The following is a 57,671-nucleotide window of genomic DNA, read 5'->3' on the forward strand; positions in this document are numbered from 1 at the left end:
CGGGGGAAACTCCGAGCGGTACCGGACCACCAGTCGGCACCTCCTGGACAGCTTCGCAAGCGACCGCTACGCGAAGCTTGGCCCCTCGGGCGAAGTGAACGAGATCGGGTATCCGGGCTCCACAGACCTTGACGCGCCTGGCCCAAAAGCAAGGGCATACCGGGCGGAAGCAAAAGCAGCCGAAGAGGCCGTAAGGAGGCTATAGCCCACACGGCACCACACCGGGCATGTAGATCCAGTCTCACTTCAAATGCGGTCCGCCTCCGTACCCGCCTCGACACCACAATGCCCCCGCTCGGAGCGATCCGGTACGGGGGTTTCGCTGTGCGTGGACTAATCGCCGGATACGAGGGAGTCCCTGGAGGGGATGAGGGGGTGGGCGGTAAAACAAAGAATGGAACCTCACCCCACCTGCGCGACGGATGGTGAAAGGTAAACCCTATCGGTGCATCGGAATTTCCGTGTAACCCTGAGGACGGAAATGCAAGTAGGCTCCGGGAGGGTCGGGTGATCCCGGCGCGGGCCTCTACGGCCGATTTGCAGAAGGGTGAACCAGGTGAACCTTCGCAAAGTCGCACTATCTCTTGCTGCAGTTGCAGGGGCAGTCTGCCTCTCGCTTTGCGCGCCGTCGGCTAATGCAAATCCCCAGGCATCGGACAGTGCTGCGCAGGCTGATAAGGCGAAGACCGAACCGTGCAAGGGAAAGCAGCCCAGCAGCAAGATTGTCTACACGTTCCACCGCGGACCTTCGAAGATCCCACTGCGCTGCGGAAACAGTAAGTGGGGCTTCAGGCACATCGCCGCACGCGGCAGGTGGAACGCCTCCTTCAAGAGCAAGATCAGCGATACGCTCTGGAAGGGGTACGAGCAGACGCCTGGCGTGGTCTTCCGGAACAAGCCGGGAGAAGGCTGCACCCCAAACCCTAAGAAGAACTTCAAAGTGGTCTACAATAGAGGGCCCCTTGGAGGGAAGCCGGGCGGAATCACCCCGCAAGGGATCATCACGGCTACAGTGCAGTACACTGCGCGCTCCGCCAAGGCTAAGTGCTAGAAAGGCTACCTATGGCCACTTCCGGGCAAGTGGAAGACGCGCTGGGCAAAGTCACCCTGGGGATACAGCAAGAACACCCCGGGTTCTCAATTGAAGTCCTCGAACTGCACGTACCCGAGGTGTATCCGCACCTCATGGTGGAACTCAAAGTTCGAGCACGAGGGGAACTCTGGCGAGTCTCCCTCGACTACAAAGGCCCAGAAGCAAGCCTGGTCAGCGGCGACCTAGACCCTGACCGCGTCAAGTATCTAGCACTCCTGATCCGCACACATCTCTTCGAGTGGTGGGACACGAAGGGCACCGAGAAAGCGTCCGAGCGAATGGGCGTTAAGCTCAGCTGATTCCCTGACCGATAGCCGCCGCACCGGCAGGCGCCATCACCTGAACGCGGAGATGCCCCCACCCGTGCCAGGTGGTGGCATCTCCTTGTGCCTTCGGCGCCCCGCCAACCAGCGAGGCGCCGCTCAGGCGATCAGACTGCGGCGGACCGGGCCCACCCACTCGGCCCGCACCTCAGCCAGCCGGCGATGCGTCGCCCGTCGCCCGCATCTGATCCAGCCGACCCTGCAACGTCGAGATCACCGTCTCCAGGCCATCAGGGTCCAGGCCATCGACGTAGTGCTCGTCGACGAGCTCGACCACCGCATACGGCAGACGCTCGGCGACCGTCGATGACCACGGCTCCACCTTGACCACAGTGGACAGGACACGGAACTCTTCAGGAGTGCCGTTCTCGTTCACCGGAAGCTTCAGCCTCCCCAGAACCAGAACCAGAACCAGCACCAGATGTCCTCAGGAAACACCGGCGACTCCATGTCCGCAGCATGGCTGATCGTGCAGTCAGCCCTGCATGCACGTGTACGGCCGGGCCTGGCTTGATCGGCGCAACCGACGGTGTACGCAGTCGGCTTCATAGATGCCGAGGGGGGCTGGACCGTGTATTTGCTTGCTATCCCATGACGCGGCTCTTCCCGTCTTGAACTCGGGCCGGAGTTAGGGCGTCGTCGTAGTAGTAAGCGAGCACCGCCTCGGCACCCGATCCTTGCGCAGTGACGATCCGTTGAAGCGTGCCGAACGCAGGTCCCACTACCTCACCAACTATCGGACGCAGATCCGCTGGGGCTTGGGCTACATCAAGGGCCCCCGGCTACAGGTCACCGGCCAAGGCCTATTTGAAGTGGCTGGCCCGGTCGCCGCACTGGTACAACTCCGGCGACATCCCTAGCTGCCTCGTACCGCTCGGCCACGCCGATCCACCGCCCCAGCCCAGCGCTGAAGGCCTGTTCTCCGAGCCGGACATCCCACCGCAAGAGCCCGCCGAGTAGCCGGAGCCCCCTCCTCCTGCCTTGCGCAGGTGGCGGGGGCTCTTCTGCGTCTACTCTGCGAGTTGCCTCTTCAGCTCGGCGACGTCCGGCCCAGTGTCGGTGGCGGGCACCTTCCAGCGGTGCGCGGTTTCCTCACCGTCCACGTAGATGAGGGTGCCGCCCTTGGCCTGCGCGGGCGTGAGGTCGAATGCCCGTAGCCGCCGCTGATAGGTACCGGGCTGCACCGGGCCTTCGTTGTTGTACCTGTCGACAACGATGTTGTACGACTCGCCGCCGCCTTCGTCGATGGCTTCCCCGTCGGGGGCCATCCACTTCCAGCCTCCACCGCCAGCTGGTGGCACCTCGTCGGCTGCGGCGCCCGTCATCGCCTTGTCCTTCAAGGTGATCACGGCGAAGACCCCGTTCGCCGCGGGCTCGGTGCCGTCCTTCTTCACGTACACGACGGTGTCGGGGGTGATCTGGAGAACGCCGGTCCCTCCATCGCCGATGGTCTGCGCCGGCTCACCGAGCTTCCGGGTCTTCGCCAGTCCTTCGGTCCCGTCTCCGCCGGTACCGGTGCCTTCCTTGCCGGCGCAGTGATCCGTCCACTCCTTCTGGCTGAGGTACTCGTCCGTACAGTCGACCCGCTTCGAAGGGGCCCCTGTCTTGCCGGTGGCCGACTTCTCGTCGGGGTCGCCGTCGTCGCTGCCGCAGGCGATGAGCGCGGCGAGAAGCAGAGTGGTCGAGACCGCGGTAGCGCGAACGCGCATATGTGCCCCCAGAGGTCGGCTAGGCGAGCCACGGTAGGCCCCATGGGGTCGGCCGGTGCAGGCTGTCATCGGGTCGTGATGCGCGCGACCCTGCGACGTAGAAGGACTACAAGGCGTGGGTCGACAGGCATCTGATCCCCACCTAACACGAGCAACGTCGGCTGTCCGCCCGTGAGTACGACGTTCCTGTCGGCCGGCGACTGTTACGCCCTGCGCTGTGCTCTTCTCCACGGTGGATCAGCCGACATCGAGAGTCAGAGCGCCAGAGAGGTACTCAAGGACTTCATCTTCCTCGCTCCGGGGGAGCGGGGCGTCAGCTGGCACCGGAACTGGAAGGACGACAGTCTCATCCTGAGGGTCGACGAGTTCGCTGACGACGTGCTGCGAGCAGCACGAGCCTGGTGGAGATCGCTGAGCGACGAGCAGAATCGCGCCGCGCATGCATCGCTGATCAGCCTCACCGACTCGCCGATCTCGTCGAAGGGATCTAGCGCCCACGCCCCACCCCCGCTCCGGTGGGAGCGCCAGCTGTGCGGGAGAGCGACTGGGAGAGTTCTGGGACAACTCCCGCGCAAGTTGCCGCGCCACGCTGCGAGAACATGCGAGCTTCTACGAGAAGGGGGAGGGAATCGGCGCCACGGCAACGTGCCACCGACCCGCGATCCTCCCCGGCCTAGCCCGCAGACTCACCCGCATGCGGGCTCAGCTCACCCATGCCCACCAGTACGAACAGCACGATGCCCAGCAGGACCCGGTAGTAGACGAACGGCATGAAACTCTTTGTGGTGATGAACTTCATGAACCAGGCGATCACCGCGTAGCCGACCACGAACGCGATGATCGTGGCGAAGATCGTCGGGCCCCAGGAGACGTGGCCCTCGCCCGCGTCCTTCAGTTCGAAGACGCCGGAGGCGAGGACCGCGGGGATGGCGAGGAGGAAGGAGTAGCGGGCCGCGGCCTCGCGGGTGTAGCCCATGAGCAGGCCGCCGCTGATCGTGGCGCCCGAGCGTGAGACGCCGGGGATCAGGGCCATCGCCTGGCAGAGGCCGTAGATGAGGCCGTCCCTGACGCCGAGTTCCTTCAGGCTCTTGCGTTCCCGCACCGCCCGGTGCTTGCCGCCCGTCTCGTCGCGGGCCGCCAGGCGGTCGGCGATGCCGAGGACGATGCCCATCACGATCAGCGTCGTGGCGATCAGGCGCAGATCGCGGAACGGGCCCTCGATCTGGTCCTTGAACGTCACGCCGAGGACGCCGATCGGGATCGAGCCGACGATGACCAGCCAGCCCATCTGCGCGTCGTGGTCCGAGCGCGGCACCTTCCCGAAGAGTGAACCGAACCACGCCGACAGGATGCGCGCGATGTCCTTGCGGAAGTAGATCAGCACCGCGGCCTCCGTGCCGATCTGGGTGATCGCGGTGAACGCGGCCCCCGGATCGTGCCAGCCCGCGAACGCCGCGGTCAGGCGCAGATGCGCGCTGGAGGAGATCGGGAGGAACTCGGTCAGCCCCTGGACGAGCCCGAGGATGAAGGATTCAAGCCAAGACATGAAAACTGCGCCGTCCAAGTACTGATCATCGGGCCGCGAACGCGGTCGTAGCGGTCATAGAGGGGCGTGGCTGAAGCAGGGCTTAAGTGAGGGTGGTCGGGAGGGCTCGCGGGACGTCGGAGCTCGGGGTGGATCACGTCCCCCGTCGTGGGGGCAGCGTAGCGGGCCAGGGTTACGGGACGGCGGCAGGGCCGACCGGCGGCTGTGGCGCCGGGCCCGCCGTCGTCCATCCAGGTGCCTGGGGGTGCGCGGTGAGATCGTCGTGCCGCACCGCGTCGCCGCAGGCCGAACAGGTGACCACCGGGACCAGTTCGTGGCCGCAGGCGTGTTCGAGGACCATCGGGCGGTCCCTGTCCCCCCGCAGGTGGCGGTCGCCCCACGCCATCAACGTCATGAGCACGGGCTCCAGTTCGAGCCCGGCGGGGGTCGGCCGGTAGCGGAAGCGCTGCGGGCGCTCGCTGTACGCCTCCTTCTCCAGGATGCCCGCCTCCACCAGGCGGCGCAGGCGTGTCGCGAGGACGTCGCGGGGCGCGCCGATGTTGCGTACCAGCTGGTCGAAGCGTTCATTGCCCAGACACACCTCCCGCAGGACGAGCAGGGAGTACTTCTCGCCGACGAGCGCGAGGGCGTCGGCGATCGAGCAGGGGCGCGGATCCTTCATGCGGGCAGTGTAGGGCGGATCCCGGCGAGGGTTTGAATTTCCAACTCGCCTGGCTAGAGTGAGTTTGAAATTCCTACTCGCTGGGCGATCGTTGAAGTTTGCCTTGTCGTCTTCCGGGCGTTTCCCGGTCGTTCCCCTGGTGTTCGAAAGAGGCTCGCAGCATGCGTGATGCCGTCATCGTCGAAGCCGTACGCACCCCCGTCGGCAAGGGCAAGCCGCAGGGCGCCCTCGCCGCCGTCCATCCCGTCGAACTCCTGGCCCACACCCTGCGCGCCCTCGTCGAACGCACCGGAATCGATCCCGCCCTGATCGACGACGTGATCGGCGGCACCGTCGACCAGGTCGCCGAGCAGGCCATGAACACCACCCGCTACGCCGTGCTCTCGGCCGGCTTCCCCGAGTCCGTGCCCGCGACCACCGTCGACCGGCAGTGCGGCTCCTCCCAGCAGGCCGTGCACTTCGCGGCGCAGGGCGTCATATCGGGTGCGTACGACATGGCCGTCGCCTGCGGCGTGGAGTCGATGAGCCGCGTACCGATGTGGTCGAACGTGCCTGAGGGGACGGATCCGTTCGGGCCCGGTGTCGCCCAGCGGTACCCAGAAGGGCTCGTCCCGCAGGGCATCAGCGCCGAACTCATCGCCGCCAAGTGGTCCATCGGACGGGAACGGATGGACGCGTTCGCGACGACCTCGCACCAGCGCGCCGCGCGCGCCTGGGACGCCGGCCTGTTCGACGCCGAGACCGCACCCGTCGCCGGTCTCACCCGCGACGAGTCCGTACGGCCGGGTACCACCCCCGACGTCCTCGCGGGACTCAAGCCCGCCTACTACGACCCGCACTTCGGCGAGCGCTTCCCGCAGATCGAGTGGTCCGTCACGGCGGGCAACGCGAGCCCGGTCAACGACGGGGCGTCCGCCCTCCTCATCACCACCAGCGAGCACGCCGCCCGCCTCGGCCTGCGTCCGCTTGCCAGGCTGCACAGCTTCGCCGTCACCGGGTCCGACCCGCTCCTCATGCTCACCGGCGTCGTGCCCGCCACGGAGAAGGTGCTGCGCAAGGCGTCGCTGGCCCTCGACGACATCGACCTCTTCGAAGTCAACGAGGCCTTCGCGGCCGTCGTCCTCGCCTGGCTGCGGGAGACCGGCGCCGACCCGGAGAAGGTCAACGTGCACGGCGGTGCCCTCGCCCTCGGTCACCCGCTCGGCGCCAGCGGCGCCCGGCTGATGACCACCCTCGTCCACGCGATGCGTGCTCGCGGCGCGCGGTACGCCCTGCAGACGATGTGCGAGGCGGGCGGACTCGCCAACGCGACCGTCCTGGAAGCGCTGTAGCGGAACAAGAACCGGAAGAAGCGGTTCAGCGGTCGCGGAAGTGGTGGCGCTTGCACCATGCCACCGCTGCCCCGCCCAGACCCGTCACCGCGATGAACCCCATCGCGATCAGGAAGACGGGCGACGTCGGCGTCGACGCGCGGGCGCCCGCGATCACGTACGCCGCCGTGTTCGGGATCGAGCCGAGGCCCGTCGCGAGCAGGAACGGCAGCCAGCCCATGCGGGAGACCGCCGCGCAGTAGTTGGCCGCGGCGAACGGCACGCCCGGGAACAGCCGCACCGCCAGCATCGAGCGGAACCCGTGCCGGCTGAGCTGGCCGTCCGCGGCCTTCAGCCAGCGCCCCCGCAGCAACGGCCGCAGCGCGTCCTGGCCCAGCATCCGGCCGAGACCGAAGGCGATCCCGGCACCGAACACCGTGCCGGCGATCGCCGCGCCGAGGCCCGCCTGCGAGCCGAAGAGCGCGCCCGCCGCCAGATTGAGCAGCGGACGCGGCACGAACGCGGCCGTGCACGCCCCGTACGCCACCGCGAACAGGGTCACCGCCGTGGCGCCGCCCAACTGCGCGGGCCATCCGTCGGACAGGACGCGCTGCGGCTCGAAGAGCAGGACGCACGTCGCCGCCGCGGCCAGCAGCACCACGAGCAGGGACAGCCGCGACCACGGCGAGAGCAGAGCCCTGGCGCAGCGCACGGCGAGGCCCTGCGGGCGGGCGATGGCGGTCTCGAACATCCGGGAAGAGTAACCGGCCCATGTGTCTGATCGCCGTATGGTGCGTCTCATGAGCGTCACAGTCCCGACACCCGTGCCGAGAAGCGACCTCGCCGACACGGTGCTCGAACGGCTCGTCACGACCTACTCGGAGGCGGCACAGCCGGAGAGGTCCGCGCAGATGAGGGCGTACATGAAGGACATCGCCCCCTTCCTCGGCCTGACCTCACCGGTGCGCCGCGACCTGTCCCGCGCGGTCCTCGCCGGCACTCCGCGCCCGGACGAAAAAGACTGCGCGGCGATCGCGCTGCGCTGCTGGGAACTGCCGGAGAGGGAGTACGCCTACTTCGCCGTCGACTACCTGCGCCGCCACGTGAAGCGTTGCTCGTCGGGTTTCCTGCCCGTCGCCCGGCGGCTCGTGACCACGCGCCCCTGGTGGGACACGGTCGACGCGCTCGCCTCGCACGTCGTCGGCGGCCTGGTCGCGGCGGATCCGCGGCTGCGGGCCGTCATGGACGAGTGGATCGAGGACGACGACCTGTGGGTGGCCAGGACGGCCCTCCTCCACCAGCTCCGTCACAAGGCGGACACCGACGCGGAGCGGCTCTTCGCCTACTGCGCGCGCCAGTCGGGGCATCCCGACTTCTTCATCAGGAAAGCCATCGGCTGGTGTCTGCGGGAGTACGCGAAGACCGATCCGGAGGCCGTGCGCGCCTTCGTGGCGCGGGAACGGGACCGGCTGTCGCCGCTCTCGGCGCGGGAAGCGCTGAAGAACCTCTGACCGACCCTCAGGACCCTGCCGCCGCCCGACCTCGGTCCAGCAACGCCTCCACCATGCGCATCAAGCGGTACCCGGCCCGGTCGATGCTGCCGTTCTGCGTGCTGACCTGTGCCCCTTCGAGCAGGAACGTGATCTCGGCCGCGGTCTGTCCCGGGTCGGTCAGCCCAGCCCCCTCGCACAGGGCGACCAGCCGCCGGGTCTGGCGTGCCTTGTGCTCCTCGATCACCTGTCGCGCGGGATGCGAGCGGTCGGGCAGTTCGGCGAGGGAGTTGATGAACGGGCAGCCCCGGTACGAGAGCGTGGGCAGCCCCTCGGCGATGAAGCGGGCCAGGCCCAGGATCTGCTCCCCGGGGTCGTCGGGGTGCGCGGCCTCGACGCGGTCGAAGGCGGCCTGATAGTCGGCCGCGACGATGCGCAGCCACTCGGCGACCAGTGCGTCCTTCGTCTCGAAGTGCCGGTAGATCGCGGCCTTCGTGGTCTCGGCCCGGTCGGCGATCGCCTGGACTCCCACCCGCCGGATGCCCTCGCTCTGGAAGAGCTCTTCCGCCGCGTCGAGGATGCGCTCGCGGGGCGGGAGTTTGGCCACCCTGCTCGGCCTGCTGGTGGTCGCTGTCATGGCTGCTACGGTACCAGTCCGTCCCGCACGATACCGCTCGGTATCGAGCGGAACTTGGCGGTATTCAGAGGTCGCTCGGCACACAGGAGGAAGCAGTGGAAGTCTCGGAATACGTGAACTACGACGCGGTCGGACTTGCGGAGCTGGTGGCCGCGGGTGAGGTGACGCCCGGCGAACTGGCGGCGGCCGCACGCGAGGCGGTGCGGAGGGTGAACCCGGAGATCAATGCCGTCGTCGAGACGTGGGACACCGACGACGAGCCCGCCCCCGACCCCGGCAGCGCGCCGCTGGCCGGGGTCCCGTTCCTGATCAAGGACCTCGGGGTCGCCATGGCCGGGCGGCGGACGGAGCTGGGCAGCCGGCTCGCGGCCGGACACGTCGCGGGCGCCGACTCCTCGCTGGCGGTGCGTCTGCGGCGGGCCGGCCTGGTGACGTTCGGACGCACCACGACCCCGGAGATGGCGTATAGCATCACCACGGAACCGGCGTTCCACGGCCCGACCCGCAACCCGTGGGACCCGCGGCGCAGCGCCGGCGGATCCAGTGGCGGCGCCGGTGCGGCCGTCGCCGCCGGGATCGTCCCCGTCGCGCACGCCACGGACGCCGCGGGCTCGCTCCGCATACCCGCCGCCCACAACGGCCTCTTCGGGCTGAAGCCCACCCGGGGCCGCGTCTCCGTGGGCCCCGACTTCGACGAGATCTTCAACGGCCTGGGCGTGCAGGGCAGCGTCAGCCGCACCGTGCGCGACAGCGCGGTCCTGCTCGACCAGATCCGCGGCCCGGAGCCGGGCGACCCCTACTCCGCGCCCCACCCGCCCAGGCCGTACGCGGAAGAAGTCGACCGCGCGCCGGGGCAGCTGCGCATCGGCGTCCTCACCCGGGCGTGGGGCGGGCGCCGCACCACCGCGCCCGTGGCCGACGCCGTCTCCAGGACCGTGCGGCTGCTCGCCTCCCTCGGTCACCGGGTGACCGAGGCGCGGGTCGACCTCGGGGTCGACTGGGACGAGTTCGTGCTCGCCAACGCCCGCCTCATGACGGCGAACCTCGCCGCCTCGGTCGACGCGCTCGCCACCGCGTTCGGCAGGCCCGTCGACTCCTCCACCCTCGAACCGGTGACCCTGGCAGGACACCGGTACGGGCAACGGGTCAGCGGCCCCCAGTTCGTCGCCGCCCTCGCGGTCCGCAACCGGGTCGCCCGCAGTCTGGCGCGCTACTTCGGCGCGTACGACCTGCTGCTCACCCCGACCGTGCCGGAGCCGCCCATGCTCCTGGGCGAGTACGGGCAGGGCGCGGAGGCGCTGGACGGGTTCGGCTGGATCGAACGCCTCAACGACCGCTCGCCGTTCACCATGGCGTTCAACGTCGCGGGCACGCCCGCCATGTCCGTGCCCGTGACGTCCGACGCGGAGACGGGGCTGCCGGTAGGCATGCAGTTCGCCGCCGGTCACGGGGAAGAGGGGCTGCTCTTCCGTCTCGCCGGGCAGCTGGAACAGGCGAGCCCGTGGGCCGGTCGTACGCCTGCCGTGTGGGCAGGCGGCCCTCGGGTGCGCTGACGCCCGGGCCGTCGGCAACTCGGCCCCCGTTGTGTGCTGTTCGCACGAAAATCATTCGACGTGGGCGTTTTCTTCGGTGAGGATCAGTCCCATGTTCCGGTACGCCTTCCTCGCAGCCACGCCCGCAGTCGCGGGCGCTGCGAAGGCTGCCGTCCACACGCCGGCCGTCCTCGCACCCGACGCCTTCGACGGCACCCGAAGCTGACCCTCCCCGGACATTCCGGCGGACCCCCGAGGGGGAGGGTCGGTCCGGCCCCCGGGGTCCCCGTCCCGACCGACCGCGCGCATCCGCCGGTCCGGGACAACAGCTTCGAGTTCCGGAGAAGGAACCACCATGTCCAAGACCGCATACGTCCGTACGAAGCCGCACCTGAACATCGGCACGATGGGCCACGTCGACCACGGCAAGACCACCCTGACCGCCGCCATCACCAAGGTCCTCAGCGAGCGCGGCACCGGCGGCGCCACCCAGTACGTGTCCTTCGACCGCATCGACCGCGCCCCCGAGGAGGCGCAGCGCGGCATCACCATCAACATCGCGCACGTCGAGTACGAGACGGACACCCGGCACTACGCGCACGTGGACATGCCCGGCCACGCGGACTACGTGAAGAACATGGTCACCGGCGCCGCCCAGCTCGACGGGGCGATCCTCGTCGTGTCGGCGCTCGACGGGATCATGCCGCAGACCGCCGAGCACGTGCTGCTCGCCCGGCAGGTCGGCGTCGACCACATCGTCGTAGCCCTCAACAAGGCGGACGCGGGTGACGAGGAGCTCACCGACCTCGTCGAGCTGGAGGTCCGTGATCTGCTCTCCGCGCACGGATACGGAGGCGACTCCGTCCCCGTCGTACGGGTCTCCGGGCTGAAGGCCCTCGAAGGCGACCCGCGGTGGACGTCCGCGATCGAGGCCCTCCTCGACGCGGTGGACACCTACGTGCCGATGCCGGAGCGCTATCTCGACGCGCCGTTCCTGCTGCCCGTCGAGAACGTGCTCACCATCACCGGGCGCGGCACCGTCGTCACCGGCGCCGTGGAGCGCGGCACCGTCCGGCTCGGGGACCGCGTGGAGGTCCTCGGCGCCGACACGGAGACGGTGGTCACCGACCTGGAGACCTTCGGCAAACCGATGGAGGAGGCGCAGGCCGGCGACAACGTGGCGCTGCTGCTGCGCGGTCTGCCACGCGACGCCGTACGACGCGGGCACGTCGTCGCGGCGCCCGGCAGCGTCACTCCACGTCGGCGCTTCACCGCGCAGGTGTACGTCCTGTCGGCCCGCGAGGGCGGCCGTACGACACCGATCGCCACGGGGTACCGGCCGCAGTTCTACATCAGGACCGCCGACGTCGTCGGCGACGTCGACCTCGGCGAGGCCGCCGTGGCCCGCCCCGGCGACACCGTCACGATGACGGTCGAACTGGGCCGTGACGTACCGCTGGAGACCGGCCTCGGCTTCGCGATCCGCGAGGGCGGCCGCACCGTCGGCGCCGGCACCGTGACCGGAGTCGCCTGACGGGTCGCGGTCCGTCACACCCGCCCCGGGGGGACCGGCCCCCCGGGGCGGGCGGGCACAATGGACGGCGTGGACGAGCACGAGTTCGAGGGCGGGGCCGGGGCGGACGCCCCGGGCGGGAGTGCGGGCGCGGAGCCGGACGAAGCTGTTCCGGTGACCCGGGGGGTCGACCACGGCACGGCCAGACTCATGCCCGACATCGACAGACCGCGCGCCTGGCTGCTCACGGTCGACGGCGCGCCCCAGTCGTACGTCGACCTGGACGACCCCACCCACCTGGAGTTCGAGTACGCGCGCCGCCTCGCCCACCTCCTCGACACCGCGGCCGAGCCGGGCGCCCCGCTCGACGTCACCCATCTCGGCGGCGGCGCCCTCACCCTGCCCCGCTACGTCGCCGCCACCCGCCCGGGCTCCCGGCAACAGGTGGTCGAGGCCGACCGCGGACTCCTCCGGCTGGTCGCCGAGCGGCTGCCGTTGACCGGGACGAGCGGGGTCGACGTGCACGGCGCCGACGCACGGGAGTGGCTCGACGCGGCGCCGGACGACAGCGCCGACGTCGTCGTCGCCGACGTGTTCGGCGGCTCACGCGTGCCCGCGCACCTCACCACCGTGGCGTACGCGCGCACCGCCGACCGGGTGCTGCGCCCGGGCGGGCACTACACCGCGAACCTCGCCGACGGCGCCCCGTTCGCCTTCCTCCGCTCCCAACTCGCCACGTTCGCCGAGGTCTTCGAGGAGCTCGCGCTGATCGCCGAGCCGTCGGTGCTGCGCGGACGCCGCTTCGGGAACGCCGTGCTCATCGCCGCGCACCACCCCATCGACGTCGCGACACTGGCCCGTCGCACGGCCTCCGACGTCTTCCCCGCCCGCGTCGAGCACGGCGACGCCTTGCACCGCTTCATCGGGGACGCGCGACCGGTGCGGGACGCGGAAGCGGTCCCCTCACCCGAGCCGCCCGACGGCGCCTTCTCCATCGGGTGACGCCCCGGCCGCGGCGGCGAGCGGGTCCGGCTTCGGGTCCGCCGGCGTCCCGGCCGACGCCACGTGCGTCGTGCGCCGCGTCAGGTTGCGTACGTCCGGTACGAAGAGGACGGCCGCCGTCACCAGGACCACCAGCGCCGCACAGCCCCACAGCGACGGGGTCCTGCCGAACGCCGACTCCGCGGGACCCGCGAGCGCCGTGGCCAGCGGGACCATCGCGATCGAGCCGAACCAGTCGTAGGCGGCGACGCGCGACAGCTTCTCCTCCGGGATCTCCTGGTGCATCGCGGTCATCCAGGAGACGCCGAACACCTCGATCGCGACGCCGCTGACGAACATCACCGCGGCGAGACCCGCGACCGGCAGCGGCACGGCGAGCGCCGCCGAAGGAGCGGCCAGCGGGAAGACGCAGAGGGTGCCCGCGAACAGCAGGCGCCGCGGCTTCCACCGCATCATCAGGAACGCCCCGCAGACCGTGCCCGCCCCGAACGCGCCGAGCGCCAGACCCCACGGCCCCGCACCCCCCAGCTCGTCCCGCGCCACCAGCGGCCCGAACACCGACTCGGCGGCGCCGACCACCGCCACCACCACCGAGAACTGCGCCACGATCGACCACAGCCAGGGCCGCCCCGTGAACTCGCGCCAGCCGTCCCGCAGGTCGGCGATGAGCCCCTCGCCCGGCGCACGCTCCGGGATGTGACTCACGTCGAGGAAGGACCGCAGCGCCCCCGCGACCGCGAACGCGGCGGCGTCCACCGCGAGCACCCAGCCAGGGCCGATCGCCGCGACCAGCAGACCGCCGAGCGCGGCCCCGCCGAGCCCCGCCCCCTGCATCGCCATGCGGTACAACGCGAACGCGCGGCCCACCTGCTCGCCGCTGACCGACGACATCAGCATGCCCTCCGCGGCAGGACCGAAGAAGGCCTGACCGATGCCGCCGAGCCCGCCGAGCAGCATCATCTGCCACAGCTGGGGCTCGCCCGCGAGGACGAGCACGGCGAAGGCCGCCTGGGACACGCAGTTGAGGACGTTGGCGGCGACCATCACGTGGTGGCGCGGCAGCCGGTCGGCGATCGCCCCGCCGATGAGCAGGAACAGCACGAGCGGCAGCGTCCGTGCGGCGGCGACGAGGCCGACGTCCCCGCCGTCGCCTCCCGCGTCGAGAACCGCGAACGCCGCCGCGATCAACGCCCCGTGGCTTCCGAGGTTCGTCACGATCGCGGCGGCGGTCAGGAGCGTGTAGTTGCGGCCGGCCCAGGAGGGCCCGCGGCGCGGCGCGGAGGCGGGAATCGTCACCCCGGGACTATCCCCGGCGGGCGGCCGACTTGCCAAACCGTTTCCTGCGCACTCCGCGTGCGGTTCTCGGGCGCCTCGCAGGGGAGCGTCAGGACCGCCCCTCCTCCTCGGACGTCTCCTTGCTCAGCCGCACCGTGCCGAGGATCTGCTGCACGAGGTCGTCGGAGACCTCTTCCTTGACGCCCTTCGCGCCGTAGAGGGTCCAGGCGACGAACTCACCCGCGCCGTTCTTGAAGGCGAACGTGGTCGCCTTGCCATCGGAGTCGCACTTGGCCGACGTGGCGGCACCGGACGTCGTCGACGTGGCGACGCTGCCCTTGATCCCGGCCTTGGTGGTGAAGTCCTTGATCTCGCCGATCTTGATCTTCTTCTTGTCGGCCTTGGTCTGCTCGGTGTAGCCGCCGAAGACCCACCACGCCGAGTCGTTGCGCGCGATGTCCTTGGTGTTCTTGGCCCCGTCCTGGCCCTTCGTGCCGACCGCGGCGAGCGAGGTGTCGTCGGGCTCGCCGTCCTTGTCGTCGTCGGACGTGCACCACTTGTCCTTGAGGATCGCCGGGGCGGACATGCCGATGATGGTCTTCGCGCCCTCCTCCTTGCGGTCGTCGAAGGCGATGAAGGTGTCCGGCGTCTGGACCTTCCAGTCCGGCGGGACGTCGAACGCGGTGCCCCACTTGGGGTTCACGACGACCTGCCAGCCGTCGATCATGGGCTTCTCGTCGTCGGCGTCGCGCGCGTTCCCGTCGTCGCTCGGCGACGGGCTCGGGTCCGTCTTCGCGGACTTCGAGGGCTTCGCCGGGCCCGCCTCGTCGCTCTTGTCGTCATCGCCGCCGAAGACCAGGAAACCGGTGACGCCCGCCGCCACCACCACGGCGAGCGCCGCCACGATGGCGGTGACCTTCGTCTTGTTCCCGCCGCCACCGCCCTGTCCGCCGCCGGTCTGCTGCTGCGGCATCGGCGGCGGCGTCGGGGCCGCCCAGTGCGACTGCTCGGGCTGCGAGTACGCGCCCGGCTGCGGCTGCTGGCCACCCGCAGGTTGCTGGTAGCCCCCCGCAGGCTGCTGGTAGCCACCCGCGGACTGCTGGTATCCCGGCTGCTGATACGGGTTCGGCTGCTGGTACCCCGGCTGCTGGTACGGGTTCTGACTCTGGTCCTGCGGGTTCTGCTCGCCCCCGGGCGGCTGATTTTCTGGCCACATGGCCAGTAACCATAGAGGTGTGGGGGACCCGGTGCCATGCGCGGCCCCGGCGGGACGGGCGCCTACCGGGCGATACAGGGAGAACCTGTGGAAACCGTGGAGGAAGCGGAGCGTAAGGGGAGAATGCTTCAGGATTCCGTCGGGTCCCCGTGGGTGCGTACCGTGCTGAGGATCTTCATCACCGTCTCCTCCGGGATCTCGTCCTTCACGCCCTTGGCGCCGTAGAGGCTCCAGGCGACGTACTCACCGGCCGAGTTCTTGAAGCCGAAGGTGATCGCCTTGCCGTCCGACGCGCACTTGCCCTTCTGCGGCGTGTTCGTCGACCGGGCGCGGGCGATGCTGCCCTTGATCCCTGACTTGGTGGTGTACGGCTCCGCCTTCTCGTCGGAGGTGAAACTCTTCTTGTCCGGCTGGGTGTAGGCGGCGAAGACCCACCAGCCGACCTGGTTGACTGCGACCTCGTCGGTGTTCTTCGCGCCGTTCGCGCCCTTCGTGCCCACGGCGGCGAGCTCGTGGTCCTCGGTCCTGCCGTCCTTGTTGTCGTCGGTGACGCACCACTTGGACTTGAGGTACGCGGGCGCCGACATGGTCATCAGCGGCTTGCCGGTCTCGTTGTCCTCGAAGGCGATCGCCGATCCCGGGTTCTGCACCTCCCACTCCGGCGGCACGTCGAAGGCGGTGCCCCACTTCGGGTTCACCACGACGTGCCAGCCCTTGATGGTCGGCTTCAGGCTGTCGTCGGCGCCGCGCCCGCTGTCGGAGCCGTCGCCCGTCGTGGGGCTCGGCTGCCGGGAGGCGGGCGCGGGGGAGTCGGCCTTGGTGTCCTTGCCGTCGCCGCCGCTCAGCACCAGGTACCCGGTGACGCCCGCGGCCACGACGACGGCGGCCGCCGTCACGATCGAGATGATCTTGACCTTGTTGCGCCCTCCGCGGTCGCCACCGCCACTGCTCCCGCCGGTTGCCCGGGGCACCCCCGTAGGGGCCGTCGGGGTACTCCACCGACCCGGCTGCCCCGCGGCGGGCTGTTGAGCCTGCGGGGGCTGCTGGTAGGGGTTCGGAGCCTGATATCCCGGCTGCTGATAGGGATTCGGCTGCTGGTACCCCGGCTGCTGGTACGGGTTCTGACTCTGGTCCTGCGGGTTCTGCTCGCCCCCGGGCGGCTGCTGTCCTGGCCACATGGCCGGACACGATACGGGGCCCGGTCATACAAGATCACAATGGCCCCGGGTGTGCGCGGGTCTCTCCGGGGTCAGCCCTGGCCGGGCTCGTACAGACGCACCGTCGCGACGATCTTGCGGACCGTGTCGTCCGGCAGTTCGTCCTTGACGCCCTTCGCGCCGTGGAAGGACCATGAGGCGAACCCGCCGTCCGCTTTCTTGAAGGCGAACACCATGGCCTTGCCGTCCGAGCCGCACGTGCCCCGCTTCTCGGCGCCCGCCGAACTCGCGGTCACCAGGGTGCCCTTGAGGCCGGACTCGGTGGTGTACATCTCCGTCGGCCCCATCGTGACCTTCTTCCTGTCCGGCTGCGTGTAGACGCCGTAGACCCAGTTGACCGCGTCGTGCCGCGCGGCCTCCTCGGTGCTCTTCACGCCGCGTCCGCCGCGCGTGCCCGCGGCCGCCAGCGCCGTGTCGTCCTTGATGCCGTCCTTGTCGTCGTCGCTCACGCACCACTTCTCCTTGAAGTAGGCGGGGGCGGCGTAGGCGGCGAGGAACGGCGCCGCGTCGTCCTCGGCGTCCTTGTCCTCCACGACGCCGCCGGCCCAGTCCCGCGATTCCAGGGACCATTCGGCCGGCACGTCGAACGCGATGCCGAGCTTGGGGTTGACGACGACTTTCCAGCCGGGAACGGCCGGCTCGGGCATGCCGTCCCCGGTGCGCGGATTGGCGGCACCGGTGGCAGTGGCGGTGGCGGTGGCGTCCGGAGAGGCGCTGGACCTCGCCGGGCCGGGCTTCGCGGCGTCGTCCTTGTCGCCGCCGAGGAGCAGGGCGCCCGTGACGCCCGCGGCGACGACGAAGGCACCGGCCGCGACCAGGGCGATCAGCTTCGCGCGGCCGCCGCTGCCCTTGCCGCCTCCCGGGGGCTCGGGCGCCGCTCCCCGCGGACCGGCGGGCATCGTCGGGGCGTTCCACGGGGCTTGCTGCCCGTAGGGGTTGGGCTGCTGGTACCCCGGCTGCCGGTACGGGTTCTGACTCTGCGGGTTCTGGCCCTGCTGGTTCTGCTCGCCCCCGGGCGGCTGCTCTCCGTGCCACATGGGCGTCAACCATAGGTGACGGTGATCCCTGTGCGACCGGGACCTGGCCAAGGCGTGCTACCCGTGGGTAACATCGCGGTCATGAGCGCAGACCAGATGTCGATCGGCGAGATGCTCGCCGCCACGGTTCCGATGGCCCGGACCCTGAACCTCGAGTTCCGGGAGACCTCGCCGGACAGGGCCGTGGTGGCCCTGCCCGACCAGAGCGACTACCACAACCACGTCGGCGGACCGCACGCCGGCGCCATGTTCACGCTGGGCGAGTCCGCGAGCGGGGCCATCGTCCTCGCCGCGTTCGGCGCGGAGCTTTCGCGGGCGGTCCCGCTCGCCGTCAGCGCCGAGATCGCGTACAAGAAGCTGGCCATGGGCCCTGTGACGGCGACGGCCACCCTCGGCCGTCCGGCCACCGACGTGATCGCCGAACTCGACGCGGGCGAGCGCCCCGAGTTCCCGGTCACGATCGAGATCCGGCGCGAGGACGGCGCCGTCACCGGCGAGATGACGGTGGTGTGGACGCTGCGTCCCAACAACCCCAGCTGACCCCCGGGGAGAGACGCGATCCGGCCGGGGCGGGTCGGCGGCGCGCCGGGTCACAGACTCTCGGCCACCGCTGCCACCTGCTCCCCGCCGTGATCCCGCAGCAGCGCGCGCAGCGCGTCGCACGCCGTGGTGTGGTGCTTGGCCCGGAGCCCGGCCCGGGCACGTGACGCGGCCCACTGCTCGTCGTCGTGCACGCTCCGGGCCAGCCAGTACAGGCCCGGCCTTCCCTCGACCGGGCGGCGCAGCTGCGCCTGCATCGCGGGCCAGCGCGCCGCGATCTCGGCGAGGACGACCAGATGAAGGGCCTGTTCCACGGAGAGCTGATCGGTTCCCCGGGCCTTGTGGCCGCTCACCCGCAGATAGAACTGCCAGATCGTCAGGAGCCGCTTGGCCTCCCGGATCGAGACGTCCGGGTGGTCGTTCAGGCGTTGCTCGATGAGCGTACGGATCTCCGGGTTCGTCTCCAGCGCGCGGGCCCGGGCCTCGGCCACCGGGTCGTACCGGATGCGTGGCGTCCCGGCTTCCCCTGTGGCCCTGGCCGTCTCCGCAGTGACCGCCGTGGTGGGCGCGGGACGCACGGGGGTGGCGCCGCCCTCGGGAGTGGCCGCCGACGGCTCCCGAGCGACGACGGCGCCCAGCAGCCCGGTCAGGACCGTGGTGATCCCGGTGTCCGTGATGGGCGGCAGGGGAATCGGCAGCTGGATGAGCTTGCGCAGGAACGTCCAGCCCCAGGTGGGGTCCCCGTTGCCCGGCGTGGACTTGGCGGGTGTGAGGTCCTGGTAGGCGCGGTCGAGGTGGGCCGCGACAACGGCCGGGTCGAGTCCGATCACGAACCGGCACCGGGGATGATCGTGGGCCTTCTCGGCCGGCCGGGAGCCGTGGATGGCCCCTGACAGGAAGAGATTGATGGCCTCGAACACGTCGGCGGTCGCGCGGGGCGAGCACCGGTCGAGGTCGTCGATGAACATGATGAGTTCATGGCCACGGTCCCGCAGGCTCGCCAACAGCTCGCGGATGTCGTGCTGTACGAGGTAGAGGTAGCCGGACCGTGCGTTGTAGTACGGGTCCCGCAGCGCGGTGTCGACGCCGCCGGTGCCGGGGGCCAGTGGGCCGCTGAGTACCGGTCCGTCGAAGAGCTCGCCGGGCAGGAACGCCCGGGCGCGGCCCATGACCAGGCGGCCCAGCGTGTGCAGTACGCCTATCAGGAGCAGTGTCCCCGGGAGCAGCAGGGCGAGTGTCGGGGCGGTGAGCTCCTTCCCCCACACCACATAGACCTGGTCAGCCTTGACCAGTTGGGCCAGCAGAGGGGCCAGGAGCGCGAAGACGGCGACGCGCAGCAGCGGGGAGGCCAGGTGCCGCCACAGCGTCCGCTTCAGGTGACGCCGGTCGAGCCGCAGGCCGTTGCGGAGCAGCCAGTACTCCTCGCGGGACCTGTCGTCGACGCCCAGGCAGGGTTGCGCGGCCTCGACGATCGACCGGGTGAGGCCCGCCCAGATCTGTTCGCTCGACTGGTGGGCCCAGGGGTTGAAGTGGGCGATCACGGGGGGCACGGAAGGCTTCGGGGGCGCGGGCGTGGAGTTCTGAGACGAGCCCGAGAGCTGCTCGGCCTCCCGGTCACAATCGGAGCCAGGCGGTTCCGCGCCGGAGCGGGTCGAGAGCCCCTGGCGCGCGGCCCAGGCGGACAGGTACGCCGGAGGGCGCCGCTTCCACCAGGCGCGGGAGGTCTCGGTGGGCGGCGGCTGCTTCTGCCGACGGCCCAGCTCCTGCTCGATGAGCCGCATCATGGTCGTCTTGCCCGAGCCCCACGGGCCTTCCAGCGCGACGACGGTCGGCCCGCTCGTATCACTGCCCGCCACGGAGGGATCCCGCGGATCCTCGGGCATCACCAGCAGGTCGGTGACGGCCGCGACGACGGCGGCTCTGCCCAGCAGGTCGGCTTCGGCGGCACGGTCGCCGAAACCCCGGATGTGCAGGGACCCCTCGGTGTCCGAGGATTCGGCGCCGGGTGCCGGGCCCGGCGACTCCACGGGCAGCGATCCGTGCTCCGTCGGGCGCGCGGCCAGGAGAGCGCTTACGTCCCGGGCGGATTCGGCCGTGTCCGGGTACGCGTCCAGGAGCGCGGTGAGGGCCGCCGCGTGCAGATGGAGTACGGAACCGGATCCGCCCCCCTCGATGTCGTCGGGCAGGATCGCGGGATCGGCGACGGCGTCCCAGTCCTCGTGCGCGTACCCCGGGATCTGCCGCAGCAGCTCCGCGTACGACCGCATCGCCGCTCGGTAGGAGGCTTCCCGCGCTGTCCGGGAGTCGTCCAACTCCGGGAGCGAGGAGACGGCGGCGCTCTCGTACACGCGCCTGACGTCGTTCGGACCGGAGCGCTTCCGAAGCGCTGTCCACCACTCGCCCAGTGACCGGGCGAGGATCAGGACCCGTACCGGGTAGGTGCCGGCGTCGCGTACCGCCTGCCCGATCACGGCGTCGATCTGCTGCAGCCGGGTCTCCCCGTAGTCGATGACGATCAGCGCGGGCACCCTGAGGTGGGCGAGGGCCCGCAGTCCGTCCGCGTCCACCCCGACACGCAGCGACCCCGTGGCCCAGCCGCGCGCGGCCATCCGGGAGGCGAATTCCAGTGCGAGGCGCGTCTTCCCGTAGCCGCCGGGGGCGACCCAGATGAACACGCCGACGTCCTGGGCGCCGACGGCGTGCTGCTCGTCCAGTGACCACTGTTCCAGCTCTGCGAGCTCGGCCTCGCGACCGTGGAACGGTACGGCCGCGACGTCCGCGGCCAGGAGCGCCGACGGAGAGCCGATCCGGCGCCGCGGCCGGGGCGGGTCCACGACATCCGCCAGCTCCGCGGACTCGATGACGAAAGGCACTCCGGTGCGCTCCGAGACCAGACGCACGAAATCCTCGGAACCGGCCAGTCGGCTCACCCGGACCGCGATCAGCAGGCCGTCCGCGGAGCTGATATGCGAGGCCGTGCCGATCAGTACATCCCCGGCGAAGACCGGCGCCCCGGACAGCCCCAACAGGCCTGACACGTCGTTCGAGGCGTCAGGGCCGCGTGAGGAGTCGAGCCAGATGCCCCAGTCGGTCTCCGGTGCGTCGGCCCCGGGATCGATCACGCCCGAAAAGTGTCTGCCCGCGGCGTCGGAGACGGTGAGGCCGGTCACCGTGCACTTCACGGGCCGGCTCCCCGACAGCGTGCCCCACCGCGTCGGTGCCGACGCCGACGGAGGCTCCGCCCCGGGGTCCTGGAACGCGAGGAGAGCGGTGTCGACGGGGCCGGTCCCGCGCCAGAGCACGTGGCAGCGGTGCCGGTCGTTCGTGCCGAGCAAGCGGACCGCATGCACCGGCTCGTCGCCCACCGTGTGCGCGGCGGCAAGAACCAGACCGCCGCCGAGCAGATACCCCGTGCCGCGCGGCTCACCCTTCTCGGACTCGACCCCGACGACCCGGCTGATGTCCACGCCCATGATCCCCCGCCCCCACGTGCCGTGGCTGACCTCAGGCATACCAAAAACCCGGCAAGAAGACGCCCTCATCGGCCGGTTGGGCGACAGGGAGGGGAAGAAGGTCTCTCGCCGCGTCCTGTTCAACTCATTGACACGAGTCATCCCCGGTCATAGTTTTCCCGCCGCCCCCCGTGGTGTCTAACGGCGCGTCAAGTCTCCCTGTCGCATAGTGCGTTCAAGGGGCGAACGACGACCCGCCATTGGCACGTGTACACGCTTCGTTTCACACAGTCGTGTTCGCGCACCAGGCACAGAAGGAAGTGACGGCTCATGTCCCGTTCCGTGTCCCGGCGGTCGGCCCTCGGGCTGGCCGGCGGTGCGATCGCCGTGGCCGCCGCGGCCACCGCAGGAGTGGCGGTGCCCTCGCACGCGGCCGCCCGGGAAAGACAGGGCCCCGGCGCGGGTCCCCGCGTCGAGTCCCTGATCGGCAGGCTCACCCTCGACGAGAAGATCTCCCTGCTGCACGGCGCCACCGACCCCGACTCCCTCGGCCAGGCGGGTTACGTTCCCGGTGTGCCGCGACTCGGCATCCCGCCGCTGCGCCTCGCCGACGGGCCCGCGGGCGTCCGCGTCGCGGCCCGCGCCACCGCCCTGCCCGCCCCCGTCATGCTGGCCGCCGCCTTCGACCCGGCCCTCGCCCGGCGCTACGGCCAGGTCATCGGACGCGAAGGACGCGCCCTGAAGCAGGACGTACTGCTGTCCCCGATGGTCAACCTGATCCGCACCCCGTACGCGGGACGCAACTTCGAGACCTTCGGCGAGGACCCGCTGCTCACCGCCGACATGGTGTCCGCGGAGATCAGGGGCATCCAGAGTGAGGGGCTCATCGCCACCGTCAAGCACTTCGCCCTGAACAACCAGGAGAAGGACCGCATGTCCATCGACGTGCGGGCCGACGAGCGGACCCTGCACGAGACGGAGCTGCGCGGGTTCGAGGCGGCCGTCGCCGCGCGCACCGGCGCCGTCATGGGCGCGTACAACAAGGTCAACGGCACGTTCGCCTGCGAGAACAGGGCGCTGCTCAGCGATATCCTGCGCGAGCGCTGGGGCTTCGAGGGGTGGGTGATGACCGACTGGACCGCCCAGCACAGCACCGCCGCCGCCCTCGCCGCGGGGCTCGACATGGAGATGCCCGACGGGGTCTACTTCGGCGCCGCCCTGAAGAAGGCCGTCCGGAACGGCACCGTTCCCGAGCCTCAGGTCGACCGTTCCGTCCGCCGCGTCCTCGGGGTCATGGAGCGGTTCGGCCTGCTCGACAAGAGCGCGCCACCCCGCCCGGCGCGCAACCCGAAGGCCGGGGCGGCGGTCGCCCTCGACGTCGCCAAGGCGGGCGCCACTCTGCTCCGTAACGCCCACGGGGCGTTGCCGCTGAGGGGCCGGGCCGCCCGCGACATCGCCGTGATCGGGCCCACCGGCCGCTACCCGTTCGTCAGCGGCGGCGGCAGCGCCCACGTGATCCCCGACCGGGCGGACAGCCCCCTCCGTGCCATCAGGGCACGGGCCGGACGCGGCGCCGACGTCACGTACGCGCTGGGCGAGGACCTGTACGGCAGGGCGATCCCGCGGCGCGAGCTCAGCCCCGGCCTCGACGCCGAGGGCCAGCGGGTCGCCGCGGGCAAGGAGTGGACGTACGACGGGACGCTGACCCCGGCCGAGTCGGACGAGTGGACGCTCGTCATCCACTACTCGGGCGAGCGGCCCGAGGTGGAGCTGGACGGCGTCGAGCTCTATCCGAAGCAGCCGGGCGTCGGCGAGTTCTTCTCCGGCGGCCTCGTCTCCACCGCGCCGGACGGGCTGAACGTGCGGCGCGCGACCCTGCCCCTCACCCCCGCCGGACACCGGCTGCGGATCAGGGCCAAGGGCGGCGACCGGGGCCAGACGTTCCGGCTGTGCCGGGTCACCGGCGCCACCCGCACGGCGGACGTCGCGGCGGCGGTCCGGGCGGCGCGCGGCGCGCACAGCGTCGTCCTCTTCGCGTACGAGGACGCGACCGAGGGCCAGGACCGCACGACCGTCGCGCTCCCCGGCCACCAGGAGGACCTCATCAGGGCGGTGACCGCCGCCAACCCCCGTACCACCGTGGTCCTCAACACGTCGTCGGCCACCTCGATGCCGTGGCTGGAGCGGACCGCCGCCGTGCTGCAGATGTACTACCCCGGTCAGGAGGGCGCGGCCGCCACCGCCGCCGTCCTGTTCGGCGACTGCGACCCCGGCGGCCGGCTCACCCAGTCCTTCCCGGTGGACGACGACCACCACCCGATGACGGGCGATCCGTTGCGCTATCCCGGAGCGGGCGGCGTCGAGGAGTACTCGGAGGGCGTCTTCGTCGGCTACCGCTGGTACGACGCCGAAGGGGTGCGGCCGCTCTTCCCCTTCGGGCACGGACTCTCGTACACCACCTTCGACTACCGGGACCTCTCGGTCCGCACGGTCGGCCGGGGCCTGGACGTGACCTTCACCGTGCGCAACACGGGGAGGCGGGACGGCAGCACCGTCGCCCAGGTGTACGTCGGCCCTTCGCCCGACCTGGCGATGGACCAGGCCCGGCGGGTGCTCGGCGGTTACGAGCGGGTCGCGCTGCGCGCCGGGCAGCGGCGGCGCGTCACCGTTCACGTCGACCGCAGGACCCTCTCGGCGTGGGACGCCGGACGGCACGACTGGGTCCTCGGGACCGGTCGGCGCACCATCCAAGTGGGTACATCAGCAGCCAAGTTGATCCTCACCGCGCACACCGTCGTCAAGGGAGCCGGTTCATGAAAGGGAAAGCCAGCACGGGACGGAAGTCCAGCATGAGACGGAAGATACGTCGCGCCGCGTCGGTCGTCGCCGTCCTGGCGGCCACCGCCGCGGCCTCACTCGCCCCGCTTCCGGCGCAGGCCGCGGACCGACCGCCCGCCCCGGACGGCACGCTGGTGCGCACCGACGCCGGCTGGGTGCGGGGCGACTCCACCGACGAGGGGCGGCAGTTCCTCGGCATCCCCTATGCGCGGCAGCCCGTCGGCAGCCTGCGCTGGAAGGAGCCGCGGCCCGCGAAGCCCTGGGACGGCGTGCGCCGGGCGGACGCCTTCGGCAACCGCTGCGTGCAGAACGCCAGTTGGGATCCGGGGTACGAGAACCCCAGCCACACCGAGGACTGTCTCGACCTGAACGTGTACGCGCCGCGAGGCCATACGGAACGGCCGCGCCCCGTGCTGGTGTGGCTGCACGGCGGTGGGCTCACCGCGGGTGCGGGCGAGGACATCGTGCCCGACACCTTCGCCCGCCGGACCGGCACCGTCGTCGTCACCGTCAACTACCGCCTCGGAGCGCTGGGGTTCCTCGCCGCCGCGGGTCTCGACGGCGAGGCGTCCGACGGCGTGTCCGGCAACTACGGACTGCTCGACCAGCAGGCCGCCCTGCGCTGGGTGCGCGCCAACATCGGCCGGTTCGGGGGCGACACGGACCGCGTCACCATCGCGGGCGAGTCCGCCGGTGGCCGTTCCGTGTGCACCCTGCTCGCCTCGCCCACCGCCCGCGGCCTGTACCGCGCGGGCATCGTGGAGAGCGGAGCGTACGGCGACTGCGCGGCCCGCGAGCGCGGTCCCGCGGTCCGCGACGGCGCGGCCTTCGCGAAGAAGGCGGGCTGTCCCGACCCGGCGACCGCCCTCGCCTGCCTGCGGAGGAAGCCCGCGAAGGACGTCCTCGCCGCGCAGGCCGGGTTCGACTGGGGACCGGTCGCCGGCGGCGCCTTCCTGCCCGTACAGCCGAAGGAGGCGTACGAGAACGGGGGCGCCGCCCGCGTGCCCGTGCTCAACGGCGCCAACAGCGACGAAGGCAACCTCTTCGCCTTCGCCCGGTTCGACGGCGCGGGCGCCCCGCTCACCGACGAGCAGTACCCCGGAGCCGTCACCGAGGCGTACGGCCCCGACCTGGGCGGCCGCGTCCTGACGGCCTACCCGCTCGCGGAGCACGCCTCGCCCACGCACGCGTTCGGCGCGGCGACCGGGGACCGGGTGTTCGCCTGCACGGCGCTGCGCATGAACAAGGCCCTGGCGCACCGCGGACCCGTCTACGCCTACGAGTTCGCCGACCGCACCTCACCGCCCTTCGCGTCCCTGCGCGAGCTGGACACCGACTTCGACTTCGGCGCGACCCACGTCAACGAAGTCCAGTACCTCTTCAAACACTTCGGTCTCGACTCGCCCCTCGACAAGGAACAGCGGGCGCTCGCCCGGCAGATGGTGCAGTACTGGGGGTCGTTCATCCGCACCGGCGTGCCGCGCGCCGACGGCGGTCCCGCCGCCCCCGACCAGCGCACCCGCCCCGGGCGGCTCCTCTCCCTGCGCACCGCGTCCGAGGGCGGCACCGGCATCAGCACCGCGGTGCACGACGCTCACCGGTGCGCCCTCTGGGACGCCGTTCCGGCCGGGTGACACGGTCCGGGTAGGCTGCCCGGCGTGCGTGCGCGGCCGAGCAGGCGCGCACGCCGGGCACACACACCGACACGGGAGGAACCGGCGTTGCACGTCCAGGAGTGGCTGGAGCAGGTACCAGCCGTCAGCATCTACGCGCTGGTGGGGCTTGTCATCGGCCTCGAAAGTCTGGGCATCCCGCTGCCCGGCGAGATCGTCCTCGTCTCGGCGGCGCTCCTCTCCTCCCAGCACGGTGACATCAACCCGGTGATCCTCGGCGCGTGCGCCACCGCGGGCGCCATCATCGGGGACTCCATCGGGTACGCCATCGGACGCAAGGGCGGACGGCCGCTCCTCGCCTGGCTGGAACGCAAGTTCCCCAAGCACTTCGGTGCCGCGAACGTGGCGACCGCCGAGCGCTCCTTCCAGAAGTGGGGCATGTGGGCCGTCTTCTTCGGCCGCTTCATCGCCCTCCTGCGCATCTTCGCGGGCCCGCTCGCGGGTGTCCTGCGCATGCCGTACTGGAAGTTCCTGATCGCCAACGTCCTCGGCGGCATCGTCTGGGCGGGCGGCACCACCGCCGTCATCTACTACATCGGCGTGGTCGCCGAGGACTGGCTCAAGCGGTTCTCGTACGTGGGACTCGGCATCGCCGTGCTCATCGGCGTCGGCTCGATGCTGTTCGTCAAGCGCCGGGCGAAGAAGGCGGCGGCGGAGGCCGAGGCGGAAGCGGCGGCCGGGACCCCGGCGGCCGAGCCGCAGCCCGTCCCCGCCGACTGAACGTTCCCTTCCGGTCAGCCCGCCGCGTGCGCGTCGCGGTGGGCCTTGGCCAGTTCCACGTACAACGTGCCGTTGAGCGAGATGCCCTCGCGCTCCTCGTCGGTGAGCGGCCTGCGCACCTTGGCGGGCACGCCCGCGACGAGTGAGCCCGGGGGCACCCGCATGCCCTGCGGCACCAGGGCCTGGGCGGCGACCAGCGAACCGCTGCCGATGACCGCGCCGTTCAGGACGGTGGCGCCCATGCCGATCAGCGCGTCGTCCTCGACGGTGCAGCCGTGCAGGACGGCGTTGTGGCCGACCGAGACGCGCTCGCCGATCGTGATGGGGAAGCCCGGGTCGACGTGGAGGCTGCAGTTGTCCTGGATGTTGCTGTCGGCGCCCACGACGATGGGTCCGCAGTCGGCGCGGAGGACGGCGCCGTACCAGGCGCTCGCCCCTGCCCGCAGGGTCACCTCACCGATCACGACGGACGTCGGCGCGGTGAACGCGTCCTGATCGATCTTCGGGTCCTTGCCGCCGATGCCGGTGATGAGTGCCTCGTGGCCCATCGGTCCGCTCCCTTGTTCCGTACGTCCGTGTGGACGTCTGAGTGGCGTCGCGCCTGACGGCACGGTACGGGACGGGGGAGCGGGCACGGCCGCGTGGGGTGAAGATCACAGGCCGGGGGCCTGCGGGGGGTGGAGGCACTGAGTAACGTGAGCCCGTGCCGAAGAACAGGAACACGTTCTCATCCCTTGCCGCCGCGCCCCGCAGGATCGCGCAGCGCGCCGTCCACGCGGGCTGGGACTGGGTGCAGCGCACGGGCGCGGTGACCGCCGCGCACCCGGGGCGGCTGCGGTTCGGCGCCCTCGGCGAGGGCACGAAGCTCGCCTTCCCGCAGGGCACGGTCTTCGGTGAGCCGTGGATCCGGATCGGCGACCACTGCATCGTGGGCCAGCACGTCACGCTCACCGCGGGCATGATGCCCGACCTCGACCTCGGTCCCGACCCGATCCTCCGCATCGGCAACGGCGTCGTGCTCGGCCGGGGCAGCCACGTCATCGCCGACACGACGGTCTCCATCGGCGACGACTGCTACTTCGGCCCCTACGTGTACGTGACCTCCACCAACCACTCCTACGACGACCCGCACACGCCCATCGGCAAGCAGTGGCCGCGGATGGACCCGGTGGAGATCGGGCCCGGGTGCTGGGTGGGGACCGGTGCGGTGATTCTGCCGGGGGCACGGATCGGGCGGAACGTGGTGGTCGCGGCGGGGGCGGTGGTCCGGGGCGAGGTGCCCGACCATGCCGTGGTGGCCGGGGCGCCCGCGAGGGTCGTCCGCACCTGGGACGCCGAGCAGGGCTGGCAGCCGCCGCTGCGGACGCCCGCGCCGGTGCCGATCCCGGACGGGATCACGCCGGAACAGCTGGTCGCGCTGGGTGAGTTGGGGGAGATGGGGAAGCTCGACGAGGTCTGAAGCGGCGCGCCGGCCGTGTCCCCGGGTCGTCGGCGGGACCGCGTCCTCAGGTCGCCAGCAGGACCGTGCCCACCAGGGCCAGTCCCGCGCCGGCCGCCTGCACCCCGCGCAGACGTTCCTTCAGGACCGCCCGCGCCGCCAGCGCCGTCACCACCGGATAGACCGAGGAGAGGACCGCGGCGACGGTGACCGGGCCGTTCTGCGCGGCCACCGAGTACGTGCCGTTGGCGGCGACGTCCGCGAGGCCGACGAAGGCGAGGGCGGGGAGCGCCGACCGCACGATGTCCGTGCCGGACCGCTCCGCCCCGAAACCCTGGGCTTCTTCCGTGCCGGGTGCCTCGGGAAGCGCCCTGCCGCCCCGCCGCACGGAGACGTACAGCGCGGCGCCGCCCGCCGCCACGTTCGTCACGCGCTGCACGAAGAGCGCGAGGAACAGGCCGGTCAGGCTGTTCGACGCCTCGGCGATCAGGGCCATCACCCCGCCGAACCCGAACGCGGCGAGGAGGGTGAGCAGCACGGCCCGCCGCTGCACAGGGGCGCCCCGCAGCTCGGGCCCGCCCGCGAGCACGATGCCCGCGACCGCGACGGCGATGCCCGCGAACTGGGGGAGGCCCGGCCGCTCGCCCAGCACGAGCCCGACGCCGACCGGCACGGCGACGCCGAGCGAGCCGAGCGGCGAGACGACGCCCATCGGGCCGAGGGCGAGGGCCTTGTAGAAGGCGAGCATCGCGACAGGTCCCACGAGGCCCGCGGCCACCGCGAACCACAGCTGCGGCCCCCACTCGGTCCACCCGCCGGTCCCGATCACGACGGCTCCGAGCACCGCCACCGCGATGGTCTGCGAGACGACCACCACGGTGAGGGCGGGGATGCGGCGCGTCAGCAGTCCGCCGCCGAAGTCGGCGAGGCCCCACAGCAGGCTGGTGGCAAGGGCGAACAGGGCGGTCATCAGGGCGCCTCGCAGTACAGTGTGTTGAACCATCCGGGATCTTCGGCTGCACCACACCGTAGTTCAGTATCGTGAACCCTGTCATCCAAAATATTGGACGGAATGTGTCGGACCTCGACCAGCTCACCCAGTCGCTCGCCCGCAACCTCAAGCGCTGGCGCAACGAGCGGGGCTTCACGCTCGACGCGCTCGCCGCCCGTGCGGGCGTGAGCCGCGGCATGATCATTCAGATCGAGCAGGCCAGGACCAACCCCAGCGTGGGCATCACCGTGAAGCTCGCGGACGCGCTGGGCGTCAGCATCACCACACTCCTCGACTACGAACAGGGCTCCCACGTCCGGCTCGTGCCGCCGGAGCAGGCGGTCCGCATGTGGTCCACGGAGACCGGCAGCAGCACGACGCTCGTCGTGGGGGCCGAGGCGCGCGGGCCCTTCGAGCTCTGGTCCTGGCGCCTGATGCCCGGTGAGGGCAGCGACTCCGACGCGCACCCGCCGGGCACGATCGAGCTGCTGCACGTCACGCGCGGCGCACTGACGCTCGTCGTGGACGGCACCGAGCACACCGTCCCCGCCGGGACGGGCGCCACCTTCGAGGCCAACGTGCCGCACGGCTACCACAACAAGGGCGCCGAGCCCGTCGAGATGACGATGTCGGTGTCGGTGCCGCCGGCACACGCGGGCTCCTACTGACCGCACACGCGGGTGTCAGCGTGCGGCCATGCGTGCTCCCCTCGGTGACTTCGACGTCGTCAGCCCCGCCCCCCAAGCCCTGGCGCTGCTGGTGTCGCCCGTCGCGGAGGCCGTGCGCGGTCGTACTGGAAGGGCTCGGCGTCACCGTCGACGGCTGACCGTCACGGCTCGAGGTCGCCGTAACCCAGCTCGGCGAGGATCGCCTCGGTGTGCTCGCCCGCCTCCGGCACCGGGTCCATGCGCGGGGCGACTCCGGAGAGGATGGCCGGGGGCAGCAGGGCCTGTACGGGCTCGGACGTGCCCGGCACGCGGATGTCCTGCCAGCGTCCGCGCTCGGTGAGCACCGGATGGGCCAGGAACTCGTGGACCGAGTTGACCCCGGCGTTGGCGATGCCCGTACGGTCGAGGAGCTCCATGGCCGCCTCGCTGCCGAGCTCCGCGAACCGTGCGGAGATGATCGCGTCGAGCGCGTCCCGGTGCGCCACGCGGTCGGAGCCGGTGGCGAAGCGCGGATCGTCGGCCAGCCCAGGACGGCCGATGAACTCACGGCACAGAGCGGCCCATTCGCGCTCGTTCTGCACCGACAGGAGGACGTCCTTGCCGTCGGAGGCCGTGAACGGGCCGTACGGCGCGACCGTCGCGTGCCGGGCGCCGACGCGGGGCGGCTGGGTGCCGCCGTACCGCGTGTAGTAGGCGGGCTGGCCCATCCACTCGGCGAGCGCGTCGAAGAGGGACACCTCGACGGCCGGGGCGCGTCCCGTCGTCGCCCGCGTGTACAGCGCCGACAGGATGCCGCTGTACGCGTACATCCCCCCGGCGATGTCCGCGACGGAGATCCCCGCCCGCGCCGCCTCGTCCGGCGTGCCGGTGAGCTGGAGCAGCCCGGTCTGGCACTGCAGGAGCAGGTCGTACGCCTTGCGGTCCGCCCAGGGCCCGTCCGTGCCGTAGCCGCTGACGGTGCACGTGATCAGGGACGGGTGGCGCTCCCGCAACTCCTCGGCGCCGAACCCGAGCCGTACGGCGGCGCCCGGGGCGAGGTTCTGGACGAACACGTCGGCGCCCGCGACGAGCTTCTCCAGAACCGTCCGGCCCCGCTCCGACTTGAGGTCGAGGGTGATCGACTCCTTGGACCGGTTGAGCCAGACGAAGTAACTGGCCTGCCCCCGCACGGTGGTGTCGTACCGCCGCGCGAAGTCGCCGCCCCCGGGCCGCTCGACCTTGATGACCCTGGCGCCGAGATCGGCGAGCTGCCGGGTGGCGAAGGGCGCGGCGACGGCCTGTTCGAGGCTGACGACGGTGACCCCGGCGAGGGGCAGGGGAGGGGGAGGCGGCATGCGACGTTCCTGTCCGACTGGATTTCTATTCATCCCAACGGGTGGCTCGAATTCAGATTGTCGGCGGCGGACCACAAGAATGACCAGCCTCACGGCCGTTGGAGGTCTTGTGTACCGCTCCACCTCGTCCCCGTCGAAGATGACCACGCTGGGGTGTGCCCTCTTCGCGACCCGGTGGCTCCAAGCGCCCCTGTACTTCGGCCTGGTGGCCGCGCAGGGCGTCTACGTCTACAAGTTCTTCAACGAGCTGTGGCACCTCGTCCATCACGTCATCAGCGGGCACGCCGACGAGACGCACGTCATGCTCGCCGTCCTCAAGCTCGTCGACGTGGTGATGATCGCCAATCTGCTGATCATGGTGATCGTCGGAGGGTACGAGACGTTCGTCTCACGGATCGGACTGCAGGGCCACCGGGATCAGCCCGAGTGGCTCTCGCACGTCAATTCCAACGTCCTGAAGGTCAAGCTCGCCACCGCCATCGTGGGGATCTCGTCGGTGCATCTGCTCCAGATGTTCGTCGACGTGCACCACACCCCCCGGCACGACCTGCTGTGGGGCACGGTCATCCACATGGCGTTCATCGCCTCCGCGGCGATCCTCGCCTACATGTCCGGGCCCATGGCGGCCCACGAGGCCAGGGCGCGTGCCGCGAAGGACACCGGGCGGGCCGCCGTCATCCCCGCGCAGCGGGACGGGGGAGCCGACGGGGGAGACCGGGACGGCGGGGCGGCGGCCGCGCTCTCGACCGGCGCCGAGGAGCGCATCGAGGACGCGGGGTTCCCGGCCAGGAAGGTCCTGGAGATGTTCGACGAGGGACATCTGCGGGCGCCCGAGCCGCAGGTGATCACCCGTCTCGGCAAGGTCGACTTCGTCACCCGCAAGGCGAACGTGGTGCTGCTCGGCGGGCCGGGCACGGGCAAGACGCACCTGGCGGTCGCCCTCGGCGTACGCGCCTGCCAGGCCGGCCACCGGGTGCTGTTCGCGACCGCCGACGAATGGGGCACCCGGCTCGCCGAGGCGAAGGCCGCGGGGCGGCTGCGCGAGGAACTGGCCCGCCTCGACGCGTACCCGGTGCTCGTCGTGGACGAGGTCGGCTACGTGCCCTTCGAAGCCGACGTCGCCCACCTCCTCTTCCAGCTCGTCTCGCACCGCTACGAGCGGGGCTCGCTCATCGTCACCGGCAACCGGCCGCTGGGCCGCTGGGACGAGGTGTTCGGCGACAGCGCGACGGCGTCCGCGACGGTGGACCGGCTGGCCCACCACGCGGAGGTCGTCACCCTCGACGCGGACAGCTACCGCACACGCCGCCTCGACGGCACGCAGGTCATGGGGGCGGGCGGGGCCGGATCCGCCACGGCTTTCTGAGCGGACGCACGACGGCGTCGGCACGTCCGGTCGCTGTCACCCGGGCTTTCGCACACGGTCCGATTCGGACGCGAGCCCGACGACGGGCCGACGCACGCCATCAGCGCGCAGTTCAGGCGGCGCCGTCACCGTGCTGATGGGGCGCCGGCGCGGAGCTGCGGCGGCGCCGACCGTCGACTCCCCGTCTCCGTCGTCGTCCCCATCGAACCGAGAAACGGAACCGTCATGCCCTCGACGCCGCTCGTCGCGACCGCCACCAGCTCGTACGTCACCTCCATCGCGGACACCACCGAACAGATCAGGGCAGCCCAGCGGCTGCGCCACCGTGTCTTCGCCGAAGAGCTCGGCGCCGTCCTCGACACGCCCCTGCCCGGCCACGACATCGACACCTTCGACGACCTCGCCGACCACCTGATCGTCACCGACACCACGACCGGCGACGTCGTCGGAACGTACCGAATCATCCCGCCCGGCCGGGCCGCGCACTCGTACTCCGACGGCGAGTTCGAACTCGTCGCCCTCAACGCGCTGCGGCCCTCCACCGTCGAGGCCGGCCGTTCCTGCGTCCACCCCGACCACCGCTCCGGCGCCGTGATCAACCTGATGTGGTCCGCACTCGCCCGCTACGTCCTGCTCTCCGGCCACCGGTACCTGGCGGGCTGCGCCTCCGTGCCGCTGGCGGACGGCGGGCGCGCGGCGACCGCCGCCTGGCTGCTCGGCACGGCCAAGCACGCGGCGCCGCCCGAGCTGCGGGTGCACCCCCGGCGCCCGTGGACCCCCGGCGGCCCGTCGCCGGAACGCCCGGCCTACGCCGACCTGCCGCCCCTGCTGCGCGGCTACCTCCGACTCGGCGCGTGGGTGTGCGGAGCCCCCGCCCACGACCCCGAGTTCGACGTCGCGGACTTCTTCGTCCTCCTCGACACGGAGCGGCTCAGCGCACGCCACCGCCGCTACTTCCTCGGAGAGGACGCGCGATGAGCGCGTGGACGGTCGACCCCGGCTGTCCCGCCTCCTGCGCCGCCGACCCGGACCCGCGGGTGCCTCTCGGTGAACTCGCGCGCCGCTACGCCACGTTGACGTACACCCTGACCCGGGCCGTGGCCCGCGGTGACCGGCTCGCCGACCCCGCGATCCTCCAGGCCGAGGCGCGCGCGGTGCTCGGCGCGCTCGGGGTGGGCGTCGAGGGCGCCGAGGGCGCGCCGTTCAGTGTGCGGGCAGACGGTGTGGGCACTCTGGTCGTCGCCAACCACATCTCCTGGCTCGACGTCGTCGCCCTGCTCGCCCTCGAACCGGTGAGTGTCCTCGCCAAGCGTGAGGTCGGCCGGTGGCCCGTGGTCGGCGCGCTGGCCCGGCGCGCGGGCACCCGGTTCATCGACCGGGACGGCAGCCCGCGCGGACTCCCCTGTGTCGTCGCGGAGTTGGCCGACACCCTGCGCGGCGGCACGTCGGTGCTCGTCTTTCCCCAGGCGACGACCTGGTGCTCGGCGTGGGGCGGCCGGTTCCGGCGGGCCGCTTTCCAGGCCGCGGTCGACGCGGGTGCGGCCGTCCGTCCGGTGACGGTCGAGTACCGCCAGGGCGGTGGGCCGAGCACGGCCGCCGCCTTCCTCGGCGAGGAGGACTTCACCACCTCGCTGCGCAGGGTGGCGGGCGCCCGCGGCCTGAGCGTACGGGTCACCGCGCACGCCCCCTTGCGGGGCGCTGACCGGCGGGTACTGGCCGACGAGGCGAGGCGTGCGGTCCTTGGGGCCGGAGTCGTGCCCGGGGAGTGTGGTGCGCGAGGGGTTGACCCTTCAACTGAGGCCTCCTATGGTCCGGTTGCAACAAGTTGCTGCAAGGCGGCATGAGTTTTCAGAAAGCCGTCACAGGCCGCCACCCCCCCACACGCACCTCCCACACGCACCTCCCACACCCATCCCCCCACACAGGAGGCTTTCGATGCACGCCCGTATATCGAAACCCCGAAGGATCGCCGTCATGGGCGCCGCGCTGGCCGCCGGCGCGGCGGGCAGTCTCTCCATCGCCCAGCAGCCGAGCGAGGCGGCGCCCGCCGGGAAGAGCCGCACCGCGGCCGCGGGCAAGGACGTCACGGCGGTGATGTTCGAGTGGAGCTTCGACTCCGTGGCCAAGGCGTGCACGGACACGCTCGGCCCGGCCGGTTACGGATACGTCCAGACCTCACCCCCGCAGGAGCGCCTGGACGGCCCTTCGTGGTGGACCGCCTACCAGCCGGTCAGCTACAAGATCGCCTCCCGGCTCGGCGACCGCGCGTCGTTCAAGAGCATGGTGGACACCTGCCACAGCGCGGGAGTCAAGGTCGTCGCCGACACGGTCATCAACCACATGACCAACGTGCAGGGCACCGGCGCCGGCTCCGGCGGCACCCGCTTCACCAAGTACGACTACCCCGGCACCTACGGGGACGCCGACATGGACAACTGCAAGAAGGAGATCCAGGACTACACCAAGCGCGAGGAGAGCCAGAACTGCGAACTCGGCGGCCTCGCCGACCTGGACACCGGAGAGGAGCACGTCCGCAAGACCGTCGCCGGATACATGAACGACCTCCTCGCACTCGGCGTCGACGGCTTCCGCATCGACGCCGCCAAGCACATGCCCGAGGACGACCTGAAGGCGATCAAGTCACAGCTGACCGACCCGGACGTGTACTGGAAGCAGGAGACGCTGCCCGGGCCCGGCGAGGAGGTCCAGCCCGGCGAGTACATCGGCACCGGGGACGTACAGGAGTTCAACTACGCCTACGCCCTGAAGGGCGCCTTCGAAAGCGGCAGCCTCGCCGGTCTGAAGAACATCGCCGACGGCAAGCAGCCCTCGGAGAACGCGGGTGTCTTCGTCGCCAACCACGACACCGAGCGCCAGGGCAACGTCCTCACCTACAAGCAGGGCGCGCCCTACACCCTGGCCCACGTCTTCGCGCTGGCCTTCCCGTACGGCTCGCCGGACGTCCACTCCGGATACGCCTTCGCCGGCAAGGACGACGGTCCGCCCGCCGACGGCAAGGCGGACTGCGCCGGTGACGCGTGGGTGTGTCAGCACGCGCAGCCGCAGATCGCGAGCATGGTCGCCTTCCGCAACATCGCGGGCGACGCGGCGGTCACCGACTGGTGGGACAACGGCGGCAGCGCCATCGCCTTCGGCCGCGGCGACAAGGCGTTCGTCGCCATCAACGCGGGGGACGGCGAGGTGAAGGAGAACCTGCGGACGTCGCTGCCCGCGGGCGAGTACTGCGACGTCCAGTCCGGGAAGCCCGTGACCGTCGACGGCGACGGCCGGCTGGCCGTGACCGTCGCCCCGAAGAGCGCGGTCGCCGTGCACGTCGGCGCGGAGAGCTGCCCGGGCACGAGCGACTGACGTTCCGACACGCACCCCCTGCCGGCACCGCCGCCCCGCGCTCTTCCCGCGCGGGGCGGCGTTCGTCGTGGCTTGCCCGAAAAGGCCCCTATCGGTGGCGGAGTCGAGAGGGTACGCTGAGTAACAGCCCGTGGTGCGTTGTCGCTGTTAGCGCTGTGATGACCTTCCGGCGATCTCTCGGGTCGAGGAGTGGCCCTTACGCCAGCGGCTGCTCTCAGCGGAACTCTGCTTCCGTTTCGCAGCACCGCGCGAAGGGCCGCACGGTGGATCTGATCTCCGTATCCTCCACCGCCCGTCCCTCTCACGGCGCACCAAGGCATCGGATCTGCCATGCGCGACTACTTCGCGGACGACCTCCTGCTCATCATGCCCACCACCCACAGCCCCGGCGTACGACTGTCCGGCGAGGTCGTCAGCACGCATCGAGGGCCGCTGGCCCTCGCACTGACCGACCAGACCCAGGGCAACGGCCGGGACCGGCCGCAAGCGGACGAGATCCTCATCGACCTCACCGGCGTCCGCTACCTGGCCAACAGCGGCCTAGAGACCCTCGTCGCCTTCGCCGTCCACCTGCAGCCCCCGCAGTGCCTGGTGGTGCGCGCCACCCCGGAACTCGAGCTGCACGACCGGATCGCGGCGCGCGGCTGGGACCGCATCGAGACGCTGCGGCTCGAAGAGGACCCCGACGCGTAGCGGGAACGCGGAGGCCAGGTCACGAGCCCCCTCCCGTACCCCTCGTACGGGGACGGCGCGCGTGGCCGGGAGCTCCGCGAGCAACTCACCGACCAGGCAGGCGTTCTCGGGCCGCGAGGCGTAGCGGCTGCGGGCCTTCGGAACCGGCACGACCAGGCCCGCCGGAGCCCCCAGCGCCTCGGCGATCACCCCGGCCCACTCGGCGCGGGTCACCCGGTCGGGGCCTCCCAGGTGCAGGACCGGCGGAAGAGGGGCAGGGGCGGCGAGCAGCGCGGCCACGACGGCCGCCACGTCGTCCACGTGGACCGGGGTGGTCCAGTGGTCGTCGGGCGCCTCGACGGGCGCGCCGTCGGCCAGCCGGTGGGCGCAGGCGGCGAAGAAGTTGAGCCACTTGCCCGCGTCGGCGGGCTCATGGCCGTAGACGAGGCTGACCCGCAAGCAGACCGCCCGCGCGGCGCCGCCGAGGAGCAGGCGCTCGGCGTGCCGCTTGGCACGGCCGTAGGCGTTGGCGGGGGAGACGGGAGTGCGCTCCGTGTTGCGCCACGCGTGGCCGTCGAAGACATTGTCCGTGGAGATCATGACGATGCGCGAAGCACCGGCGTACGCGGCGAAGTTGGCGGTGACGGCGGCGTGCGCCGCGTCCGCCTCCTCCGGGTGCTCCTCGCACCAGGTGACATCGGAGGGGCCGTGCACCAGGACGATCCGCTCCGGCCGCACCCGCGCCAGGAGCCTGCCGCAGGCCTCGGCGTCGGTGGCGTCGAGCGCGGACCACCGTGCGCCGTACTCCTCGGGAGCCGTGGCGGGCCGCCCGCGCGAGACGAGGGTGACGTCGTCCCCGGCACGCGCGAGCCGCCGGGCGATACCGGTGCCGACGAAGCCGCTGCCGACGATGAGGGTGCGGGGGGTGGTCATGCGGGAGGCCTGTCTGTGGGAGGCGGGGAGGGGTGGCACCGTGCCGTCAGGAGGCGGCCCGCGCCGAGCAGGCCGTGGTCGTCGTCGGGGGCGCCCAGGGACATCAGCGCGTCCACGCGGTCCGCGGTGAGGCCGAAGCAGCCCTGCCGGACCAACTCCTCCACCAGCAGCGCCCGGTACCGCTCCCCGACCGCGAGCGCGAAACCGCCCACGAGGATGAAGCGGCACACCCCGATCGACGTGAAGACCGCGGAGATCGCCTGGGCGAGCGGTACGAGGGTGCCTCGGAGCACCCCTGTGGCGAACGGGTCGCCCTCCACGATCGCCTTGGCCAGCGCCGGATTGCCGATCGCGTCCGGATGACCGCCCCCGCAGAGCGCGGCGAGGCGGGACGTGGAGAACCCGGCCGGATCGGCGGCCGCCGCGCGCCGGGCCGCCGCGAGCACCCCGCGCCCCGAGGCGACGGCACCCAGATGGCCGCGGCCGCCGCAGTCGCACAGCGGCGCGTCGGGCGAGGGGTCGCAGACCCAGTGACCCAGCTCGCCCCCGTGCCCCGCGGCGTCGACGAGCACGTCACCGCCGCGGAAGACCTTGTTGCCGATGCCCGAGCTGACGGTGAGAAGACAGAACGGCTCCGGCTCCGTGGCGGCGTACCGCCAGGCCGCCGCCGTGAGGTCGTTGACGACGGTGACCGGCACACCGAGCCGCTCGCTCAACAGCGCGCCGAGCGGCAGCGGTTCGCCGCGCAGCCCCCACACCGTGGGCGCCGCGACGACAAGACCCTCCGCCGTGACCGGCCCCGCGAAGGCGATCCCGACCGCGGGCGGCGCTCCACCCGGGCCGGCGCCGTGCCGCTCGACCTCGCGCACGATCTGTTCGACCACCCGCCCCTGCACCTCCGGCACGGACGCGTCCGGGTGGAGCGCCCTGCCCTCGACGGGGACGCGGCGCACGCGGGAGAGGCGGCCGGACGCCGGGGCGTAACGGCCCACCCGCAGCGTGGTTCCGCCCACGTCCAGCACGGTGAAGGGCCCGGCCCGCCGGTCAGCTTCCCTCGTCGTCACGCACTGCCTCCTCGAAGACCAGCAGGTGCAGATCCGTGGCGTCCTGGGAGTCGTTGAGCAGGCCGTGCTCGCCGTAGGGGCGATTGACGACGACGTCGCCCGCCTCCACCCGGAACTCCTCCCCGTCGCGGAACATCAGTCCGCTCCCGGCGAGCACGACGTACGTCTCGCGGTCCGCCCCGTGCCGGTGCCTGCCGATGGAGGTACCGGGCGGCAGGACGGCCAGGTCGATGAAGTCCGCACCGGCGGCGCCCTCTTCGCGGACGAAGACGCGGTGCGCGAGGATGGTGCCGAGGCCGCCGTGGTCGTGCTCCTTGGCGGTCAGCAGATCCCGTACGTTGACCGGGGGCCTGTGCTCAGTCATCGCGCCGCACCTCCCGGTCCGCCAGCGCGTCCAGAGCCGCCCGCAGCGTCTCCGCGGGGAGGTGCTCCAACTCGTCGACGAAGGCCGCCTTGCCGAGCGCGGTCGGCACGACCAGGTGCAGCCTGCGGCCACGGCGCTGCCACGACGCGCGCAGCGCCTGCGTCATCAGCCCGGGCGTGCAGGTGACCGGGTCGAACACGGGGAGCCCGATCCGTTCGAGCAGGGTCACGATCCGCTCGCAGGTCTCCTCGTCGGTGAGGCCGAGCAGCCGCGCCAGGTGCGCGGACAGCGCCATGTCGACGGCGACGGCCTCGCCGTGGGCCAGGCGGTGGCCGCCCGCCGTCTCGATGACCGGGCTGAACGTGTGGCCGAAGTCGACGAGCCGGGCGAGCTCGTGCTCCCGCAGATTCGGGCAGAGCTCCTCCATCATGAGCCGCATGGCGGTACGGACGATGTACGTCTCCACACCGTCGCCACCCGTGCCGGAAGGGGCGCGGCGGAACGCGTCCGGGTGCCGTTCCAGCGTCCTGAACAAGTCGCCGTCGAGGATCACCGCCATCTTCACGATCTCGGCGAGGCCGCAGCGGATCTCCCGCGCCGGCAGCGTGTCGAGGAGCGCCGGGTCGTTGAGGGAGGCATGGGCGGGATGGTAGGCGCCGAACATGTTCTTCGTGTGCAGGGCGTTGACGCCGGTCTTGACGCCGACGCCGACGTCGACCTGCCCCACCAGGCTGGTGTTGACCTTGATGTAGCGGATGCCGCGTGCGTACATGGACGCGGCGAAGCCGACGATGTCCGCGACGATGCCGCCGCCCACCGCGACCATCACCCCGTGCCGGTCGAGGCCCGCCGCCTTGGCGGTGGCGCACACCTCCTCCACGGAGGTCAGCGACTTGTTGTGCTCACCGGTGGCGATGGTGTGCACGCTCCAACTGCCCGGCTCCAGACGGGCGGTGAGGTAGCCGCGGAGCTGCTCTCCGTAGAGCCGGTCCACGGTGGGGCCGATGTAGGCCACCACGCGGCGGCCCGCCACGTACTCCGCGAGCAGCGGGTTGTCCGGGTGGAAGACCCCGTCGGTGACGTCGACGCGGTAGCCGGTGCCGTCCGGTGCGAGCAGGTCGAAGCCACCGGCGTCCTCACGGACCCCTGCGGTATCGGCCTCAGCAAGAACCTGGCCTGCCATGACTCTCCTTGGTGTCGTTCTCAGTGGTGTCGTGCGCGAAGACGTCCGCCAGGATCCGGAGCAGCGTGGACCGGGGGAGCTCCTCCAGCGGGACCGGGCGACCCCGCGCATCCGCCACCGGCAGCCGCCAGTTGGGGTGCACGGTGGCCGTGCCCGGCAGGTTCTGCGGACGGCGGTCGCCCGTCGCGTCCGGCAGCCAGACGCCGAGCATCCGGGCCGGCGTGAGCCGCAGGAACCGGTGCAGGGCGGCGACCTCGCCGTCCGGATCGGGCAGCAGCCCCAGCCGGGTCAGCTCGGCGAGCCAGCCGTCGCGCTCGGCCGCGGCCGCCGCCTTCTCCTCGGTCTCCGGCCGGGTCAGCAGCCCGAGCCGTGCCCGCAGGTCCACGTGCTCCCCGGAGAGCCAGGCCGCCGTCGTGGGCAGGTCGTGGGTCGTGAGGGTGGCCAGACAGTTCGCCCGCCACCGGTCGGGCGGCAGCGGGCCGTGCCGGCCCGCGGAGCCGCCCAGGTACTCGAAGCGCTGCACGGACGTGCCGAGCATGCCGCGCTCCGCGAGCTCCTCGCGCATGCCGTCCTCGACGGTGCCGAGATCTTCGCCGATCACTCCCGCGCCCGCGCGGTACGCCTCCAGCGCGAGGACCCCGAGCATCGCGTCCCGGTCGTACCCGACGTACGTGCCCTCCGTGGGAGGCCGCCCCTCCGGCACCCACCACAGCCGCGAAAGACCCATGACGTGGTCGACGCGCAGCGCCCCCGCGTGCCGCAGCCCGGACCTGAGCAGCTCGGCGAAGGGCCGGTACCCCTCGGCGGCGAGCGCGTCCGGCCGCCACGGGGGCTGGCCCCAGTCCTGGCCGCACCGGTTGAAGTCGTCCGGCGGCGCGCCCACGCTCATCCCGGTGGCGAGGCAGCGCTGCAGGGCCCAGGCGTCGGCCCCCTCCGGCGCGACGCCGACCGCCAGATCGTGCACGAGCCCGACCCGCATCCCTGCGCCGACCGCCGCGGCCTGTGCGGCCGCCAGCTGCTCGTCGGTGATCCACGCCAGCCACCGGTGGTGCTCGACGGCCGCGGCGAGCTCCTTGCGGGCCCGCGCCACGGCGGGGGAGCGGGGATCGCGCAGCTCGGCGGGCCAGGACCGCCACGCTCCGCCGTGCACCTCGGCGAGCGCGCACCACGTGGCGTGGTCGGTGAGGCCCTGCCCCTCGCGCTCGACGAACGCGGTGAAGGCCGCGGCACGTCCCGGCGACAGCGGTACGTCGCGCACGGCCCGCAGCGCGCGCTGCTTGAGCTCGCGCACCGCCTCGCGGTCGATGAGCGAACTCCCGTCCAGCACCGCGTCGTTCAGCCGACACGCACGGGCGACGAGGTCGTCCACGGCGGGGCGCGCCACCGGGTCGAGATACGCGTACTCGGGCACCGCCTCCACGCGTACGTGCATGGGGTCGGCGAAGCGCCGTGAACTCGGCCGGTACGGGGACGGGTCGGGCAGCGGCCCCGGCTCCACGGCGTGCAACGGCCCGAGCTGCACGAACCCCGCGCCGAGGGCTCGCCCCGACCAGGAGGCGAGCTCCGCCAGGTCGCCGAGGTCGCCCATGCCCCAGGAGCGGCGCGAGAGGACGGAGTAGAGCTGGACGAGGAAGCCCCAGGTGCGGCCCGCGGGGGTGGGCAGACGGTCGGGCACGGCGAGCAGGGGTGCGTGCGCCTGCCGTCCGTCGGGTGTGCGGACGTGGAGGATGTGGTGACCGGGCGGGAAGGCGGGGGAGAGGGCGGTTCTGCCTCCGGACTCCAACCGCACGTGGTGCGTTACGTGTTGGAGGAGGTTCGTGAGGTGCGCGGGGAGGGGCGGGGTGTCGCTCCGGACGCCGTCCACGGGCACGCGTATCACCACACACGGCGGCAGCGATCTCTCCGCCTGCTCGTGCCGGTGCGCCTCCAGGGCGGCGCGTGCCGTCGCCTCCGTCGACGCGTCCACGCCGCACGCCGCGAGTACGGCGACCAGCGTGTCGGGGGTGACGTCGACGCGGTGGCCGCGGTCGGTGCTGTACGAGGCGGCCACTCCGTGGGCGTGGGCGAGTGCGGTGAGTACGGTGGGTGCGGTGTGTGCGTCCCGCTTGTTCGGGCCGCCAGCGACGGGAAAGTCCCTGGTCATGTGAGTGTCCCCGGTCTCGGTCCTGTCGGCGCCGGGATCGACACCGGGTTCGGTGTCGGGGCGAAGAGCCGTTCCAGGACGGCCGCGACGCCGTCCTCCTCGTTGCTCGGCGCGACCTCGTCGGCCATGGCGCGCAGCTCCGGGTGGGCGTTGGCGACGGCCACCCCGTGGCCCGCCCAGGCGAGGAGCGGAATGTCGTTGGGCATGTCGCCGAACGCGATGGTGTCCGCGCCCGTGAACCCGAGGAGCCGGGCCGCCCGTGCGACCCCCGCGCCCTTGGTGGTGCCGAGCGGCAGCACCTCCACCATCCCCTTCACGGAGTGCACGACGCTCACGTCTTCACCGCACAACTTCTCGGTGACGCCCGCGAGTTCGTCCTCCGGGACCTCCGGGTGGTGCAGGACCAGCTTGTCGATGGGGTCGGACCACAGCCGTGCGCGGTCGGCCGTCACGTCCCAGCCGTGACGGACCCGTTCCCCGAAGCGCGGCGTCACCTTGAACCGGCTCTCGGGCGGCGCCGTGACGACCCCGAGTTCCAGCGTGCCGAGTGCCTCCTCGACCCGGGCGACCACCGATCTGGCCAGGCCGAGGTCGAGCCGGGCGGAGTCGAGGAGCCGGTCCGCGCCCGCGTCGTACAGCTGGGCGCCCTGCCCGCACACGGCGATGCCCCGGTAGCCGAGCGCGGTGAGGAGATCACGGCAGGCGGCGGCGGGCCGCCCCGTGACGACGAGATGGTGCGCGCCCGCCCGGGTGGCCAGGGCGAGGGCGCGGCGGGTGCGGTCGGACACGGTCAGGTCGCCGCGCAGCAGCGTGCCGTCGAGGTCGGTGGCGACGACCCGGTAGGGCGGCGGCGACCCGGCGACCGGGACGCTGTCCCAGGCGACCCGCCCGGAGCGCAGGGTCACCATGACGACGAGTTCCCGCCCGACGGGCAGCCCGTCGAGGACCCCGTGGAACGTACCGTCGTCCCCCGCCGGCAGCGGCAGAAACGCGGCCCCGCTCCCGACCGGCACCGCCTCGTCGGACGCCACCGCTTCGGCGACGGACTCCAGCGCCGCCCCGGACCGCGCCGCCCCCGCCGAGTCCACCACCACCTCCACGCGCTCCGCCCCGGCATGGACGTACTCGACCAGCCACCCGCGACCGTCCCCGGCGGGGCTCGACGTCACCCGGCACCGCGCCGCCAGCCGCGCCACCCAGTCAGCGCGCCCCGCCGTCTCCGCGAGCTCCCCGCACCGCGCGAAGTCCGCACGCGCATGAGCCGCTTCGAAGAGCCGCTCCAACGCGGGCCCGTCCAACGGGGCGCACCGCGCGTACGCCGTCGCGTCACCCCGTTCGGCCGCCGCGCGTGCGATCCGCTCGCCGTGGCGTGCGAAGTCCGCGTCGTCCAGCGCGTCGAACCAGCCCCACGCGATGGCGTCCTCGGCGGGGAACGGCAGCTGTTCGCCGCGCAGCAGCGTGTCGAACGCGGCGAGGCGCAGCTCCGCACTCCGCGACCAGGTGAACTGCCGTGCCAGACGGCGGGAGGTGGCCGACAGGCGGTCGTACGTTTCCGGGGCGCCCCGGAAGAGCGCCGCGGCCCGGCGTATTCGGTCGGCCAGTTCGTGTGCGAGTACGGGATCGTCGTCGCGGAACGAGCCGCGCACGGAGAACCCCGTCGCCTCCGGGTCGGTGAGCGGGCGTGCGTGCCCGAAGTGGCCGGTGACGCGCTGAGCCGTGGCGATCGGTACCGCCCCGCACGCCATCGCCTCGGCCTGCGCGATGAGGAAGCCGTCCAGTTCGTACTTGGAGGGATTGACGCAGAAGTCGGCGCACGCGGCCTGCTCGAACAGGGTGTCCTCGTCGGCGAGGCACCAGTCCAGGTACACCTGGCCCGGGTGGCGGTCGGCGACGCTCTGGAAATAGGCGTTCGCGACGGCCGGCCCGGCAGGGGAGGCCTCACCGCCTCCGCCCGTCGCACAGCGGATGACGAAGCTGAGGTCCGGGTCGGTGGCGAGGACCTCCTCCACCGCCCGCATCAGCTCCAGCTGGCCCTTGTGGTGCACGGCGTAACGCGCCGCGTGGAAGAAGACGGGACGTGCCGGATCGAGGCCGAGCCCGCTCAGGACGGCGGCGCGGTCCACCGCGCCCGGGTCACGGGCGAGCCAGCTGTCGGCCACTCCGCAGCCGCCCATCAGCAGCTTGTGCGGCTGGGCGCGGAGCTCCCGGGCCACCGGGAGCGTGGCGAAGAGCGCTTCGAACGGGGTGTCCTCGAAGGTGCTGTAGTGGGCGCGCTGGCCGGGCGAGACGAAGTCGACCAGGTCCGCGTGGGCGGCGACCAGGGGGAACACGCCGACGTGGTCGGGTCGGCGCTGCTGGTGCATGCGGGTGCCTGCGAGGGCCCGCGCGATGGTCGCCGCGGGCGCGTCATCGGGTGGCAGCGGACCGTCGAGCGCGTCCAGGTCGATGCCCTCACCGGCGCCGAGGAGCGTGAGGAGACGCTCCACCTGGGGACGGTGGACCTGTTGCCCGACGGGCGCGTTGGCAGCGACCGTGCTCACGGTGCGGTACCGCGGGTCGGCGGCGAGCACAGGCGGCAGCAGGTAGTGGTAGTACGGCTCGAAGCCGTGGACGATCGCGGGCTCCGGACCGGCCGTGTCAGGGAGCGGGTCGAGCGGCAGGCCGGATCTGATGAAGCGCAACCCCTCCACCTGGAACACCAGCGGCTTGAAGTGCGCCAGGTCCCGGCCCTCCAGACCGGGCGGCGGGTAGAGGCGGTCGGGCAGCAGGTCGAGGTAGGCGTTGGACAGGAAGTAGACGTCCACGCCGTCCAGACGGAGCCGGTACGCGCGCGTGGTCAGCTCGACGACGACCTCCGCCGGGTGGTCCGGCCACACCTCCGGGTCGAGGACGAGCGGCACCACGTGGTCGGCGCGGTGGTTGAGCTCCTCGATGGGGAACGTCTCCCGGAGCCGGTCGAGGTGGCCGTGGGCCGGGGTGATCACGGAGACGCGGTGGCCGCGCGCGGCGTACTCGCGCGACAGGTTCCAGACCAGCGGCGAGAGACCGCCCCGCATCAGACGGTGGTCGAAACCGCCGCACTCGTACGAGAAGTGGATGATGTGCACGTGCGCCCAGCCCCCTCAGCCGGTGGCCGCGGCGCTCGCGCGCGCACACGCGCCGCGCAGCCCCGGCAGGTCGATGAACTCGGTGTGGGTGCCCGCGCTGCCGCAGGCGAAGGCCCCCGAAACGGACCCCGCGAGCACGCACTCCTCCACCGGCCGCCCCTCGAAGAGGGAGTGCAGGAACGCGGTGACGAAGGCGTCCCCCGCCCCGTTGCTGTCGACCACGGGCCGCTCCGGCCGTACCGCGGGGAAGTGCCGCACCTCCGTGTCGCCGCGCACCAGGACGTGGCAGCCTTCCGCGCCGTCGGTCGCGACGACGAGGCGTGCCCTGCCCTTGTCGAGCACGGAGTGCAGCACCTCGTCGAGCCGGTCGTGGATCGCGGCGGCGCTGAGGAAGACGTGGTCGGAGGCGAGCGCGTACGTACGGTGGTGCGGGTCGCGTGCGTCCCAGTCGTGCAGGTCCGTCGAACAGGTCACGCCGAGTCTGCGGATGTCGTCGTACAGGTCGCGGTTGACGCCGGTGATGGAGAGGTGGACGTGCCGGGCGCGCTCCAGGTAGGGCAGGTAGAAGTCGCGCGGCAGCCGCAGGTCCGCGGGGTGCCTGCCGTCGTAGAAGGAGAAGCGGCGGCCCTGCGGGTCGACGAGGTTGACGCCGCGCGGGGTGCCGTGCGGCGAGACGACGTGGCTGAAGTCCAGGCCGCGGTCGGCGTACGCGTCGAGGACGGAGCGGCCCTGCGCGTCGTCCCCGAGGAAGTCGATGAACTTGGTGGACAGGCCGAGCGCGTGCCAGCCGAGCGCGACGCCGTTCCCGGTGTGCGCCACGTAGTCGTACACGGGCGGCACGAACACCGAGTCGCCGGGCGGCAGTTGCAGCGCGTCGACACGCACGATCGTGTCCACGCCGGCACCGCCGACCACCAGGACGTCGTACTGCGGGTCACTCATGCGCGTACTCCTTCTGTCTCCGGGACTTCGGCCTGCGGGACTTCGGTCTGCTGGATGCGTCCGTCCTCCAGGACGACCGCCCCCTCGATGTCGGCGCCCGCGGGGATCCTGGCGCCGGGCAGCACCACACTGCGCCGCACCCGGGCGCCCGAGCCGATCCGGACGCCGGGGAAGAGCACGCTGTCCTCCACACGGCCGTCGTTCACCAGGTCCGAGGGCACCACCGACGAGCGCACCCCGAAGTGGTCGGCCACCCAGGCGCGCCGCACGTCCGGTGCCACGGTCCACGGCATGCGCCCGACGGGCAGCCCGGCCGTGGGGGAGGCCGCGAGCGCGAGGTGCGCGCGGTGGTAGCGCTCGACGGTCCCGATGTCCTCCCAGTGGCCCGCCACCTCGTGGCCGCGGATGTGCTCGCCGGCCGCGAGCATCGCCGGGATCACGTCCCGGCTGATGTCGTGCTGCCAGTCGGTGCCGTCGAGCCGCTCCAGATACCGGCGCAGGACGGCGGCGTCGAAGACGCAGAACGCCGCGAAGACCAGGTCGCTCGTGGCGACGTCCGGCTTCTCCACGAACGCGGTGAGCCGCCCCCGCCCGTCGAACTCGACCATCCCGAACAGGTGCACCCAGCGCGGGTCGATGCGCTGGTACGCCAGGGTGAGCGCTGCCCCGGAGGCGCGGTGGGCGTCGATCAGCGGCCGGTAGTCGAAGCGGTAGACGTGGTCGGCGTGCAGCACGAGGACGTGCTCCGGACCGGGCCGGGTGCCGTCCCCCTCGAAGACGTGCGCGCTCTTGCGGATCAGCGCGTCGGCCGTGCCCCGCTCCAACGGCCAGGTGCGGGAAGGAAGTTCCGCCGGAAGGCGGGAGCCGGCCGTCGCGTACGCGGCGTCGTACGGGCCGAAGTGCACCCGGAAGTCCGGCCGCTGGTTCCACACCCGGTGCAGGTCGTCCATCAGCTGCCGCTCCTCGTACTGCGAGAGCAGCAGCACCTCGCCGAGTCCCGACGCCCGCGCGTTGGCGAGGCTGAAGTCGATGAGCCGGCAGGCCCCGCCGTACGGCACCAGCGGCTTGAGCCGCCCCGTCCCGAGGGGGCCCATGCGCCGCCCCTCGCCGCCCGCGAGCAGCACGGTCCGGACCGTGCGCATCGTCATGTCCGGCTCAGCCACGGCGCACCTCGTCCCAGGTGACGCGGCCGGAGGAGAGGGTGAGGAGCAGCCGGGCGTCCCCGGCCCGTTCGGGCGCCGGGCCGCCGAACTCGCCGGGCGCGGTCCGTTCCAGCAGCTCCACGCGGGGAAGCGCGCGGCCGTCCGTACCGACCTCGGAGGGGGTGACCAGCTCGACGCGTTCCGCGTGCGGCAGCCGGTAGACGATCCTGCCGTCGTCGCCCACACGGCAGCGGCCGCGCAACCGGTCCACGTCCTGCCGCTCCACCGCCCCGCCCGGCCCCCGTTCGAGGACCCGCTCGCAGGCGGCGAAGTCGGCTCGCTGCCAGGCGGCCGCGAAGACGCGCCGTGCGGCGTCGGCGTCCAGGGGAGCGTGGCGTTCGTAGACGTCCACGGCGCCGTGCGCGACCGCGGCCTCCGCCACCGCGGCGCTCTCCGCGTCCCGCAGCTGATCGAACCACCCGTGCCGCAGCGCGAGGTGGAGCGGGGGCTCGGCGTCCTCACCCCGCCAGAGGCGCCCGAAGGCCGTCAGATGCAGGTCCGCACAGCGCTCCCAGGTGAACTCGCGCGCGACGGCGGACGCGCGTTCCGACAGTTCGCGGTAGCGGGCCGGATCCTCCGACCAGAGCGTCACCGCCTCCCGGAACCGGTCGGCGAGCGCCGAGACGAGCAGCTCGTCGTCCTCGGCGAACGACCGGTTCACGGCGAAACCGGTACCCGTCGACGGGCCGTCGGCGTGCCGGAAGTGCGCCATGCCCTCCTGGGCGGTCGCGATGGGCACGGCGCCGCACGCCATCGCCTCGCCCTGCGCGATGAGGAAGGTGTCCATCTCGAACTTGGACGGGAAGACGCAGAAGTCGGAGCTCGCCGCGTACGCGAACACCCGCCGCTCGTCGACCCGCTCCCACTCCAGGTGCAGCCGCCCGGCGTGCCGTCGCGCGACCTCGTGGAAGTACGGGTCGTCGATGCCCTCCCCGGCGATGCAGCGCAGCACGAAGTTGGCGGCGAGCCCCTCGGACAGGACACGGTCGACCGCCCGCACCAGCTCCACCTGGCCCTTGTGGTGGACCGCGTAGCGCGCGTTGTGGAAGAACGTGGGCAGGGCGGGATCGAGCCCGAGGCCGCCGAGCACGTCCGTCCGGTCGACCCCGTCGGGGTCCATGGCGAGCCACTCGTCGGAGATCGCGCAGCCGCCCACGAACATCTTGTGCGCGTTGCGCCGCACGACGTCCGCCGTCGGGAGCCGCTCGAAGAGCTCGGCGAAGGGGGTGTCGCGGAACGAGGCGTAGAAGTCGAGCTGGCCGGGGGAGAGGAAGTCGATCAGGTCGGAGTGCTCGGCGGTGAGCTCGTAGAGCGCGACGTGGTCCGGCGGGTAGGCGTAGTGGAGGTGGGTGAGCTGCTGGTACTGGAGCACGGCGGCCGGGTACGAGCTCTCGTCCCGCTCCGGAGTCGTCGGCAACTCCACCTTCAAATCGAGGAGTTCGAACAACCGCCGGACCTCGGGTCCGTACACCTTCTTCGCGATCGGCATGTTGCTCTGCACGGTGCTGACGACCAGTTTCGTCGGGTCGTCGCGCAGCGCGGCGGGCAGCAGATAGTGGTAGTACGGCTCGTGCGCGTGCACCACGGCCCGCTCCTCGCCGAACCAGCCGCGCAGGAACCGCACGCTGTCGGCCTGGAAGACGAGCGGCTTGCAGAAGACCAGGTCGCGGCCCTTGGCGGAGTACGGCGGATAGAACGTGGTCGGCAGCCGGTCGAGGTAGTCGTTGGAGAGGAAGTACAGGTCGACGCCGTCAAGGCGGATGCGGTGTGCGGTCGTCCGCAGCTCGATGCCGGTCTCGGCGGGGAAGCCCCGCCAGATCTCGGGGTCCAGGACGAGGGGGAGGGTGTACGTGTCCTCGTACGGCAGGTCCTCCACGTCGTAGCGCGCCCGCAGGTCGTCCAGGCGGCCGTGGGCAGGCGTCACGATGGAGACCCGGTGGCCGCGCGCGGCGAAGGCCCGGGAGAGGTTCCACAGGTACACCGAGGTGCCGCCCTGCAAAAAGGTGTGGTCGAATCCGCAGCACTCGAAGTAGGTCTCGATGATGTGCATGCGGGGCTCGACCGTCGGTACGACGTTCTCGGGGGTCAGCACGGCCTCACGTCCTCGGAGTCGCGGTGGGCGCCGCTGTCGCCTGCGCCGAGCCGCAGGGCGTGGCGGAGGTCGATCGCGGCGTGGTAGGGGCGCGTGTGCGCGTGGTTGTAGGCCAGTTCGTGGAGGAGCCGGCGCAGATAGAGGAGCCGTCGGAGCGGTCCGTCGGACGCGGGGCCGAGGAGCAGCTCGCGCACGCGCTCCCGCCAGTGGTCCGCGACCTCGAACACCTGCTTCAGTTCGGCCTGTTGAGCCGGGGCGAGGTGCGGCGCTCCGTCGAGCGAGCCGAGCATGGTCTCCAGGGAGTCGACGCCCAGACGGTTCGCGGCCTCGAACGCCGCCTCGTCCGCCGCGAAGTACTCGAGGCCGCGTTGCAGCGCCACGACGTCCTCGAGCGGCGACTGTGCGGCCCAGCCCGGCGCGGTGGGAGCGGTGCTCGGGGTGGAGATGTCGATCAGGGCCGACGGGTTCCACAGCAGGTGGGACAGGTGCAGGTCGCCGTGGCAGGGGCCGCCACCGGCCCAGGAGGGCCCTGTCCGGCCCAACTCCGCTTGCAGTTCCACCACTTCAGCGGCCAGCGACGTGAAGGCAGCTCGCACCGCCCGTACGGGCAGTGCCGGATCGGCGGTGGTGCGGTCGCGCAGGTCCGCGAGTCGCCGCTCGGCCTGCGCGAGTCGCTCGGCGGCGGGATAGGCGGGCTGCGGCGACCCGTCGCCGAGACGCTCGGCGAGATCGGTGTGGAAGCCGCTCAGGAAACGGCCCGCTTCCCGCAACTGCCGCTCCAGCGGCAGCAGATGGCGGCGCGCCACCACCTCCGGCGAAGCACGGGTGAGCAGACGCGACAGGGCGGGCCACAGGGACCGCAGGTTCTGCCGAAGCGGTACGTCCATGCCCTCGCCCGGGGCGTAGCGGTAGACGACACCCAGCGGATGCCGGGTCCCGGAGGCGGGGTCGGTGTACGCGTAGTCGCCCGCCCACTCCGGAGTGCGCCCCGTGCCGTTCATCAGCCGCAGCAGGTCGGGCTCCCGCACGTCGTCGTCGAGGCCGCGGTACGTCTTGTGGATGTGCGGCACGCCCCCGATCTCCACGAGGGACAGGGCGTTGGACGACCAGCCCTGCTCGAAGGGGAGCGGCCGTACTTCGGGCAGGGGGCCGACCGGGGCGTCGCCGGTGCCGCGGAACTCCACGGCGCCGCCGCGCTCCGTGCGCAGGGTCCCGCCGGCCAGCGCCCTGAGCACCGCCTCCCTGTGGAACCCCTCGACGGCGTGGGCCTCCCGTCCGCCCCCGATCTCCACCGGCACGAAGAACCGCCGGCCCGACGCGGGCCCGCCGACCGCCGCCACGACCAGCAGCAGTGCCGCGGATCCGAGCACGGCGTGGTCGACGCGCTCGTACCGGTCGGCCTTGCGCCCGTCCTCGGGCATCCACGGCGCCGCGCGCAGCAGCGCGGCCAGCTCCTCGTCCCGGATCACGAACCTCAACTCCCAGTCATCTCGTACGTGTTGATGCCGCGTCGCCACACGGCGAGAGCAAGCAGCAGCGACAGCGCCGTCACCACGGGCAGCCACCCCAGGAGTGCCGTATCGCCGGAGAGGAGATAGACGGCGGGGACGTACGACGTGAAGGCGAACGGCAGCACCCAGGTCAGCAGCGCGCGCAGCGACGCGTGGTAGATGTCGAGGGGGTACGCCGCGAACTCCGACACCTGGCTCGCCGCGTACATCGCGGGCAGGCTCGTCACCGTCCAGAACGACAGCGACGCGAAGAACAGCTTGACCGCGGTGTGGATCAACGCCCCGCAGAGCACGAGCAGCGGGGCGAGCGCCCACTGCGCGGCCGTGAGGTCCAGGCCGAGCGAGGTGCCCGCGTACGTCACGAGGGCGGCGCCGACGACGAGCTCGCCGAGCGCGTCGGGATGGAAGAAGCGCTCGGAGAGCAGGGAGAAGAGCGGATCCACCGGGCGGATCAGATAGCGGTAGAACTCGCCGCGCTGCACCAGCTTGCGGCCCAGCTCCCACAGCTGGTCGGTGAAGAGGTGGTCGAGGCCGCGCGGCAGGAGCGAGAAGCCGAGCAGGAAGAGCACCTCGTGGTACGACCAGCCGCCCACGGCCGGCACCTGCCGGAAGACCAGGCCCACCACCGCCGTCTGGATGCCGACCCGCACCAGGAAGGCCCCGGCGCCGAGCGCGAAGTCGAGACGGTACGCGGCGAGCCGGTGCAGGCCGACCCCGCCGAGGAACCAGGAGAGCCTGACGTACCAGAGCGCCGTGCCGAGGCGTGTGCGCGTCATCCGCCCAGCACCTCCAGACGCCCGAGCGCGGCCCGCCACAGCACCGCGCACAGCACCGTGAGCCCCACCACCCAGCCCACTTGCTGGGCCAGCACGGCGACGGCGCCGCCCACCCCCTCGTACCTGCCGAGGAGCAGCGTCAGCGGACCGTCGACCATCCCACGGAAAGGCAGCGCCTCGGCGACCGCCGCCAGCGGGCCCGGCATCAGCGCGATCGGCACCAGCTGCCCGGCGAAGAAGGCCACGACGCTCTGCTTCACCATCCGCACGCCCCACGTGTTCGTGGTGACGAAGCCCGTCATGCCGGTCAGCAGGTTCACGCAGAACGCGATGAGCACGGACAGCACGGTCGACACGGCGAACAGCGCGGCGTCGGCAGGACGGGGAGCCGTCAGCGGCACCAGGAACGAGAAGAGCACCAGCACCGGCACCCCGACGAGAACGGCGTTGGCCGCGACCACCGGCAGGCACGCGAAGAGCCGCACCAGCGGATAGTTGACCGGACGCACCAGCATCACGGCGACGTCCCCGCGGTAGACCTCGGCGGCCACCTCGTCGTCGACCCGGTTGGCGTGCAGGACCTGCAGCACCTGGGCCACCAGCAGATACGTGGTGATGCCCGCCGGGGTGAAGCCGCCGGGGCCCGCGCCGCCCGGCGAGTCCGCGTACACGGCACGCCACAGGAACACGGTGACCGCGGCGCCCGCGGCTGCGGTGACGCCCGTGACCACGAACATCGAGCGGTACTGGAGCAGGGACTGGAGCCCGCCGGTGGCGAAGGGGACGTAGCGCCCCGCACGGGTGTTCACGGGCGACCGCCGACGGGCGCGGGCGCCCGGCCGTAGATCTGCCGCAGCACCTCCTCCAGGTCCGGCTCGGGGGCGTAGCAGTCCACGAGGTCGAAGTGGTCCAGGAGGAAGGCGAGCACCTGGCGCGAGGCGAAGAGGCCCGCCGGATAGTCGACGCGGATCCGCCCGCCGTCCTCGACACCCGCCCTCGCGCCGGGCAGGCCCCGTTCGATCAGGGCGAGGGCCTCGTGCGGCGCCGGGCCGCCCCGGTGGTCGAAGCTCACCGAGCGGTCCTCGGCCGTGCGCAGCAGGTCCTGGATGGAGCCCTGGTGGACGACCCGGCCGTGGTCGACGACCAGGGCGCTGTCGCAGATCGCGCCGATGTCGGCGATGTCGTGGCTGGTGAGCACGACGGTCGTGCCGAGCTCCCGGTGCGCGCGGTTGACCAGGTCACGCACCGCCGTCTTGAGGACCATGTCGAGGCCGATGGTCGGCTCGTCCCAGAAGACGACGGCCGGGTCGTGCAGCAGGCTCGCGGCGATCTCCGCGCGCATCCGCTGGCCCAGGCTCAGCTGCCGCACGGGGGTGGTGCCGAGGGCGTCGATGTCGAGGAGTTCGCGGTAGAGCGCGAGGTTGCGGTGGTAGACCGCGTCGGGGATGTCGTAGACGCGGCGCAGGATGCGGAACGAGTCGGGCACCGACAGGTCCCACCACAGCTGGCTGCGCTGGCCGAAGACGACGCCGATGGAGCGGGCGTTCCGCCGCCGGTCGCGGTACGGCTCGATGCCGCCGACCAGGCAGCGGCCTGACGTCGGCGTCATGATGCCGGTGAGCATCTTGATGGTGGTGGACTTGCCGGCCCCGTTCGCACCGATGTACGCGGTCTTCGACCCGGCGGGGATCTCGAAGGAGACGCCGTCCACGGCGCGCACGGTGCGGTACTCGCGGGTGAGGAGCGTGGCGAGGCTGCCCAGCAGGCCGGGTCTGCGCTCGGCGATGCGGAACTCCTTGGTGAGGTCCTCCGCGACGATCACGCCACCACCTCCTCGACCGCTCGCTCGATGGCGCGTTCCAACAGGGCGACACCCTCGTCGAGTTGTGCCTCGTCGAGCGTGAACGGCGGGGCGAGGCGGATGATGTGACCGCCGAACGCCGTGCGCAGGCCCAGGTCGAGCGCGGCGGCGTGGACCGCGCGGGCGAGCTCCGGCGCGGGGCTGCGGCTCTCCCGGTCGGTGATGAACTCCAGGCCGTACAGGAGCCCGAGCCCTCGTACGTCACCGAGCTGCTCGTACCGGGAGCTCAGGGCCGCGAGCCGGTCGCCGAGCAACGCGCCCAGTGTGCGGGCACGTTCGGTCAGGCCGTCGCGTTCGATGACGCCGAGCGTGGCGTGCGCCGCCGCGATGCCGAGGGGATTGCTCGCGTACGTCGACGCGTACGAACCGGCCGTGGCCACCTCGGGGGAGCGCAGCAGCTCCGCGCGCCCGGCCAGCACCGCGAAAGGGAAGCCGTTCGCCATGCCCTTGGAGAGGACGACCAGGTCCGGTTCGACGCCGACGAGCTCCGAGGCGAGGAAGGCGCCGGTACGGCCGCCGCCGGTCAGGACCTCGTCGGCGACGAGCAGCACACCGTTGGCGCGGCAGGCCTCCGCGATCCGCTCCCAGTAGCCGGGCGGCGGCACGACGACGCCCGCCGCGCCCTGCACCGGTTCAAAGACCAGCGCGGCGACGTTCGGCTTCTCGGCGATGTGCTTGCGCACGAGAGAGGCGCACCGCACCCCGCAGTCCGGGTAGGTCAACTCCAGCGGGCAGCGGTAGCAGTTGGGTGCGTAGCCGAGGACGCTGTTCCCGGCGAACGCCTGGTGGCCGATGTCCCAGTGGACCAGCATCCGGGCGCCCATCGTCTTGCCGTGGAAGCCGTGGCGCAGCGCCCCGATCCGGTTGCGTCCCGCGGGCGCGGTCGCCTGGACCACGCGCAGGGCCGCCTCGACGGCCTCGGCGCCGGTGGAGAAGAGCGCGTAGGTATCGAGGTGGGCGGGGAGCAGCCGGGCGAGCAGTTCGAGCAGTCCGGCGCGTTCGGGTGTCGCGGCGTCGTGCACGTTCCACAGCCGCCCGGCCTGCGCGGTGAGCGCCTCGACGACCTCCGGGTGGCAGTGGCCGAGCGACTGGGTGAGCGTGCCGGCCGCGAAGTCCAGGTACTGGTTGCCGTCGAGATCGGTGAGGTGCGCGCCCGAACCCTCGGCGAACACGCGCTCTCCGGCGGCGGTCTCCTCCGAGGCGCCGGGCGCGAGATGCCGCGCCTCCCGGTCGAGCCGTGCGCGCTGCCGGTGACCTGTCACTGCTGCCCCCACTCCGGTCGATGTGCGTGGTGCCGGTGAACTGTCCGGATCGGCACCGAAGTTGAGCGGTGGGACCGGCGATGCGCACCGAGTCAAACAAAGCCTCCCCAAGATTGGCAAGAGATTGCTGAAACTTTCAGGCAGCTCTTGCGGTCGTACGTCCGGCTCTGCTTGAGTCGAGACCTCGCAAGCGAGGAGGGACCCGTGAGAACGCATCCCCAGGCCGCCCCGCCCCGCGGACGGCTTCCTTGAAAGCCCTGGTGCTGGCCGGTGGAACGGGCAGCAGGCTGCGCCCCTTCACCGACACCGGTGCCAAGCAACTGCTGCCCATCGCCAACAAACCCGTGCTCTTCTACGGCCTCGAAGCCATTGCCGCGGCCGGCATCCGGGAGGCCGGAATCGTCGTCGGCCGACGCGGCGACGAGGTCCGCGAGGCCGTCGGCGACGGCGGCGCCTTCGGCCTGCGTGTCAGCTATCTCCACCAGGAGCGGCCGCTCGGCCTCGCCCACGCGGTGCTCATCGCCCGGGAGTTCCTCGGCGACGACGACTTCCTGCTCTACCTCGGCGACAACTACCTCCAGGACGGCCTCACCGGCTTCGCCCAACGGGCCACCGACCATCCGGGCGCCGCCCGCCTCCTCCTCACCCCGGTCGCCGACCCGACGGCGTTCGGCGTCGCCGAACTCGACGCCCACGGCGACGTGGTGAGCCTGGAGGAGAAGCCCGACCGGCCGCGCAGCGACCTCGCCCTGATCGGCGTGTACGCCTTCGGCAAGGACATCCACGAGGCGGTCAGGGCGATCAGGCCCTCCGTGCGCGGCGAGCTGGAGATCACCGACGCCGTGCAGTGGATGCTCGACCGGGGGCTGCGGGTGCGCGCTGAGACCACCACCCGGCCCTGGCGCGACACCGGCAGCGTCGACGACCTCCTGGAGGTCAACCGGCAGGTCCTCGACGGCATCGACGGCCGTGTCGACGGCAAGGTCGACCCGGAGAGCACCGTGCTCGGCCGGGTCCGCCTCGCCGAGGGCGCCGTGGTGCGCGGCTCGCGCATCGTCGGCCCCGCGGTGATCGGCGCGGGCACCGTCATCAGCAACTCCAGCATCGGCCCGTACACCGCCATCGCCGAGGACTGCCGGATCGAGGACAGCGCCATCTCCCACTCCGTGCTGCTGCGCGGCGCGGACGTGGAGGGCGCCTCCCGCATCGAGTCCTCGCTCATCGGCCGCGGCGCCGTCGTGGCCCCCGCACCGCGGCTGCCCCACGCCCACCGACTCGTCATCGGCGACCACAGCAAGGTGCAATTGACCTCATGAACCACGTCGACCCCACGGGCCGCCGCGGCCGCCGCCTCCTCGTCACCGGCGGCGCCGGCTTCATCGGCTCCGCGTACGTCCGCTCACTCCTCGGCCCCGCGGGCCCGCCCGGCATCGAAGTGACCGTGCTCGACAAGCTCACCTACGCCGGCAGCGTCGGCCGCCTCGACGAAGTCCGCTCCCATCCCGGATTCACCTTCGTGCGCGGCGACGTCTGCGACGCCCGGCTCGTCGGCGAACTGGCGGCGGACCACGGCCAGGTGGTGCACTTCGCCGCCGAGTCCCACGTCGACCGCTCGATCACGGACGGCTCCGCCTTCACGCGCACCAACGTGCTCGGCACCCAGACCCTGCTCGACGCCGCGCTCCGGCACGGCGTCGCGACCTTCGTCCACGTCTCCACCGACGAGGTGTACGGATCGATCCCGCGGGGCGCGGCCACCGAGGAGGACCCGCTGCGGCCCAACTCCCCGTACGCGGCGTCGAAGGCCGCAGCCGACCTCGTCGCCCTGGCCCAGCACCGCACCCACGGCCTGGACGTCCGCGTCACCCGCTGCTCCAACAACTTCGGCCCGCACCAGCACCCGGAGAAAGTCATCCCGCGGTTCCTGACGTGTCTGTTGAACGGGGAGAACGTCCCGGTGTACGGCGACGGGCTACAGGTACGGGACTGGCTGCACCTGGACGACCACGTCCGCGGACTCGAACTGGTCCGCACCCGGGGGCGGGCGGGGGAGATCTACAACATCGGCGGCGGCACCTCCCTCACCAACCTGGAGCTGACCGAGCGGCTGCTCGCCCTGTGCGGCGCCGACGCCGGACGCATCACACACGTCACGGACCGCAAGGGGCACGACCGCCGGTACGCCGTGGACCACACGAAGATCAGCCGTGAGCTCGGCTACCGGCCGGGCTCCGATTTCGACGCGGCGCTCGCCGAGACGGCCCGCTGGTACCGGCACAACCGCTCGTGGTGGCAGCCGTTCGTCGCGGCGGCGTGAGCGCCTGTGTCATCACCCCGTCCGGGTGGGCGCCGCCTACGCCTTGCGTCCGGACCCCGTGGAGCCCCGCACCACCAGCTCCGGCATGAAGACGAACTCGCCGTGCGGCGCCGGTGTGCCGCCGATCTCCTCGAGGAGCGCGCGGACCGCCGCCTGGCCCATGGCCTGCACGGGCTGGCGGATCGTGGTCAGCGGCGGATCGGTGAACGCGATGAGCGGCGAGTCGTCGAAGCCGACGACCGAGATGTCCCGCGGCACGCTCAGGCCCAGGTCGCGGGCGGCCCGGATCGCA

The 57,671-nt window shown here is 71.8% G+C and carries 46 protein-coding genes and 1 pseudogene (1 of these 47 cut by a window edge); 18 read left to right on the plus strand and 29 right to left on the minus strand.

All coding sequences use genetic code 11. The features are described 5' to 3' along the window. Window positions 1-1,062: 1,062 nt before the first annotated feature. Window positions 1,063-1,392: a hypothetical protein gene (locus AC07DO_RS36730; protein WP_479066290.1), complete on the plus strand. Its 330-nt coding sequence runs from the start codon at window positions 1,063-1,065 to the stop codon at window positions 1,390-1,392. A gap of 172 nt (window positions 1,393-1,564) precedes the next feature. Here AC07DO_RS36730 and AC07DO_RS36735 read toward each other — a convergent pair whose 3' ends face one another. The 4 genes from AC07DO_RS36735 to AC07DO_RS36750 all read right to left on the minus strand — a co-directional run bounded on the left by AC07DO_RS36735 (window position 1,565) and on the right by AC07DO_RS36750 (window position 5,332). Next, a complete protein-coding gene (locus AC07DO_RS36735; RefSeq protein ID WP_479066292.1) occupies window positions 1,565-1,834 on the minus strand; it encodes a DUF6907 domain-containing protein in 270 nt (89 codons plus the stop codon). 592 nt (window positions 1,835-2,426) lie between these two features. Beyond that, window positions 2,427-3,125 (minus strand): hypothetical protein, encoded by a 699-nt coding sequence (locus AC07DO_RS36740; RefSeq protein ID WP_479066294.1) that lies wholly within the window; start codon window positions 3,123-3,125, stop codon window positions 2,427-2,429. A 673-nt stretch (window positions 3,126-3,798) separates the two neighbouring features. Continuing rightward, window positions 3,799-4,671, minus strand: coding sequence for an undecaprenyl-diphosphate phosphatase (locus AC07DO_RS36745; protein WP_479066295.1), 873 nt, complete (start codon window positions 4,669-4,671; stop codon window positions 3,799-3,801). A gap of 172 nt (window positions 4,672-4,843) precedes the next feature. Next, window positions 4,844-5,332: a winged helix-turn-helix transcriptional regulator gene (locus AC07DO_RS36750; RefSeq protein ID WP_479066297.1), complete on the minus strand. Its 489-nt coding sequence runs from the start codon at window positions 5,330-5,332 to the stop codon at window positions 4,844-4,846. A gap of 161 nt (window positions 5,333-5,493) precedes the next feature. Here AC07DO_RS36750 and AC07DO_RS36755 point away from each other — a divergent pair, with 161 nt between their 5' ends. After that, a complete protein-coding gene (locus AC07DO_RS36755; protein WP_479066299.1) occupies window positions 5,494-6,663 on the plus strand; it encodes a thiolase family protein in 1,170 nt (389 codons plus the stop codon). A 25-nt stretch (window positions 6,664-6,688) separates the two neighbouring features. Here AC07DO_RS36755 and AC07DO_RS36760 read toward each other — a convergent pair whose 3' ends face one another. Beyond that, window positions 6,689-7,393 carry a TVP38/TMEM64 family protein gene (locus AC07DO_RS36760; RefSeq protein WP_479066301.1) on the minus strand — a complete coding sequence of 235 codons (705 nt, stop codon included), beginning with the start codon at window positions 7,391-7,393 and terminating at the stop codon, window positions 6,689-6,691. A gap of 49 nt (window positions 7,394-7,442) precedes the next feature. Here AC07DO_RS36760 and AC07DO_RS36765 point away from each other — a divergent pair, with 49 nt between their 5' ends. Then, window positions 7,443-8,153, plus strand: a complete 711-nt coding sequence (locus tag AC07DO_RS36765) for a DNA alkylation repair protein (protein WP_479066303.1) — start codon at window positions 7,443-7,445, stop codon at window positions 8,151-8,153. 7 nt (window positions 8,154-8,160) lie between these two features. On the opposite strand, the gene AC07DO_RS36770 is transcribed toward AC07DO_RS36765, so the two are convergent. Then, window positions 8,161-8,769 carry a TetR/AcrR family transcriptional regulator gene (locus AC07DO_RS36770; protein ID WP_479066305.1) on the minus strand — a complete coding sequence of 203 codons (609 nt, stop codon included), beginning with the start codon at window positions 8,767-8,769 and terminating at the stop codon, window positions 8,161-8,163. A 95-nt stretch (window positions 8,770-8,864) separates the two neighbouring features. On the opposite strand from AC07DO_RS36770, the gene AC07DO_RS36775 reads away from it, so the two are divergent. The 3 genes from AC07DO_RS36775 (at window position 8,865) to AC07DO_RS36785 (ending at window position 12,816) form a co-directional block, all read left to right on the plus strand. Continuing rightward, window positions 8,865-10,322, plus strand: a complete 1,458-nt coding sequence (locus tag AC07DO_RS36775; protein WP_479066307.1) for an amidase — start codon at window positions 8,865-8,867, stop codon at window positions 10,320-10,322. 334 nt (window positions 10,323-10,656) lie between these two features. Then, on the plus strand, window positions 10,657-11,835 hold the full coding sequence (gene tuf / locus AC07DO_RS36780; RefSeq protein WP_479066308.1) for an elongation factor Tu: 1,179 nt from the start codon (window positions 10,657-10,659) through the stop codon (window positions 11,833-11,835). Between the two features lie 189 nt (window positions 11,836-12,024). Next, window positions 12,025-12,816 carry a spermidine synthase gene (locus AC07DO_RS36785; RefSeq protein WP_479066427.1) on the plus strand — a complete coding sequence of 264 codons (792 nt, stop codon included), beginning with the start codon at window positions 12,025-12,027 and terminating at the stop codon, window positions 12,814-12,816. Here the strand turns inward: AC07DO_RS36785 and AC07DO_RS36790 are convergent. The 4 genes from AC07DO_RS36790 to AC07DO_RS36805 all read right to left on the minus strand — a co-directional run bounded on the left by AC07DO_RS36790 (window position 12,778) and on the right by AC07DO_RS36805 (window position 17,561). Beyond that, complete coding sequence (locus tag AC07DO_RS36790; protein ID WP_479066310.1) at window positions 12,778-14,112, minus strand: MFS transporter; 1,335 nt, start codon at window positions 14,110-14,112, stop codon at window positions 12,778-12,780. The genes AC07DO_RS36785 and AC07DO_RS36790 overlap by 39 nt on opposite strands. Window positions 14,113-14,200: 88 nt before the next feature. After that, window positions 14,201-15,307, minus strand: coding sequence for a DUF8017 domain-containing protein (locus AC07DO_RS36795; protein WP_479066312.1), 1,107 nt, complete (start codon window positions 15,305-15,307; stop codon window positions 14,201-14,203). 128 nt (window positions 15,308-15,435) lie between these two features. After that, window positions 15,436-16,485 carry a DUF8017 domain-containing protein gene (locus AC07DO_RS36800; protein WP_479066314.1) on the minus strand — a complete coding sequence of 350 codons (1,050 nt, stop codon included), beginning with the start codon at window positions 16,483-16,485 and terminating at the stop codon, window positions 15,436-15,438. 71 nt (window positions 16,486-16,556) lie between these two features. Beyond that, window positions 16,557-17,561, minus strand: coding sequence for a DUF8017 domain-containing protein (locus tag AC07DO_RS36805; protein WP_479066315.1), 1,005 nt, complete (start codon window positions 17,559-17,561; stop codon window positions 16,557-16,559). A gap of 81 nt (window positions 17,562-17,642) precedes the next feature. Between AC07DO_RS36805 and AC07DO_RS36810 the strand changes: the two genes are divergently transcribed. After that, the gene (locus tag AC07DO_RS36810; protein WP_190537754.1) at window positions 17,643-18,101 is read left to right on the plus strand and encodes a DUF4442 domain-containing protein; all 459 of its coding nucleotides are present in this window, start codon (window positions 17,643-17,645) and stop codon (window positions 18,099-18,101) included. A 50-nt stretch (window positions 18,102-18,151) separates the two neighbouring features. On the opposite strand, the gene AC07DO_RS36815 is transcribed toward AC07DO_RS36810, so the two are convergent. Next, window positions 18,152-21,613, minus strand: a complete 3,462-nt coding sequence (locus AC07DO_RS36815; protein WP_479066318.1) for a KAP family P-loop NTPase fold protein — start codon at window positions 21,611-21,613, stop codon at window positions 18,152-18,154. Window positions 21,614-21,883: 270 nt separating this feature from the next. On the opposite strand from AC07DO_RS36815, the gene AC07DO_RS36820 reads away from it, so the two are divergent. The 3 genes from AC07DO_RS36820 to AC07DO_RS36830 all read left to right on the plus strand — a co-directional run bounded on the left by AC07DO_RS36820 (window position 21,884) and on the right by AC07DO_RS36830 (window position 26,784). Beyond that, window positions 21,884-24,370, plus strand: coding sequence for a beta-glucosidase (locus AC07DO_RS36820; RefSeq protein ID WP_479066320.1), 2,487 nt, complete (start codon window positions 21,884-21,886; stop codon window positions 24,368-24,370). Between the two features lie 32 nt (window positions 24,371-24,402). After that, complete coding sequence (locus AC07DO_RS36825) at window positions 24,403-26,025, plus strand: carboxylesterase/lipase family protein (protein ID WP_479066322.1); 1,623 nt, start codon at window positions 24,403-24,405, stop codon at window positions 26,023-26,025. Window positions 26,026-26,112: 87 nt separating this feature from the next. Then, window positions 26,113-26,784, plus strand: a complete 672-nt coding sequence (locus AC07DO_RS36830) for a DedA family protein (protein WP_479066324.1) — start codon at window positions 26,113-26,115, stop codon at window positions 26,782-26,784. Window positions 26,785-26,798: 14 nt separating this feature from the next. Here the strand turns inward: AC07DO_RS36830 and AC07DO_RS36835 are convergent, their stop codons facing one another. Then, complete coding sequence (locus AC07DO_RS36835; protein ID WP_479066326.1) at window positions 26,799-27,332, minus strand: gamma carbonic anhydrase family protein; 534 nt, start codon at window positions 27,330-27,332, stop codon at window positions 26,799-26,801. Window positions 27,333-27,487: 155 nt separating this feature from the next. On the opposite strand from AC07DO_RS36835, the gene AC07DO_RS36840 reads away from it, so the two are divergent. Next, a complete protein-coding gene (locus AC07DO_RS36840) occupies window positions 27,488-28,243 on the plus strand; it encodes an acyltransferase (protein ID WP_479066328.1) in 756 nt (251 codons plus the stop codon). Window positions 28,244-28,289: 46 nt separating this feature from the next. On the opposite strand, the gene AC07DO_RS36845 is transcribed toward AC07DO_RS36840, so the two are convergent. Then, entirely contained in the window at window positions 28,290-29,192 is a 903-nt protein-coding gene (locus AC07DO_RS36845; RefSeq protein ID WP_479066329.1) for an EamA family transporter, read from the minus strand. Between the two features lie 104 nt (window positions 29,193-29,296). Between AC07DO_RS36845 and AC07DO_RS36850 the strand changes: the two genes are divergently transcribed. Then, on the plus strand, window positions 29,297-29,881 hold the full coding sequence (locus AC07DO_RS36850; protein ID WP_479066331.1) for a helix-turn-helix domain-containing protein: 585 nt from the start codon (window positions 29,297-29,299) through the stop codon (window positions 29,879-29,881). Window positions 29,882-30,042: 161 nt separating this feature from the next. On the opposite strand, the gene AC07DO_RS36855 is transcribed toward AC07DO_RS36850, so the two are convergent. Continuing rightward, the gene (locus tag AC07DO_RS36855) at window positions 30,043-31,215 is read right to left on the minus strand and encodes a CaiB/BaiF CoA transferase family protein (protein ID WP_479066333.1); all 1,173 of its coding nucleotides are present in this window, start codon (window positions 31,213-31,215) and stop codon (window positions 30,043-30,045) included. A 139-nt stretch (window positions 31,216-31,354) separates the two neighbouring features. Between AC07DO_RS36855 and istB the strand changes: the two genes are divergently transcribed. From istB to AC07DO_RS36875, 4 genes and pseudogenes are all read left to right on the plus strand, one after another. Beyond that, the gene (istB, locus tag AC07DO_RS36860) at window positions 31,355-32,581 is read left to right on the plus strand and encodes an IS21-like element helper ATPase IstB (RefSeq protein ID WP_479066429.1); all 1,227 of its coding nucleotides are present in this window, start codon (window positions 31,355-31,357) and stop codon (window positions 32,579-32,581) included. A 225-nt stretch (window positions 32,582-32,806) separates the two neighbouring features. Beyond that, window positions 32,807-33,559: a GNAT family N-acetyltransferase gene (locus AC07DO_RS36865; RefSeq protein WP_479066335.1), complete on the plus strand. Its 753-nt coding sequence runs from the start codon at window positions 32,807-32,809 to the stop codon at window positions 33,557-33,559. Beyond that, entirely contained in the window at window positions 33,556-34,425 is an 870-nt protein-coding gene (locus AC07DO_RS36870) for a lysophospholipid acyltransferase family protein (RefSeq protein ID WP_479066337.1), read from the plus strand. The genes AC07DO_RS36865 and AC07DO_RS36870 overlap by 4 nt, the downstream gene beginning before the upstream one ends. Window positions 34,426-34,516: 91 nt before the next feature. Beyond that, window positions 34,517-35,938 (plus strand): annotated as a pseudogene (locus tag AC07DO_RS36875) (alpha-amylase); the annotation flags it as partial. A 552-nt stretch (window positions 35,939-36,490) separates the two neighbouring features. On the opposite strand, the gene AC07DO_RS36880 reads toward AC07DO_RS36875, so the two are convergent. The 14 genes from AC07DO_RS36880 to AC07DO_RS36945 are packed head-to-tail and all read right to left on the minus strand — an operon-like array spanning window position 36,491 to window position 55,062. Then, window positions 36,491-37,555, minus strand: a complete 1,065-nt coding sequence (locus tag AC07DO_RS36880; protein ID WP_479066339.1) for an FAD-dependent oxidoreductase — start codon at window positions 37,553-37,555, stop codon at window positions 36,491-36,493. Then, window positions 37,552-38,619 (minus strand): ROK family protein, encoded by a 1,068-nt coding sequence (locus AC07DO_RS36885; RefSeq protein WP_479066341.1) that lies wholly within the window; start codon window positions 38,617-38,619, stop codon window positions 37,552-37,554. The genes AC07DO_RS36880 and AC07DO_RS36885 overlap by 4 nt, the downstream gene beginning before the upstream one ends. Beyond that, entirely contained in the window at window positions 38,600-38,983 is a 384-nt protein-coding gene (locus AC07DO_RS36890; RefSeq protein WP_479066343.1) for a cupin domain-containing protein, read from the minus strand. The genes AC07DO_RS36885 and AC07DO_RS36890 overlap by 20 nt, the downstream gene beginning before the upstream one ends. Beyond that, entirely contained in the window at window positions 38,976-40,166 is a 1,191-nt protein-coding gene (locus tag AC07DO_RS36895) for a sedoheptulose 7-phosphate cyclase (RefSeq protein ID WP_479066345.1), read from the minus strand. Before AC07DO_RS36895 ends, AC07DO_RS36890 begins: the two co-directional genes overlap by 8 nt. Further along, complete coding sequence (malQ, locus tag AC07DO_RS36900; RefSeq protein ID WP_479066347.1) at window positions 40,144-42,309, minus strand: 4-alpha-glucanotransferase; 2,166 nt, start codon at window positions 42,307-42,309, stop codon at window positions 40,144-40,146. Before malQ ends, AC07DO_RS36895 begins: the two co-directional genes overlap by 23 nt. Continuing rightward, window positions 42,306-45,416: an HAD-IIB family hydrolase gene (locus tag AC07DO_RS36905; RefSeq protein WP_479066349.1), complete on the minus strand. Its 3,111-nt coding sequence runs from the start codon at window positions 45,414-45,416 to the stop codon at window positions 42,306-42,308. Before AC07DO_RS36905 ends, malQ begins: the two co-directional genes overlap by 4 nt. Window positions 45,417-45,431: 15 nt before the next feature. Continuing rightward, entirely contained in the window at window positions 45,432-46,358 is a 927-nt protein-coding gene (locus tag AC07DO_RS36910) for a carbohydrate kinase family protein (protein WP_479066351.1), read from the minus strand. Further along, window positions 46,355-47,521, minus strand: a complete 1,167-nt coding sequence (locus AC07DO_RS36915) for a sugar phosphate nucleotidyltransferase (RefSeq protein ID WP_479066353.1) — start codon at window positions 47,519-47,521, stop codon at window positions 46,355-46,357. The genes AC07DO_RS36910 and AC07DO_RS36915 overlap by 4 nt, the downstream gene beginning before the upstream one ends. After that, the gene (locus AC07DO_RS36920) at window positions 47,514-49,652 is read right to left on the minus strand and encodes a glycosyltransferase (RefSeq protein ID WP_479066355.1); all 2,139 of its coding nucleotides are present in this window, start codon (window positions 49,650-49,652) and stop codon (window positions 47,514-47,516) included. Before AC07DO_RS36920 ends, AC07DO_RS36915 begins: the two co-directional genes overlap by 8 nt. After that, window positions 49,646-51,121: a phosphotransferase gene (locus AC07DO_RS36925; protein WP_479066357.1), complete on the minus strand. Its 1,476-nt coding sequence runs from the start codon at window positions 51,119-51,121 to the stop codon at window positions 49,646-49,648. Before AC07DO_RS36925 ends, AC07DO_RS36920 begins: the two co-directional genes overlap by 7 nt. Window positions 51,122-51,126: 5 nt before the next feature. After that, on the minus strand, window positions 51,127-51,939 hold the full coding sequence (locus AC07DO_RS36930) for an ABC transporter permease (protein ID WP_479066359.1): 813 nt from the start codon (window positions 51,937-51,939) through the stop codon (window positions 51,127-51,129). After that, window positions 51,936-52,748 (minus strand): ABC transporter permease, encoded by an 813-nt coding sequence (locus AC07DO_RS36935; RefSeq protein ID WP_479066360.1) that lies wholly within the window; start codon window positions 52,746-52,748, stop codon window positions 51,936-51,938. The genes AC07DO_RS36930 and AC07DO_RS36935 overlap by 4 nt, the downstream gene beginning before the upstream one ends. After that, entirely contained in the window at window positions 52,745-53,761 is a 1,017-nt protein-coding gene (locus tag AC07DO_RS36940; RefSeq protein WP_479066362.1) for an ABC transporter ATP-binding protein, read from the minus strand. The genes AC07DO_RS36935 and AC07DO_RS36940 overlap by 4 nt, the downstream gene beginning before the upstream one ends. Then, complete coding sequence (locus AC07DO_RS36945; RefSeq protein WP_479066364.1) at window positions 53,758-55,062, minus strand: aspartate aminotransferase family protein; 1,305 nt, start codon at window positions 55,060-55,062, stop codon at window positions 53,758-53,760. Before AC07DO_RS36945 ends, AC07DO_RS36940 begins: the two co-directional genes overlap by 4 nt. 248 nt (window positions 55,063-55,310) lie before the next feature. Here AC07DO_RS36945 and AC07DO_RS36950 point away from each other — a divergent pair, with 248 nt between their 5' ends. After that, window positions 55,311-56,378, plus strand: coding sequence for a glucose-1-phosphate thymidylyltransferase (locus tag AC07DO_RS36950; RefSeq protein ID WP_479066366.1), 1,068 nt, complete (start codon window positions 55,311-55,313; stop codon window positions 56,376-56,378). After that, a complete protein-coding gene (rfbB, locus tag AC07DO_RS36955) occupies window positions 56,375-57,379 on the plus strand; it encodes a dTDP-glucose 4,6-dehydratase (protein ID WP_479066368.1) in 1,005 nt (334 codons plus the stop codon). The genes AC07DO_RS36950 and rfbB overlap by 4 nt, the downstream gene beginning before the upstream one ends. A 36-nt stretch (window positions 57,380-57,415) precedes the next feature. Here rfbB and AC07DO_RS36960 read toward each other — a convergent pair whose 3' ends face one another. Beyond that, window positions 57,416-57,671, minus strand: the 3' portion of a protein-coding gene (locus tag AC07DO_RS36960; RefSeq protein WP_150182517.1) for a LacI family DNA-binding transcriptional regulator. 764 nt of this gene lie beyond the right edge of the window; only the last 256 of its 1,020 coding nucleotides appear in the window; the start codon falls outside the window, past its right edge — the gene reads right to left on this strand; the stop codon is at window positions 57,416-57,418.

It is taken from the genome of Streptomyces sp. NPDC045678 (assembly GCF_056432085.1).

Bases quoted from the DNA above. Each gene is read 5' to 3' on its own strand.
- AC07DO_RS36730 (WP_479066290.1), top strand. From the start codon at position 1,063: ATGGCCACTTCCGGGCAAGTGGAAGACGCGCTGGGCAAAGTCACCCTG.
- AC07DO_RS36740 (WP_479066294.1), bottom strand. From the start codon at position 3,125: ATGCGCGTTCGCGCTACCGCGGTCTCGACCACTCTGCTTCTCGCCGCG.
- AC07DO_RS36745 (WP_479066295.1), bottom strand. From the start codon at position 4,671: ATGTCTTGGCTTGAATCCTTCATCCTCGGGCTCGTCCAGGGGCTGACC.
- AC07DO_RS36750 (WP_479066297.1), bottom strand. From the start codon at position 5,332: ATGAAGGATCCGCGCCCCTGCTCGATCGCCGACGCCCTCGCGCTCGTC.
- AC07DO_RS36755 (WP_479066299.1), top strand. From the start codon at position 5,494: ATGCGTGATGCCGTCATCGTCGAAGCCGTACGCACCCCCGTCGGCAAG.
- AC07DO_RS36760 (WP_479066301.1), bottom strand. From the start codon at position 7,393: ATGTTCGAGACCGCCATCGCCCGCCCGCAGGGCCTCGCCGTGCGCTGC.
- AC07DO_RS36765 (WP_479066303.1), top strand. From the start codon at position 7,443: ATGAGCGTCACAGTCCCGACACCCGTGCCGAGAAGCGACCTCGCCGAC.
- AC07DO_RS36770 (WP_479066305.1), bottom strand. From the start codon at position 8,769: ATGACAGCGACCACCAGCAGGCCGAGCAGGGTGGCCAAACTCCCGCCC.
- tuf (WP_479066308.1), top strand. From the start codon at position 10,657: ATGTCCAAGACCGCATACGTCCGTACGAAGCCGCACCTGAACATCGGC.
- AC07DO_RS36785 (WP_479066427.1), top strand. From the start codon at position 12,025: ATGCCCGACATCGACAGACCGCGCGCCTGGCTGCTCACGGTCGACGGC.
- AC07DO_RS36795 (WP_479066312.1), bottom strand. From the start codon at position 15,307: ATGTGGCCAGAAAATCAGCCGCCCGGGGGCGAGCAGAACCCGCAGGAC.
- AC07DO_RS36800 (WP_479066314.1), bottom strand. From the start codon at position 16,485: ATGTGGCCAGGACAGCAGCCGCCCGGGGGCGAGCAGAACCCGCAGGAC.
- AC07DO_RS36805 (WP_479066315.1), bottom strand. From the start codon at position 17,561: ATGTGGCACGGAGAGCAGCCGCCCGGGGGCGAGCAGAACCAGCAGGGC.
- AC07DO_RS36810 (WP_190537754.1), top strand. From the start codon at position 17,643: ATGAGCGCAGACCAGATGTCGATCGGCGAGATGCTCGCCGCCACGGTT.
- AC07DO_RS36815 (WP_479066318.1), bottom strand. From the start codon at position 21,613: ATGCCTGAGGTCAGCCACGGCACGTGGGGGCGGGGGATCATGGGCGTG.
- AC07DO_RS36820 (WP_479066320.1), top strand. From the start codon at position 21,884: ATGTCCCGTTCCGTGTCCCGGCGGTCGGCCCTCGGGCTGGCCGGCGGT.
- AC07DO_RS36825 (WP_479066322.1), top strand. From the start codon at position 24,403: ATGAGACGGAAGATACGTCGCGCCGCGTCGGTCGTCGCCGTCCTGGCG.
- AC07DO_RS36835 (WP_479066326.1), bottom strand. From the start codon at position 27,332: ATGGGCCACGAGGCACTCATCACCGGCATCGGCGGCAAGGACCCGAAG.
- AC07DO_RS36845 (WP_479066329.1), bottom strand. From the start codon at position 29,192: ATGACCGCCCTGTTCGCCCTTGCCACCAGCCTGCTGTGGGGCCTCGCC.
- AC07DO_RS36855 (WP_479066333.1), bottom strand. From the start codon at position 31,215: ATGCCGCCTCCCCCTCCCCTGCCCCTCGCCGGGGTCACCGTCGTCAGC.
- istB (WP_479066429.1), top strand. From the start codon at position 31,355: ATGACCACGCTGGGGTGTGCCCTCTTCGCGACCCGGTGGCTCCAAGCG.
- AC07DO_RS36865 (WP_479066335.1), top strand. From the start codon at position 32,807: ATGCCCTCGACGCCGCTCGTCGCGACCGCCACCAGCTCGTACGTCACC.
- AC07DO_RS36870 (WP_479066337.1), top strand. From the start codon at position 33,556: ATGAGCGCGTGGACGGTCGACCCCGGCTGTCCCGCCTCCTGCGCCGCC.
- AC07DO_RS36880 (WP_479066339.1), bottom strand. From the start codon at position 37,555: ATGACCACCCCCCGCACCCTCATCGTCGGCAGCGGCTTCGTCGGCACC.
- AC07DO_RS36890 (WP_479066343.1), bottom strand. From the start codon at position 38,983: ATGACTGAGCACAGGCCCCCGGTCAACGTACGGGATCTGCTGACCGCC.
- AC07DO_RS36895 (WP_479066345.1), bottom strand. From the start codon at position 40,166: ATGGCAGGCCAGGTTCTTGCTGAGGCCGATACCGCAGGGGTCCGTGAG.
- malQ (WP_479066347.1), bottom strand. From the start codon at position 42,309: ATGACCAGGGACTTTCCCGTCGCTGGCGGCCCGAACAAGCGGGACGCA.
- AC07DO_RS36910 (WP_479066351.1), bottom strand. From the start codon at position 46,358: ATGAGTGACCCGCAGTACGACGTCCTGGTGGTCGGCGGTGCCGGCGTG.
- AC07DO_RS36930 (WP_479066359.1), bottom strand. From the start codon at position 51,939: ATGACGCGCACACGCCTCGGCACGGCGCTCTGGTACGTCAGGCTCTCC.
- rfbB (WP_479066368.1), top strand. From the start codon at position 56,375: ATGAACCACGTCGACCCCACGGGCCGCCGCGGCCGCCGCCTCCTCGTC.